Source organism: Paracoccus beibuensis, assembly GCF_026162625.1.
Taxonomy (GTDB): domain Bacteria; phylum Pseudomonadota; class Alphaproteobacteria; order Rhodobacterales; family Rhodobacteraceae; genus Paracoccus; species Paracoccus beibuensis.
On the sequence record NZ_JAOTBD010000022.1, the window covers coordinates 1 to 56,015 of the forward strand.

53 protein-coding genes and 1 pseudogene (1 of these 54 running past the window's edge) are annotated in these 56,015 nt (G+C 67.7%); 33 read left to right on the forward strand and 21 right to left on the reverse strand.

All coding sequences use genetic code 11. The features are described 5' to 3' along the window. Positions 1-141, forward strand: a pseudogene (locus tag OC159_RS13230) (IS630-like element ISSpo6 family transposase); the annotation flags it as partial. A 48-nt stretch (positions 142-189) separates the two neighbouring features. On the opposite strand, the gene OC159_RS13235 reads toward OC159_RS13230, so the two are convergent. After that, the gene (locus OC159_RS13235; RefSeq protein WP_265501651.1) at positions 190-612 is read right to left on the reverse strand and encodes a tellurite resistance TerB family protein; all 423 of its coding nucleotides are present in this window, start codon (positions 610-612) and stop codon (positions 190-192) included. 88 nt (positions 613-700) lie between these two features. Here OC159_RS13235 and OC159_RS13240 point away from each other — a divergent pair, with 88 nt between their 5' ends. The 9 genes from OC159_RS13240 to OC159_RS13280 all read left to right on the forward strand — a co-directional run bounded on the left by OC159_RS13240 (position 701) and on the right by OC159_RS13280 (position 13,721). Then, positions 701-2,284 carry a lysine--tRNA ligase gene (locus OC159_RS13240; protein ID WP_265501652.1) on the forward strand — a complete coding sequence of 528 codons (1,584 nt, stop codon included), beginning with the start codon at positions 701-703 and terminating at the stop codon, positions 2,282-2,284. A gap of 140 nt (positions 2,285-2,424) precedes the next feature. Beyond that, positions 2,425-4,719, forward strand: coding sequence for a glycosyl hydrolase family 28-related protein (locus OC159_RS13245; RefSeq protein ID WP_265501653.1), 2,295 nt, complete (start codon positions 2,425-2,427; stop codon positions 4,717-4,719). Between the two features lie 231 nt (positions 4,720-4,950). Beyond that, positions 4,951-6,906 carry an acetate--CoA ligase gene (gene acs, locus OC159_RS13250; protein ID WP_265501654.1) on the forward strand — a complete coding sequence of 652 codons (1,956 nt, stop codon included), beginning with the start codon at positions 4,951-4,953 and terminating at the stop codon, positions 6,904-6,906. A gap of 120 nt (positions 6,907-7,026) precedes the next feature. Then, on the forward strand, positions 7,027-7,284 hold the full coding sequence (locus tag OC159_RS13255; protein WP_265501655.1) for a DUF4212 domain-containing protein: 258 nt from the start codon (positions 7,027-7,029) through the stop codon (positions 7,282-7,284). A 10-nt stretch (positions 7,285-7,294) separates the two neighbouring features. Next, positions 7,295-9,103, forward strand: coding sequence for a sodium:solute symporter family protein (locus tag OC159_RS13260; protein ID WP_265501656.1), 1,809 nt, complete (start codon positions 7,295-7,297; stop codon positions 9,101-9,103). Positions 9,104-9,159: 56 nt separating this feature from the next. Beyond that, on the forward strand, positions 9,160-10,971 hold the full coding sequence (locus OC159_RS13265; protein WP_265501657.1) for a DUF294 nucleotidyltransferase-like domain-containing protein: 1,812 nt from the start codon (positions 9,160-9,162) through the stop codon (positions 10,969-10,971). Further along, a complete protein-coding gene (locus tag OC159_RS13270) occupies positions 10,968-11,471 on the forward strand; it encodes a hypothetical protein (protein WP_265501658.1) in 504 nt (167 codons plus the stop codon). Before OC159_RS13265 ends, OC159_RS13270 begins: the two co-directional genes overlap by 4 nt. After that, entirely contained in the window at positions 11,464-11,832 is a 369-nt protein-coding gene (locus OC159_RS13275; RefSeq protein ID WP_265501659.1) for a response regulator transcription factor, read from the forward strand. The genes OC159_RS13270 and OC159_RS13275 overlap by 8 nt, the downstream gene beginning before the upstream one ends. After that, a complete protein-coding gene (locus OC159_RS13280; protein ID WP_265501660.1) occupies positions 11,829-13,721 on the forward strand; it encodes a 3'-5' exonuclease in 1,893 nt (630 codons plus the stop codon). Before OC159_RS13275 ends, OC159_RS13280 begins: the two co-directional genes overlap by 4 nt. Here OC159_RS13280 and OC159_RS13285 read toward each other — a convergent pair. From OC159_RS13285 to trpA, 5 genes are all read right to left on the reverse strand, one after another. Further along, positions 13,718-14,101 carry a hypothetical protein gene (locus OC159_RS13285; RefSeq protein WP_265501661.1) on the reverse strand — a complete coding sequence of 128 codons (384 nt, stop codon included), beginning with the start codon at positions 14,099-14,101 and terminating at the stop codon, positions 13,718-13,720. The genes OC159_RS13280 and OC159_RS13285 overlap by 4 nt on opposite strands. Before the next feature lie 42 nt (positions 14,102-14,143). Beyond that, positions 14,144-14,806 carry a molecular chaperone DjiA gene (locus tag OC159_RS13290; protein ID WP_265501662.1) on the reverse strand — a complete coding sequence of 221 codons (663 nt, stop codon included), beginning with the start codon at positions 14,804-14,806 and terminating at the stop codon, positions 14,144-14,146. A gap of 140 nt (positions 14,807-14,946) precedes the next feature. Then, complete coding sequence (locus OC159_RS13295) at positions 14,947-15,438, reverse strand: GNAT family N-acetyltransferase (protein ID WP_265501663.1); 492 nt, start codon at positions 15,436-15,438, stop codon at positions 14,947-14,949. Further along, positions 15,435-15,992, reverse strand: coding sequence for a VOC family protein (locus tag OC159_RS13300; RefSeq protein WP_265501664.1), 558 nt, complete (start codon positions 15,990-15,992; stop codon positions 15,435-15,437). Before OC159_RS13300 ends, OC159_RS13295 begins: the two co-directional genes overlap by 4 nt. Continuing rightward, entirely contained in the window at positions 15,989-16,786 is a 798-nt protein-coding gene (trpA, locus tag OC159_RS13305; protein WP_265501665.1) for a tryptophan synthase subunit alpha, read from the reverse strand. Before trpA ends, OC159_RS13300 begins: the two co-directional genes overlap by 4 nt. Before the next feature lie 129 nt (positions 16,787-16,915). Between trpA and ychF the strand changes: the two genes are divergently transcribed. After that, entirely contained in the window at positions 16,916-18,013 is a 1,098-nt protein-coding gene (gene ychF, locus OC159_RS13310) for a redox-regulated ATPase YchF (RefSeq protein WP_265501666.1), read from the forward strand. 845 nt (positions 18,014-18,858) lie between these two features. Here ychF and OC159_RS13315 read toward each other — a convergent pair. Further along, positions 18,859-18,999, reverse strand: a complete 141-nt coding sequence (locus OC159_RS13315) for a hypothetical protein (RefSeq protein ID WP_265501667.1) — start codon at positions 18,997-18,999, stop codon at positions 18,859-18,861. A 910-nt stretch (positions 19,000-19,909) separates the two neighbouring features. Then, positions 19,910-21,517: a D-alanyl-D-alanine carboxypeptidase family protein gene (locus OC159_RS13320; protein ID WP_265501704.1), complete on the reverse strand. Its 1,608-nt coding sequence runs from the start codon at positions 21,515-21,517 to the stop codon at positions 19,910-19,912. A gap of 304 nt (positions 21,518-21,821) precedes the next feature. Between OC159_RS13320 and clpS the strand changes: the two genes are divergently transcribed. Genes clpS through OC159_RS13335 form a run of 3 tightly spaced genes read left to right on the forward strand, consistent with a single transcriptional unit; the run spans position 21,822 to position 23,963 of the window. Next, complete coding sequence (gene clpS / locus OC159_RS13325; protein WP_265501668.1) at positions 21,822-22,151, forward strand: ATP-dependent Clp protease adapter ClpS; 330 nt, start codon at positions 21,822-21,824, stop codon at positions 22,149-22,151. Positions 22,152-22,155: 4 nt separating this feature from the next. Then, the gene (locus OC159_RS13330) at positions 22,156-23,160 is read left to right on the forward strand and encodes a class I SAM-dependent methyltransferase (protein ID WP_265501669.1); all 1,005 of its coding nucleotides are present in this window, start codon (positions 22,156-22,158) and stop codon (positions 23,158-23,160) included. Beyond that, entirely contained in the window at positions 23,157-23,963 is an 807-nt protein-coding gene (locus OC159_RS13335) for an SDR family NAD(P)-dependent oxidoreductase (RefSeq protein WP_265501670.1), read from the forward strand. The genes OC159_RS13330 and OC159_RS13335 overlap by 4 nt, the downstream gene beginning before the upstream one ends. On the opposite strand, the gene OC159_RS13340 is transcribed toward OC159_RS13335, so the two are convergent. Then, a complete protein-coding gene (locus OC159_RS13340; protein WP_265501671.1) occupies positions 23,960-24,370 on the reverse strand; it encodes a hypothetical protein in 411 nt (136 codons plus the stop codon). The two genes, OC159_RS13335 and OC159_RS13340, sit on opposite strands and share 4 nt — an antisense overlap. Positions 24,371-24,433: 63 nt before the next feature. On the opposite strand from OC159_RS13340, the gene hemF reads away from it, so the two are divergent. Then, positions 24,434-25,300: an oxygen-dependent coproporphyrinogen oxidase gene (hemF, locus tag OC159_RS13345; protein ID WP_265501672.1), complete on the forward strand. Its 867-nt coding sequence runs from the start codon at positions 24,434-24,436 to the stop codon at positions 25,298-25,300. Here the strand turns inward: hemF and OC159_RS13350 are convergent. The 4 genes from OC159_RS13350 to OC159_RS13365 form a co-directional block, all read right to left on the reverse strand. Next, positions 25,297-25,623 (reverse strand): YnfA family protein, encoded by a 327-nt coding sequence (locus tag OC159_RS13350; protein WP_265501673.1) that lies wholly within the window; start codon positions 25,621-25,623, stop codon positions 25,297-25,299. The genes hemF and OC159_RS13350 overlap by 4 nt on opposite strands. Before the next feature lies 1 nt (position 25,624). After that, on the reverse strand, positions 25,625-27,586 hold the full coding sequence (gene parE / locus OC159_RS13355) for a DNA topoisomerase IV subunit B (RefSeq protein WP_265501674.1): 1,962 nt from the start codon (positions 27,584-27,586) through the stop codon (positions 25,625-25,627). Between the two features lie 103 nt (positions 27,587-27,689). Further along, on the reverse strand, positions 27,690-28,349 hold the full coding sequence (locus OC159_RS13360) for a glutathione S-transferase family protein (RefSeq protein WP_265501675.1): 660 nt from the start codon (positions 28,347-28,349) through the stop codon (positions 27,690-27,692). A 61-nt stretch (positions 28,350-28,410) separates the two neighbouring features. Beyond that, positions 28,411-29,370 (reverse strand): alpha/beta fold hydrolase, encoded by a 960-nt coding sequence (locus OC159_RS13365; RefSeq protein WP_265501705.1) that lies wholly within the window; start codon positions 29,368-29,370, stop codon positions 28,411-28,413. 123 nt (positions 29,371-29,493) lie between these two features. Here OC159_RS13365 and OC159_RS13370 point away from each other — a divergent pair, with 123 nt between their 5' ends. The 6 genes from OC159_RS13370 to ccoS all read left to right on the forward strand — a co-directional run bounded on the left by OC159_RS13370 (position 29,494) and on the right by ccoS (position 35,362). Continuing rightward, positions 29,494-30,159 (forward strand): DUF1007 family protein, encoded by a 666-nt coding sequence (locus OC159_RS13370; RefSeq protein ID WP_265501676.1) that lies wholly within the window; start codon positions 29,494-29,496, stop codon positions 30,157-30,159. Further along, positions 30,156-31,040, forward strand: coding sequence for a nickel/cobalt transporter (locus OC159_RS13375; RefSeq protein ID WP_265501677.1), 885 nt, complete (start codon positions 30,156-30,158; stop codon positions 31,038-31,040). The genes OC159_RS13370 and OC159_RS13375 overlap by 4 nt, the downstream gene beginning before the upstream one ends. 73 nt (positions 31,041-31,113) lie before the next feature. Continuing rightward, positions 31,114-32,529, forward strand: coding sequence for a cytochrome c oxidase accessory protein CcoG (gene ccoG, locus OC159_RS13380; RefSeq protein WP_265501678.1), 1,416 nt, complete (start codon positions 31,114-31,116; stop codon positions 32,527-32,529). Continuing rightward, positions 32,526-32,984 carry a FixH family protein gene (locus tag OC159_RS13385; protein ID WP_265501679.1) on the forward strand — a complete coding sequence of 153 codons (459 nt, stop codon included), beginning with the start codon at positions 32,526-32,528 and terminating at the stop codon, positions 32,982-32,984. Before ccoG ends, OC159_RS13385 begins: the two co-directional genes overlap by 4 nt. 3 nt (positions 32,985-32,987) lie before the next feature. Further along, positions 32,988-35,195, forward strand: a complete 2,208-nt coding sequence (locus tag OC159_RS13390; RefSeq protein WP_265501680.1) for a heavy metal translocating P-type ATPase — start codon at positions 32,988-32,990, stop codon at positions 35,193-35,195. Then, on the forward strand, positions 35,195-35,362 hold the full coding sequence (gene ccoS, locus OC159_RS13395; protein WP_265501681.1) for a cbb3-type cytochrome oxidase assembly protein CcoS: 168 nt from the start codon (positions 35,195-35,197) through the stop codon (positions 35,360-35,362). Before OC159_RS13390 ends, ccoS begins: the two co-directional genes overlap by 1 nt. A 218-nt stretch (positions 35,363-35,580) precedes the next feature. Here the strand turns inward: ccoS and hisG are convergent, their stop codons facing one another. The 3 genes from hisG to hisS are packed head-to-tail and all read right to left on the reverse strand — an operon-like array spanning position 35,581 to position 38,830. Beyond that, positions 35,581-36,297, reverse strand: a complete 717-nt coding sequence (gene hisG / locus OC159_RS13400) for an ATP phosphoribosyltransferase (protein WP_265501682.1) — start codon at positions 36,295-36,297, stop codon at positions 35,581-35,583. Continuing rightward, positions 36,294-37,352 carry an ATP phosphoribosyltransferase regulatory subunit gene (locus tag OC159_RS13405; RefSeq protein WP_407674131.1) on the reverse strand — a complete coding sequence of 353 codons (1,059 nt, stop codon included), beginning with the start codon at positions 37,350-37,352 and terminating at the stop codon, positions 36,294-36,296. The genes hisG and OC159_RS13405 overlap by 4 nt, the downstream gene beginning before the upstream one ends. Continuing rightward, positions 37,352-38,830 carry a histidine--tRNA ligase gene (hisS, locus tag OC159_RS13410; protein ID WP_265501684.1) on the reverse strand — a complete coding sequence of 493 codons (1,479 nt, stop codon included), beginning with the start codon at positions 38,828-38,830 and terminating at the stop codon, positions 37,352-37,354. The genes OC159_RS13405 and hisS overlap by 1 nt, the downstream gene beginning before the upstream one ends. A gap of 58 nt (positions 38,831-38,888) precedes the next feature. Here hisS and OC159_RS13415 point away from each other — a divergent pair, with 58 nt between their 5' ends. From OC159_RS13415 to ispG, 5 genes are all read left to right on the forward strand, one after another. Next, complete coding sequence (locus tag OC159_RS13415) at positions 38,889-39,104, forward strand: SlyX family protein (protein WP_265501685.1); 216 nt, start codon at positions 38,889-38,891, stop codon at positions 39,102-39,104. A gap of 117 nt (positions 39,105-39,221) precedes the next feature. Beyond that, the gene (locus OC159_RS13420) at positions 39,222-40,514 is read left to right on the forward strand and encodes an adenylosuccinate synthase (protein WP_265501686.1); all 1,293 of its coding nucleotides are present in this window, start codon (positions 39,222-39,224) and stop codon (positions 40,512-40,514) included. Positions 40,515-40,593: 79 nt separating this feature from the next. After that, a complete protein-coding gene (locus tag OC159_RS13425; RefSeq protein WP_265501687.1) occupies positions 40,594-40,806 on the forward strand; it encodes a DUF2842 domain-containing protein in 213 nt (70 codons plus the stop codon). After that, a complete protein-coding gene (locus OC159_RS13430; RefSeq protein WP_265501688.1) occupies positions 40,803-41,459 on the forward strand; it encodes a thiamine diphosphokinase in 657 nt (218 codons plus the stop codon). Before OC159_RS13425 ends, OC159_RS13430 begins: the two co-directional genes overlap by 4 nt. 61 nt (positions 41,460-41,520) lie before the next feature. Further along, complete coding sequence (gene ispG, locus OC159_RS13435; RefSeq protein WP_265501689.1) at positions 41,521-42,651, forward strand: flavodoxin-dependent (E)-4-hydroxy-3-methylbut-2-enyl-diphosphate synthase; 1,131 nt, start codon at positions 41,521-41,523, stop codon at positions 42,649-42,651. Between the two features lie 14 nt (positions 42,652-42,665). Here the strand turns inward: ispG and map are convergent, their stop codons facing one another. Together map and moaA are read right to left on the reverse strand one after the other, a co-directional pair. Then, on the reverse strand, positions 42,666-43,415 hold the full coding sequence (gene map / locus OC159_RS13440) for a type I methionyl aminopeptidase (RefSeq protein ID WP_265501690.1): 750 nt from the start codon (positions 43,413-43,415) through the stop codon (positions 42,666-42,668). Positions 43,416-43,472: 57 nt separating this feature from the next. After that, the gene (moaA, locus tag OC159_RS13445; RefSeq protein WP_265501691.1) at positions 43,473-44,480 is read right to left on the reverse strand and encodes a GTP 3',8-cyclase MoaA; all 1,008 of its coding nucleotides are present in this window, start codon (positions 44,478-44,480) and stop codon (positions 43,473-43,475) included. A gap of 119 nt (positions 44,481-44,599) precedes the next feature. Between moaA and OC159_RS13450 the strand changes: the two genes are divergently transcribed. Continuing rightward, entirely contained in the window at positions 44,600-45,088 is a 489-nt protein-coding gene (locus tag OC159_RS13450; protein WP_265501692.1) for a hypothetical protein, read from the forward strand. Here the strand turns inward: OC159_RS13450 and OC159_RS13455 are convergent. Further along, positions 45,076-45,717, reverse strand: coding sequence for a DNA alkylation repair protein (locus OC159_RS13455; RefSeq protein ID WP_265501693.1), 642 nt, complete (start codon positions 45,715-45,717; stop codon positions 45,076-45,078). The genes OC159_RS13450 and OC159_RS13455 overlap by 13 nt on opposite strands. Positions 45,718-45,830: 113 nt before the next feature. On the opposite strand from OC159_RS13455, the gene aroA reads away from it, so the two are divergent. Beyond that, entirely contained in the window at positions 45,831-47,162 is a 1,332-nt protein-coding gene (aroA, locus tag OC159_RS13460) for a 3-phosphoshikimate 1-carboxyvinyltransferase (RefSeq protein WP_265501694.1), read from the forward strand. A gap of 15 nt (positions 47,163-47,177) precedes the next feature. On the opposite strand, the gene OC159_RS13465 is transcribed toward aroA, so the two are convergent. After that, positions 47,178-49,070, reverse strand: a complete 1,893-nt coding sequence (locus OC159_RS13465; RefSeq protein ID WP_265501695.1) for a propionyl-CoA synthetase — start codon at positions 49,068-49,070, stop codon at positions 47,178-47,180. Between the two features lie 183 nt (positions 49,071-49,253). Then, entirely contained in the window at positions 49,254-51,533 is a 2,280-nt protein-coding gene (locus tag OC159_RS13470) for an NADP-dependent malic enzyme (protein WP_265501696.1), read from the reverse strand. A 149-nt stretch (positions 51,534-51,682) separates the two neighbouring features. Here OC159_RS13470 and OC159_RS13475 point away from each other — a divergent pair, with 149 nt between their 5' ends. The 5 genes in view from OC159_RS13475 to upp are tightly spaced (each overlapping or abutting the next) and all read left to right on the forward strand, a layout consistent with a single transcriptional unit that may run on beyond the window. Further along, entirely contained in the window at positions 51,683-52,075 is a 393-nt protein-coding gene (locus OC159_RS13475; RefSeq protein ID WP_265501697.1) for a cytidine deaminase, read from the forward strand. Further along, entirely contained in the window at positions 52,072-53,352 is a 1,281-nt protein-coding gene (locus OC159_RS13480) for a thymidine phosphorylase (RefSeq protein WP_265501698.1), read from the forward strand. The genes OC159_RS13475 and OC159_RS13480 overlap by 4 nt, the downstream gene beginning before the upstream one ends. Continuing rightward, positions 53,349-54,527: a phosphopentomutase gene (locus OC159_RS13485; protein WP_265501699.1), complete on the forward strand. Its 1,179-nt coding sequence runs from the start codon at positions 53,349-53,351 to the stop codon at positions 54,525-54,527. The genes OC159_RS13480 and OC159_RS13485 overlap by 4 nt, the downstream gene beginning before the upstream one ends. Further along, on the forward strand, positions 54,524-55,483 hold the full coding sequence (locus tag OC159_RS13490; protein WP_265501700.1) for an adenosine deaminase: 960 nt from the start codon (positions 54,524-54,526) through the stop codon (positions 55,481-55,483). Before OC159_RS13485 ends, OC159_RS13490 begins: the two co-directional genes overlap by 4 nt. Then, a protein-coding gene (gene upp / locus OC159_RS13495) for a uracil phosphoribosyltransferase (RefSeq protein ID WP_265501701.1) crosses the window boundary here: on the forward strand, positions 55,483-56,015 show its 5' portion. Its footprint extends 97 nt past the window's final position; only the first 533 of its 630 coding nucleotides appear in the window; the start codon lies at positions 55,483-55,485; its stop codon lies beyond the right edge, outside the window. The genes OC159_RS13490 and upp overlap by 1 nt, the downstream gene beginning before the upstream one ends.

Consider the following 56,015-nt stretch of genomic DNA (forward strand, 5'->3'; position numbering starts at 1 on the left):
TACAGCCGGGATCTGAACCCCGTCGAGATGGCCTTCGCAAAGCTCAAGGCACTGATCAGGAGAACCGCCGCCCGAAACTATGAGGCTCTATGGCAAGTTGTCGGGCAGGTCTGTGATCTCTTCACTGATGAGAAACGTTAAAATCTCCTTAAAGGCGCCGGATATGAGACCGGTTAGACGCAACCCGCTCTAGAACGTCATGTGCCGGACCCGCGCCGACAGCTCGATCGCTGCGGCATGCAGGCGGTTGATGTTCAGCTGTTCGCGGATCTCGGCCAGCATCACGATCTCGCCCTCGTAAAGACGGCCGTCGGCGGCGCCGACGTCGCAGGCCAGCGCGTAGGCCGTCTCATACAGCTTTTCCGGCAGCGCATCGCGGATCAGGCCGATGAGGGCATCGACACCGTCTTCGTCGTCGAAAAGGGTCATGACCGTCTGGCTGACGGCCCGGATGCGGTCGTCGTCATAGGATGCGAAAACCGGCGCGTGATCGACCATGCGCTGGATCGCCACCAACTCGGACGTGCGGACCGTGCTGTCGGAAGCTGACACGGCGACCATGACGGCTACCAGCGCATCGCAGGGGCTGAGGGAGGGCAGATCGATGGTCATGGGTCTCTCCGGCTGGTTCGGGCTCAGATTATTGACGATGCGCGGCGCATTCAATAAGCGTTCCGGACCCTGAGCAGGAGAGAGCGACATGACCACCTTGCGCGACGCCGCAATGCAATCGAAGGCCTGGCCGTTCGAAGAAGCGCGCCGGGTGCTGAAACGCTATGAGAAGAAGGACCCCGAGAAAGGGTATGTCCTGTTCGAGACGGGCTATGGCCCATCAGGTCTGCCGCATATCGGGACCTTCGGCGAGGTTGCTCGAACGACCATGATCCGCCGGGCTTTCCAGCTGATCAGCGACATTCCGACGCGGCTGATCTGCTTTTCGGACGACATGGACGGCATGCGCAAGGTGCCCGAGAACGTGCCCCAGCAGGACCTTCTCAAGGCGCATCTGCAGCTGCCCCTGACTGCCGTTCCGGACCCGTTCGGCACGCATGACAGCTTTGGTGACCACAACAACGCGATGCTGCGGCGCTTTCTTGACACATTCGGCTTCGAGTACGAGTTCGTCAGCGCGACCGAATATTACAAGTCCGGCCAATTCGACGCGATCCTGCTGCGCGCGGCCGAGAAATACGACGAGATCATGGAGGTGATGCTGGCATCGCTGCGCGAGGAACGTCAGCAGACCTATTCCTGCTTCCTGCCGATCAGCGCCAAGACGGGCCGGGTCCTTTACGTTCCAATCAAGAACGTCGATGCCATAAACGGCACGATCACCTTTGACGAAGACGGCGAGGAAATCACGCTGCCGGTCACCGGCGGCAACGTGAAGCTGCAGTGGAAGCCCGATTTCGGCGCCCGGTGGGCTGCGCTGGACGTCGACTTCGAGATGTACGGCAAGGACCACAGCACCAACACGCCGATCTATGACCGCATCTGCGAGATCCTGGGCGGCCGGAAGCCCGAGCACTTCACCTACGAGCTGTTCCTTGACCAGCACGGTCAAAAGATCAGCAAGTCCAAGGGCAACGGCCTGTCGATAGACGAATGGCTGACCTATGCGTCGACGGAAAGCCTGTCGTACTTCATGTACCAGAAGCCCAAGACGGCCAAGCGCATGTATTTCGACGTCATCCCGAAGGCCGTCGACGAATACCACCAGCAGCTGCGCGCCTTCCCCGACCAGACGCCGGAACAGCAGCTGGCCAACCCGGTGTGGCACATCCACGGCGGCAAGGTTCCGGCGTCTGACCTGGTCGTGCCGTTCCAGATGCTGCTGAACCTGGCCTCGGTGGCGGGGGCCACGGGCAAGGACGGGCTCTGGGGCTTCATCCGCCGCTATGCCCCGGACGCCAGCCCGGAAACGCATCCGGGCCTGGATGCCGCGGCGGGCTTTGCGCTGCGGTACTTCCAGGACTTCGTCGCGCCGACCCGGACGTTCCGCGATACCACCGAGGTCGAGCGGCGCGCGATGGAGGATCTGGCCGCGCGCCTGGCTGCGTGGGACCAGCCTGCGGACCCCGAGACACTGCAGTCGATGGTCTTCGCCATTGGCAAGGAGCATGGGTTCGAGCCGCTGCGCGACTGGTTCAGCGCGCTTTATCAGGTGCTGCTGGGGGCGGACCAGGGACCGCGCTTCGGGGGCTTCATCGCGCTCTATGGCATCGACGAGACGCGGGCCCTGATCGAGGACGCGCTGGCTGGAAAGCTGACTGCCGGCGCCTGACGCGGCGCGGCGCCCGTTGCGCGGGCGCCCCTTGCAGCGCACGGTCCGTTCAGGGCACGTTAACCTCTCAGCAACTATTCCTGACGGCATCACGTCCGGCCCCCTGGCCCGCGAGACTTGCCGATTTGGAGGAATAGCCGATGAACATTGCAATCACGAACGGGCTTTTGCTGATGCCGCCGACGTTCCGTTCCGGGCTCGGCGTCTGGTCGCAGACCGACGGCCGGTCGGGCAGCGCCACATGGGCGGCGGCCGGCAACGCCGCGCTTGTTCCCGCCGATCAGGACTTCGGCGCCTGCCTGGAGATCGTCAAGCAGCAGACCACGACCAGCCTGCGCTTCATGGGCGAGACGCCGATGATCCCCGGCGTCTATCTGCGCATCTCGGCGCGGGTAAAGGCGGTTGCTGGCGCCTTGTCCAGCGTTCGCATCGCAGGCTGGGCGGGCGACGGCGCCCGGAACCACGTGGGCGGCCTTGTCGAGACGGGAACCACGGTGGCAATGCGCAACTATGGCGAGATCGTCGAAGTCAGCGCCATCGTAGGCGTCGGGTCGCGGCGTGGCGTCGACATGGGCTGGGGGACGCGCCCGGTCTATGGTCATTTCGGGCTGGACCTCGTGGGCGCGAATGGCGGCGCCTTCCGGATCGAGTCGATCCGCATCGACGACATCACTGCGGCCTTCGTGCCGTCGCTGCTGGACTGGGTCGATGTGCGCGATTTCGGGGCCGTGGGTGACGGGGTCACCAACGACCGCGAGGCGTTCCTGACGGCCGACGCGGCAAGCAACGGCGGGGCGGTCGTGGTGCCAGAAGGCAGCTTCTTCATTTCGGGCGACATGTCGATCAAGAGTCCGATCCGCTTCAGGGGCCGGATCAGCACGCCTGCGGCGACGCGCGTGTCCTTCCTCAGCAGCTTCGATTTTCCGACCTATGCCGACGCCTTCGGCGACGAAACGCTTGGCATGAAGAAGGCGCTTCAGGCGTTGCTTGGATATACCGACCACCTGTCGCTGGACCTCTGCGGGCGGCGGGTCGACCTGGACGAGCCGCTGGTGATCGACCAACTGGCGCCTACGACCGATGCTTTCTCGAACCGTCGCGTGATCCGCAACGGGGGCATCCAGGCAAAGGCGGGTCCGGCCTGGACGACCGGCACCTGGTCCAGCGTCGCCACCTATCACCCGAACAACCCCTTGGTGCTGACCAACGTCGCGAATGTCGCGCAGATCGAGATCGGAAGCCGCGTGATCGGCAGCGGCGTCGGCCGCGAGGTCTATGTCAACGGCAGGAACATCTCGCAGGGCACGCTGTCGCTGTCGCAGCCACTCTATGGCGGTGCTGCGACGCGGACGTACACGTTCGAGCGCTATCGCTACCTGTTCGACTTCTCGGGGATGCGTCAGCTGGACCGGCTGAACTTCGTCGACATCGACTTTGGCTGCGAAGGCATCGCCAGCGCCCTGATGCTGGCCCCCAAGGGCGAAATGGTGCAGTTGCGCGACTGTTATATCACCCGCCCCAGGGATCGCGGGATCACTTCGATCGGCCGTGGCTGCCAGGACCTTCTGGTCGATCACTGCCAGTTCCTGTCCAACGACATGGACCTGCCTGCGCAGAGCCGCACGACCATCGGCATCAACGTCAACGCCAATGACGTCAAGATTCGCAACAACCGGTTCGTGCGGTTCGCGCATTTCATGGTGGCCTGCGGCGGCGGGCACATCATCTCCGGGAACCACTGGTTCCAGGGCGACGGATCCGGGCAGGGGCTTCGTTATGCGGGCCTGGTGCTGACGCAGCCGAACGTGCAGACCACCGTGACGGCGAACTATGTCGACAACGCCTCGATTGAATGGACGAACGAGCATAGCGCCATTCCCAACTTCACCGGGTCCGAATACAGCTTCGGCGGCCTGACGCTGACGGGGAATACCTTCCTTTGTTCGAACACGGTCCCCTGGTTCACCTGGATCACGATCAAGCCCCACGGAACCGGGCATTTCATCCAGGGCCTGAACGTGGTCGGCAACGTCTTCAAGGCGCTCTACGGGAACGTCGAACGGATCGACCGTGTCGACACGTCCATCGCCGACCTGAACTACAACAGCATGCGCAACGTTCAGTTCGAGGCGAACACATTCAACGGCATCAACACCTATGTCTCGAACCCCCTGATGATCCAGCACAACCAGACCAGCGCCTCTGGCACGTGGACCCTGCCGGTGATCCAGGGCCTGCCGTTCCAGGGCTGGGCGAAGTCGGTCCAGTCGGTCGTCACCGAATCGGCCTTGGTGACGGCGAACGGAACGCGCGTCGACTCCGCCCCGACGGTCACCACCGAGGTCGGCACCGGACGCAGGCAGATTCGCCTGTCCTGGGCGCAACCGCTGCGCGGCAGGATCTGCATCTATGCGAGGATGGACCGGCCGCAATAGAAACGCAGTCGAAGGCACGGCTTAGGCAACCCTGGGCCGTGCGAAGTGCTGTGAATTATTTACTAATCGAGCGGATCCTCGTGAATAAATTTACAGAATAATCGTTTTATAAAAACGGTTTAACTTTAGTTCTCACTTGTGCTTAACATCTTCCCGAACGCAGCCGCGCCTTCGGCCTGACACCGGTCCGTCCCGCCCGCGCTGCGAGTTGGCTGCAAGGAGGGGGATGCCATGACGGGCGAACAGGTGCAGAAACACGCGATTCCGGCGGGGCTGGAAGCCGCTCATGTCAGGCCCGAGGATTATCGTCGGCTCTATGACGAATCGATCAGCGATCCCGAGGGGTTCTGGGCCCACGAAGGCAAGCGGCTGGACTGGATCACGCCGTTCACCAAGGTTAAAAACACCGACTTCACTCTGGGACAGGTCAGCATCAAGTGGTTCGAGGACGGCGTCCTGAACGCCTCGGTCAACTGCATCGACCGCCATCTGCCGACGCGAGCGACCCAGACCGCGATCATCTTCGAGCCCGACGACCCGAAGACGCCGGCGCAGCACATCACCTATGCCCAGCTGTCGGAGAAGGTTAACCGCTTCGCCAACGTGCTGCTGTCCCAGGGCGTGATGCGGGGCGACCGGGTGGTGATCTATCTGCCGATGATCCCCGACGCCGCCTATGCGATGCTTGCCTGCGCGCGGATCGGGGCGATCCATTCAATCGTCTTCGCGGGCTTCTCGCCCGACGCGCTGGCCAACCGCATCAACGACAGCGGCGCCAAGGTGCTGATCACGGCCGACACCGCCCCCCGCGGCGGCCGCCGCACCTCGCTGAAGTCGAACGCCGATGCGGCGCTGCTGCACTGTTCCGACAAGGTCCGCTGCCTGGTGGTCAAGCATACCGGCGACCAGACGACGTGGATCGACGGTCGCGACGTCGACGTCAAGGCACAGATGGAGCAGGTCGCGCCCGACTGTCCGCCCCGTCCGATGGGGGCCGAGGATCCGCTGTTCATCCTGTACACGTCGGGATCGACCGGCAAGCCCAAGGGGGTCGTGCACACGACCGGCGGCTATCTGACCTTTGCCGCGATGACGCACCAGTACACCTTCGACTACAAGGACGGCGACGTCTTCTGGTGCACCGCGGATGTGGGCTGGGTCACGGGCCACAGCTACATCATCTATGGCCCGCTGGCCAACGGCGCGACGACGCTGATGTTCGAGGGCGTGCCGACCTGGCCCGACGCCGGCCGCTTCTGGGAGGTCTGCGCCAAGCACAAGGTCACCCAGTTCTATACCGCACCCACCGCCATCCGCGCGCTGATGGCCAAAGGCCCCGAACCGGTCGCGGCGCATGACCTGTCGTCCCTGCGCATCCTTGGCACGGTCGGAGAGCCGATCAACCCCGAAGCCTGGAACTGGTACAACGAACATGTCGGCAAGGGCCGCTGCCCGATCGTCGACACCTGGTGGCAGACCGAGACGGGCGGCCACCTGATCACGCCACTTCCGGGCGCAATCGAGGCCAAGCCCGGATCGGCCACGGTGCCGTTCTTCGGCGTCAAGCCGGTGATCCTCGACGCCGCCACCGCTGAAATCCAGGAAGGCAATCCGGCCGAAGGCGTGCTCTGCATCGGCGACAGCTGGCCCGGCCAGATGCGCACGCTGTGGGGCGATCATGAGCGGTTCGAGGAGGCGTATTTCCAGCAGTACCCGGGCTACTACTTCACCGGCGACGGCTGCCGCCGGGACGAGGACGGCTACTATTGGATCACCGGCCGCGTCGACGACGTCATCAATGTCAGCGGCCACCGCATGGGCACCGCCGAGGTCGAATCCGCGCTGGTCGCCCATGAGAAGGTCGCGGAGGCGGCGGTCGTGGGTTATCCGCACAGCCTCAAGGGGCAGGGCATCTATGCCTATGTCACGCTGATGAACGGCGTCGAACCCTCTGAGGAACTGCGGGCGGACCTGGAGAAATGGGTCCGTACCGAGATCGGGCCGATCGCCAAGCCCGACCTGATCCAGTGGGCACCGGGCCTGCCGAAGACCCGATCCGGCAAGATCATGCGCCGCATCCTGCGCAAGATCGCGGAAAACGACCACGGAAGCCTTGGCGACACCTCGACCCTGGCCGAGCCCGAGGTCGTGGACGAACTGGTCGCCAACCGCATGAACCGCGGCTGACACGTGTCGGGGGGCCGTACCGGTCCCCCGCGAAGCCTGCCCCGCCATCCGCCGGCGCCGAGCAGGAACAAGATAAGGGCGGAGCCATCGACATGTCTGAACAGGGAGGGACCGAAGGACATGAGTGACAGACAATCTTCCAACGCCTATTGGCAGGCGAACCTGCGCATCATCTATATCTGCCTGGCCATCTGGGCGCTGGTTTCCTATGGCTTCGCCATCATCCTGCGGCCGCTGATCTCGATGATCCCGGTGGGGGGCACGGACCTGGGCTTCTGGTTCGCGCAGCAGGGGTCGATCCTGGTCTTCATCGTGCTGATCTTCTGGTACGCGGCGCGCATGAACAAGCTCGACGCCGAATACGGCGTGGACGAGTGAGGAACATCAGATGAGCCAGTTTACCCTGAACCTGCTGGTCATCGGCGCGTCCTTCGCGCTGTATATCGGCATCGCCATCTGGGCCCGCGCGGGCTCGACGGCGGAATTCTATGCCGCCAACCGCGGTATCAGCCCGGTGATGAACGGCATGGCGACGGCCGCCGACTGGATGTCGGCCGCGTCCTTCATCTCGATGGCGGGCCTGATCGCCTTCACGGGATACGACAACTCTACCTACCTGATGGGCTGGACGGGCGGCTATGTGCTGCTTGCCCTGCTGCTGGCGCCGTATCTGCGCAAGTTCGGCAAGTTCACCGTGCCGGAATTCATCGGCGACCGCTTCTATTCGCGGACCGCGCGCATCATCGGCGTGATCTGCCTTCTGATCGTCTCGATCACCTATGTGATCGGCCAGATGACCGGTGTCGGCGTGACCTTCTCTCGCTATCTGGAGGTGTCGAACTCCACCGGTCTCTGGATCGGTGCGGCGCTGGTATTCTGCTACGCTGTTCTGGGCGGCATGAAGGGCATCACCTACACCCAGGTGGCGCAGTACATCGTGCTGATCACCGCCTACACGATCCCGGCGATCTTCATTTCGCTGCAGCTGACCGGGAACTTCCTGCCGCAGCTGGGGCTGTTCGGCACGCATGACGCGACGGGCGTCGCGTTCCTGACCAAGCTGAACCAGGTGGTGACCGACCTGGGCTTCCGCGAATATACGGCGCATCACAATTCAACCCTGGACATGGTGCTGTTCACCCTGGCGCTGATGATCGGCACGGCGGGCCTTCCGCATGTCATCATCCGCTTCTTCACCGTTCCCAAGGTGTCGGACGCCCGCAAATCGGCGGGATGGGCGCTGGTATTCATTGCGCTGCTCTATACCGTCGCCCCGGCGGTCGGTTCGATGGCGCGCTTCAACCTGACCGCCACCATGTGGCCGGGCGCGCAGGCAGGCGACACCTTCAGCGAGCCTGCGGTCTCGCTGGAAGCGATCGAGACCGCGCCCGAACTGGCCTGGATGCGCAACTGGCAGACCACCGGCCTGCTGGCGTGGGAAGACAAGAATGGCGACGGCCGCATCCAGTACTACAACGACGCCAACCCCGACAGCCCCGCCGCCGCCATTGCGACCGAGCGAAACCTGGCCGGGAACGAGCTGACCACCGTGAACAACGACATCATGGTGCTGGCGAACCCTGAAATCGCGAACCTGCCGGGATGGGTCATCGCGGTCGTTGCGGCGGGCGGCCTCGCCGCGGCGCTTTCGACGGCGGCCGGGCTGCTGCTGGCGATCTCGGGCGCGGTGTCGCACGACCTGATCAAGGGCACCCTGCGCCCGGACATCAGCGAAAAGGGCGAGCTGATGGCGGCGCGCATCTCGATGGCGGTGTCGATCCTGGTGGCGACGATCCTGGGCCTGAACCCTCCGGGATTTGCCGCGCAGACCGTGGCGCTGGCCTTCGGCCTTGCGGCAAGCTCGATCTTCCCGGTGCTGATGATGGGCATCTTCTCCAAGCGAGTTACCCGCGAAGGGGCCATCGCGGGCATGGTGTCGGGCATGGCGGTGACCATCCTCTACATCTTCGCCTACAAGGGCTGGTTCTTCATTCCCGAGACGAACATGCTGCCCGACACGCCGGACGCATGGCTCTTCGGCATCTCGCCGGCTTCGTTCGGCACGGTCGGCGCGCTGATCAACTTCGTCGTCGCCTATGTCGTGTCGCAAGCGACGCAGCGCCCGCCCGCCCATGTGCAGGAGCTGGTCGAATCGATCCGCGTCCCGCGCGGTGCCGGCGACGCCGTCGCCCATTGATGCAACCGCCGCGTCCCCATGGGGGCGCGGCATCCCTTCGGCAAGGTTCACGGGCGATGTCAGACAGCATCCTGGGCTTCATCGCCACCGTCCATCCCTATGACAGCCTGAAGCGGGACGAGCTGGCGCGGGTCGCCGGCTCCTTCAGCCGCAGGCGGTTCGCGGCCGGCGACGTCATCTATGACTATGGCAATCGCCTGCCGGGCCTCTACCTGATCGAGAGCGGCCGTGTTGCCGTCACCGACCGCAACGGCGACAGCGTCTCGCAGCTGGGACCTCGCAACAGCTTCGGCGAACGCGGGTTGCTGCGCGACGGGGTGGCGGTCACCACCGCCACGGTGCTGGATGATGCCGTCGTGCTGATGCTGCCCCGGGCCGAGGTGAACCGCCTGATCGCCGAACATCGCAGTGTCGCGCGCTTCTTCGACCGGGGCTGCGGTCCGGCGGACCGGGGCGCCGACATCGCCATGCTGAAGGTCGGAGAGCTTTTGTCGCATCGCCCCGTCAGCTGCACCCCCGACACCCCCGTCATCGAGGCTGCGCAGCTGATGCGCGACGAGCGGATCAGCAGCCTGGGGATCACCGAGGGCGGCCGCCTGATCGGCCTTGTCACGATCCGCGACATGACCACCCGTGTCGTGGCCGAGGGACGCGACATGCGCCAGCCGGTATCGGAGGTCATGACCGCAGATCCGGTGACGCTTGCCCCATCGGCGCTTGGCTATGACGTTCTGAACATCATGCTGGAACGGCGCGTGGGCCACCTTCCGGTCGTCGAGGATGGGCGCTTCGTCGGCATGATCAGCCAGACCGACCTGACGCGGGTGCAGGCGGTCTCGGCGGCCGGGCTGATCCGCGACGTGGCGCAGGCCGACAGCCCGGCGCAGATGGCGCGTGCCACGGCCCGCATTCCTGAACTGCTTGTGCAGCTGGTCCAGGCAGGCCAGCGGCACGAGATCATCACGCGGATGATCACCGACATCGCCGATGCTGCGACGCGTCGGCTGCTGGATCTTGTGGCGGCCGATCTGGGACCGGCGCCCGCGCCGTGGCTCTGGGCCGCCTGCGGCAGCCAAGGGCGGCAGGAACAGACCGGCACCAGCGACCAGGACAATTGCCTGATCCTGGGACCCGGCACCGATCCGCAGGACCCGTGGTTTCAAGCCCTCGCGCGGCGGGTCAGCGACGGGCTGCACGATTGCGGCTATGTCCATTGCCCCGGTGACATGATGGCCACGAACCCGCGCTGGTGCCAACCGGTCGATGTCTGGCGCGGCTATTTCCGCGACTGGATCGCCCATCCCAGCCCCGAGGCGCAGATGCTGGCATCGGTCATGTTCGACCTGCGCGCCATCGGTGGTGACGCCGCCTTGCTGGACGACCTGCGCCGGGATACTCTGGAGGCTGCTTCCAGAAACTCGATCTTCGTGGCGCATATGGTGGCCAACAGCCTCAAGCACCGCCCGCCACTGGGCCTGATCGGCGGCTTCGCCACGATCCGATCGGGCGAATACCGCCACCATGTCGACATGAAGCACAATGGCGTCGTGCCGGTCACCGACCTTGCGCGCGTGTATGCGCTGCAGGGGCGCATCGGCGCCGTGAACACCCGTGCCCGCCTGGAAGAGGCCGAGGCGCGGGGCGTGATCTCGGCCAGCGGGGCGCGGGACCTGATCGCGGCCTATGACATGATCCAGACGACGCGGCTGGAAAACCAGGCGCATCTGGTCAGGGCGGGGCGCAAGCCGGATAACTACCTCTCGCCCGCCGATCTTTCGGCGTTCGAACGAAGCCACCTGCGCGACGCCTTTGTCGTCGTGCGCGGCATGCAGTCGGCGGTGGGACATGGAAAGGGAATGCTGGGATGACGGGGATCGGATCTGAGCTGCTGGGCGTGATCGCCGTGGGTATCGGCGCGGCGGCGGTGCTCTATGCAGGGCTGCACGCCACGCGGAAGGCGGGGCTGCGGCCGGCGCCCTGGCTTCTTCCGGCGGGGATCGGGCTAGCGATGGTCTGCTATTCGGTCTGGGCCGACTATGCGTGGTTCGGACGGGCGCGGGACGCGCTGCCGCAGAACGCACAGGTACTGGTTGTCGGCCGCGACAGCCAGCCCTGGGCGCCCTGGACCTATCTGGCGCCGGTGGCCGTGCGCTTCGCGGCGCTGGACCCGGACCAGATCACCGACGGCGAAGCCGGAACGCGGCGCGCGCCGATCATGCTGGTGGAACGTCGCGGCCAGACCGTGATCGTTCCGCAGGAGTTCGACTGCGCGGGCGGGCGCATCCGCCCGGCACGCGGCGACTGGACGGCAGCCACGGGCGATCCCGCCTTCGCGGCCGTCTGCGATGGGGGAGGGGCGGATGGCTGACATCCTGGTCATCGAGGACGAGGACAACATCGCCACGGCGCTGGACTTCCTGCTGACGCGGGACGGCCACCGCCACGACCGGCTGGCGACCGGCAAGGGCGCCGTCGCCCGCATCCGCCAAACGCGCCCCGACCTCGTCCTGCTTGACGTGATGCTGCCCGAGGTCTCGGGCTATCAGATCGTGCAGGACGTGCGCGCAGATCCCGACCTGGCCGCCGTCAGGGTGCTGATGATGACGGCGCGGGGATCGGTGGTCGAACGGCGCAAGGGACTGGCGCTAGGTGCCGACGGCTTCATCGCCAAACCCTTCGAACTGGCCGAACTACGGGCCGAGATGGCGCGCCTTCTGGACACGGCATGAGCCGCCTGTCCTTGCGTCAGCGCATCCTCGCGATGTTCGGGGCGCTTCTGGCGCTGTCGCTGGTCGTGGCCGGGCTGGCCCTCTGGCGCGTCGCGCTGGGGGGGACGGATGCACTCGTGCAGGCTGCGATGCTGGCGGGGTTCGGACTGGCGGGGGTGATCATCGGCCTCTGGTACCTGTTCGACCGCAACCTGGCCCGACCGGTCGAGATGCTGGCGGGGGCCTTGCGGACCGGCCAAGCGCCCGATCCGGCAGCGGCCGCCTATCTGGCCGATCTTGGCGCCGCTGCGGTCGATGCCGTCCGCGCACGCGCAAGGTCGGACGAGGCGCTGGCCGAGGCCGTGGCGCTCCATGCCGCCAACCTGTCGCGCGAGAAGCAGGGCCTCGAATCGATTCTGGCGGATATCGGGGCTGGCGCGGTTCTGACGGACCCGCAGGGGCGCGTCGTCTTCTACAATGCCAGCGCCACGCGCCTTTTGCCGGGCCTGGGGCTGGACCGGATGCTGGACCGGCACCTGAATGCGGGGGCCTTGCGGGCCGCGCAGGATCGGCTGCAGGCCGGCGCGCCCGCGACCGACCTGACGTGCATGGCGGCCAAGGGCATCCGCCTGTCAGGTCGCCTGCGCCGCATCGACGGCGGGCAGCTGCTGATCCTGCGCGATCACTGTCCGCCGCCCGTCCCGCGCGAAGCGGTCGAGGCGCTGCGCCGTCATGCGGCGACGCTGGTCCCCATGCTCGAGGCGCTGGACGGGCCGATCCCTCCGGCGCTGGCGCGGGCGATCCGGGACGAGGGGCAAGGCTTGGCCGCCGCGACGCGCAGGCTCTCGGACGCGATCTCGGGGGGCGAACGGGCAGCGGCGGGGACACGCGAACTCGCGGCCGGATTGCAGGCCGACGCGCCCCTTCCGGATGTCAGCTTGCGCGCCGACGCGGCATCGCTGAACGCGCTTCTTCAGGCGCTGGACGCGCGGCTTCGGACACAGGGGCACGAGACAAGGATCGCCTTTCATCCCGATCGGCCCGACGGGATGCAGCTGGCGCTGGAGTGGCAGGGGCCGCCCGTCCCGGTCGACATGCTGGACGGCTGGTTGCAGCACGCGCCTGATCCCGGCCAGCCCGACATGAGCGGGGCCCAGATCCTGGCCGCACACGACACCGGCATCTGGCCCGAGGTGCAGGGCGCGACCGCGCGGCTTGTCATGCCCCTCTCCATCGCCGAGGCGCAGGAGGGGGAGAGCGGCGTCACCTATGACTTCGACCTGCCGGCGCGCAGCCTTGGGTCGACGCGGCTGGCGGACCTGACCTGCGTGGTCTTCGATACCGAGACGACGGGGCTGACCGAGGCGGACCGGATCGTCCAGATCGCCGGGCTGCGACTGGTGCGCGGCCGCCTGACGGGCGAGCGGTTCGAGACGCTCGTCAATCCCGGCCGCGCGATCCCGCCGGCCTCGACAGCGATCCACGGGATCGACGACAGGGCGGTGGCCGGGGCGCCCACCCTGCCAGAGGCGCTGGCCACGTTCCGGCACTTTTGCGACGACAGCGTCCTCGTCGCCCACAACGCGCCCTTCGACATGGGCTTCCTGCGCCGCGGCGTGGCGGAAACCGGTGTGCGGTTCGACAACCGTGTGCTGGACACGGTGCTGCTGTCAGCGATGATCTGGGGCCAGTCGGCGGTTCACACCTTGGATGCGCTGACGGACCGGCTGGGGATCGTCATCCCGCCAGAGGCCCGCCATACCGCAATGGGTGACACCATCGCCACCGCCGAGGCTTTCCTGCGCCTGATTCCCGCGCTTTCCGCCAAGGGTATCGTGACCTTCGAGGATGCCGTGGCCAAGGCCCGCACCCACCGCCGCCTGATCGGCGACGCAAACCGGTCCGCCTAGAGCGCGATCTGCGGCGAATCCGGATCGACCGGCACGCCGGCGCCGCTGTCGGGTGCCGGTTCGTCCTCGCCCAGGTCCGGGGGCGGTGGCGCGCCCTCGCGCCGGCGGATCAGGATGTCCCCATTCTCAAGCCGTTCGGGTGCGTGATAGTTGCTGATGTCGTCGACAAGCGCCGCCATGTCCCGCAGCACCGGGCCCATCTGGTCGAGCGCCGTCGCAAGGTCTCGGGCGATCTGGCCGCCCTCGGGACCGGTGTCCTCGAAGAACTGCTGCATGAAGCCGGTGATGCCGCGTTCGAAAAAGCCGGGCTCGTCCTGCGCGACGGCAGGCGCGGCACCAAGCGAAAGGGCCAGGATCAGGGGGCCGAGATGTCTTTTCATGTCCCGAAGATGGGCAGCGCGCGTCCCAGGCGCAAGATGCTTTCAGGCGAGGCCTTGCCGGCCGCCCTCGTGCATGGCGCGGAAGCGCTCCCACGCCTCGTTCAGGCGGCGGGTGCGAACCTCGGCCAGGCGAACCGCCTCGGCGGGCAAGCCGCGGCCGATGGCGTGGTCCGGGTGGTTCTCTCGGACAAGCTGGCGCCAGCGCTTGCGGGCCTCGGGCAGAGGGGTGTCGGGCGTCACGCCCAGAAGCTCGCAGGGCGGGCAGTCCGAGCGGGGATCATGCCGACGCCGCAGGTCGGCGATCTGCCTGGGCTCCAGCCCGAAGATTCGCCCGACCTCGTCCAGGAACAGGATCTCGGCCTCGTGCAGGCGGCCGTCGGCGACGGCAATGACGAACAGCCCCTCGACCACGTCCAGAAGCACCGGATCGCCCGGCTTGAACATCGCCGCGATGCGCCGCGCCCAAGCATCGAAACCCGCGACGTCCTGCCGCGCCAAGTCGAAGACGCGAGCGGCGTTCTTCTCCTCGGAGCGGGGGATGATGAAGACGCGGCGGAAGGCCGAAACCTCGGACCGCGCCACGGCACCGTCGACCTTTGCCAGCTTAGCACCCAGCGCGATAACCGCGATGGTGAACGCGACCGAGCGTTCGGGAGGCGTCGCGGGATGATTCGTCCACAGGAACGCGGCCACCCTGTCGGCCATCCGTTGCCAGAAGCTTCGGGGGCGGGGCAGGGCGGGGCAGGGTCCGGTGCAATGTTCGGGCGTGGCGCAGCAATCCATGCCCTCAGATTACCGTCGAACGCTGCCGGACGATAGGGGCGCATTGACGCCCCCGCGCCAGTTCAGGGCGCCAAGGCGCGTCCCATCAGCACAAGGTCGTGATATTGGCCGAACTTCCAGCCCGCATCCGGGATGCGACCCCAATGGGAATACCCCATCGCGGCATGAAACGCGATCGAGCCCGTGTTCGACCCGGTGATGCCGCCCACCATCAGCCTGTGCCCGCGCGCCCGTGCGTGATCCTCCAGCCCGCGCAACAGCAGCCGGCCGGTGCCGCGGCCCTGCCGGTCCGGTGCCATGTAGAGCGTGTGTTCCTGGCTGCGCGCGTAGCCGCCGCCGCTGCGGAACTGCGTATAGGTCCCAAAGCCCGCGATGCCGCCATCATCGGCGACCAGAAAGGCATGGCCCGACGCTTGGCGGTCTGCGACCAGGGCGGCGATCTCGGCCTCGCCGCGTGCGGTCGGCCAGAAGGTGATGGCGGTGTCGCGGACGATCGGGTTCCAGATCCGCGCGATACCCGGCACATCGGCGGCCGTGGCGTCGCGCAGGATCACAGCGTCACCTCTTGCTTGCCGACGCTCAGCGTGGCTGTCATGCGAGACGCACGCAGCACCACACGGCTGTCGCCGATGTCGAGCGCGTCCAGCGGCAGCGCCAGCCGCGACAGCCGGATCCCCCGGTCGGGCAGCCGTTCGGCGGGATACGGACCCGTGCCCCAGTCGATCAGCATCGGCTGTGCGCCGCCCCCCGCCATCTGTCCCGCGTCCGGCAGGGTGATCCGCCAGCGCAGATCGCCCCGCGCGGCCTCGATGACGCGGGTCCCGGGCGGGGCGGCAAGCGGCGTCGCGCGCGCCACCCATCCCGCCAGCCGGGGCGGGCCGTCGAAACCGGCCAGCCCGAACCACTGCGGCGGTGCATCAGACAACGGGTCGGGGGCAATCAGCTCCAGATACTCGTGCGGGCCAAGCGACAGCAGCATGTTGTGCGTGCCACGGCCCGGATGTCTGCCACCCGGTTCCAGATCGACCCCCAGCCTGGCCCGCACCCAGTCCGCACCCTCATCGAGAGAGCGGGCACCGACGGCCAGGTGGTCGAAGGCGAGGTTCATCCCCGGTGCGCGCCCGCGGCAAGATCTCGGACGAAATCCAGGATCTCGGCGACCGGGCGGCCTTCGCCGATCTGCTTGACGATGGCGCTTCCCACCACGCAGCCGTCAGCGACCGAGGCGATGGCCTGCGCCGCGTCCGGGGTCGAGATACCGAAGCCCACGACGACCGGCAGATTTGCGGCCGCCCGGATGCGCGCAACCTCGGGTGCGACATCCGCCGCGCTGGCGGCGGGACCGCCGGTGATGCCGGTGACGCTGACGTAGTAGACGAAGCCCGACGTGTTCTTGACCACAGCGGGCAGGCGCCGGTCATCGGTGGTCGGCGTCGCCAGGCGGATGAAGTTCAGCCCGGCCTTCGCGGCAGGCACGCACAGCTCGGCGTCCTCCTCCGGCGGCAGGTCCACGATGATCAGCCCGTCGACGCCAGCCTCGGCCGCGTCCGCCAGGAACTGGGTGACGCCGCCCTTCCGAGCGTAGATCGGGTTGTAGTAGCCCATCAGCACAACGGGCGTGGTCGTGTCCTCGGCCCGGAAGGCGCGCAGCATGTCCAGCGTCCGGCTGACGCTGCCGCCGTTCGCAAGCGCGCGCTGGCCTGCGGCCTGAATGGTCGGTCCATCGGCCATGGGGTCGGTGAAGGGCATCCCCAGCTCGATGATGTCGACGCCCGCGCCGGGCAGGCCTCGCATGATCTGCAGCGCCGTGTCGTCGTCGGGATCCGACGCCATCATATAGGCGACGAACGCCTTCTTCCCCTCGGCCTTCAGCGCCTGGAACCTGTCATCTATCCTGGTCATGTCCGTCCCCGCATCTCGTGCGCCCAGCACTAGCCCGCATGGGGGACCAGTGCAATCGGGCGCGGGCTGGACTTGGGGCTGCGGGACGCGTAACAGACGCGCGTGTTTCAGACGGGAAAGGGTGCTGTCATGGGCTTTCGGATGGGGATCGTCGGGCTGCCGAACGTCGGCAAGTCCACGCTGTTCAACGCGCTGACGAAGACGGCCGCCGCGCAGGCCGCGAACTTTCCCTTCTGCACGATCGAGCCCAACGTGGGCGAGGTTGCCGTTCCCGACCGTCGGCTGGACACGCTGGCGCAGATCGCGGGCAGCAAGCAGATCATCCCGACGCGGATCACCTTCGTGGACATCGCGGGCCTTGTCAAAGGCGCCAGCAAGGGTGAGGGCCTGGGCAACCAGTTCCTGGCCAACATCCGCGAGGTCGACGCCATCGCCCATGTGCTGCGCTGCTTCGAGGACGGCGACGTGACCCATGTCGAGGGGCGCGTCGATCCCATCGCCGATGCCGAGGTGATCGAGACCGAGCTGATGATCGCCGACATGGAGTCGATCGAGCGCCGCCTGGCCAACATCGCCCGCAAGCTGAAGGGCGGCGACAAGGAGGCCGTGGCCCAGGAACGCCTGCTGAAGCAGGCCCTGGCCGTGCTGGAGGCCGGGCAGCCCGCGCGCACCGTCACCGTGGCCGAGGATGACCTCAAGGCCTGGAACATGCTGCAGCTGCTGACGGCGAAGCCGGTTCTCTTCGTCTGCAACGTCGCCGAGGACGAGGCCGCGACCGGAAATGCGCTGTCGGCCAAGGTCGAGGAGATGGCGCGGGCGCAGGGCGCGGGCCATGTCGTGATCTCGGCCCGGATCGAGGAAGAGATCAGCCAGCTCGACGCCGAGGAAGCGGCGATGTTCCTGGGCGAAATGGGCCTGGACGAGCCGGGTCTCGACCGCCTGATCCGCGCCGGATACGAGCTTCTGGGCCTGCAGACCTATTTCACCGTCGGCCCCAAGGAAGCGCGCGCCTGGACCATCACGCGCGGCACCCTTGCCCCTCAGGCCGCCGGCGTGATCCACGGCGACTTCGAAAAGGGCTTCATCCGCAGCGAGACCATCGCCTATGACGACTATGTCGCCGGCAAGGGCGAAGCCGGCGCCCGCGAGGCCGGCAAGCTGCGCATCGAGGGCAAGACCTACGAGGTCAAGGATGGCGACGTCCTGCATTTCCTGTTCAGCAGCTGACCCGCCATTCGCTTCGCGATGGCCCGGTTCTTAGTGCGCCAGAGGGAAAGTTCACCAGTCGCGCCTGGATAAGTGGGAAATGGCGGCTGCGTCGCTTACCCCCTGCCGGCATGCTGGCAGATGAGTTTTCCCGGGCCTCGGGGACGGCGCATCGTCCCGAGATGTCGTCGACGAACGCCCATCAGGAAGGACTGGCCCAACGGCCAAGCCCCGCAGGTGACTGATCGGGACACCAGGCTTTCGCAGCAGTATCCAGCATCGCCATCTGGATGCTCGGCCGTTCGTGCGCTGCCAACGTGTCCTTTGGCGGAACACCAAGGACAAGCTGCTGAGCTGGCTCATCGCTCTTGCCCGCATGTCACTCGCGATCGAGCATCTGGTCACCAGGATGTTGCACCAAAGATGCAGGTGCCCATCGGAAGCACATTTCAACTCGACCCCCTACGACTCTCGATTCGCCACAGGGAGAGACGAAACGATTTTCAAGCGTCTTCATCTCTCGTCAGAAGCAAACCTTCCACTGACTGCAGTGGGACGTCCGGTCGTACACCCTCAGTCACTCGGTAAGGGCTTCCTGCACCTCTCGGTGGGCCGAAAAACGTGCAAGTCGAGCCATTCCGGGCGAAGCGTCGATGACGGCGTTGACAGATGCATTTGCTGGTGCTTGGCTCCGTCGGTGCGGCTTAGGGATGCCCTGCGTCCCGGCATGGTCCGTCAGCATGGAGTTGGTCTGCTCCGGGTCATTTTCAACCTCAAGCACCCAAGGCTGCGATGATCTGTTTCAGCGACCGGACGTTCGGTGGGCGGCGAGAGATGCACTTCAACGCGGCCCCATGCGGTTGACGTCATCCGGCACGTTCAGCTGCGGAATTGTTGACCGTCAGCCGCGCGATTGCCGTGGCGTCCACCGGGCAGGTGTGCGGTGCATCCGGCTTGGCCAGCTTCCCGCGCTTCAACTGTCGTCGCCGTCTGATCCACAGGTCCATGTCCGGGGCGTGGTATTCCGCGTGCGCTTGTGACTTCTAAAGCCCCTCATGTCGGCCAGGTGCAGGACGCACAGGTTACAGCCCAAAGCCAGAGTGCGCTGGTCGAACCTTCTGGCAGCATGCGAGGGCGATTGCCGGCCAGATGCAAACCCGGTTCGACGCCACCGCCGTCCCCGCCAGCAGGCCGGCAGCGTCGCTTTCTCAGGCGCCTCGCGGAGCAGATCGGCCTGAAAGCCCAGTTCGGCTTGTAGGAACTTCGGCCACTAGTGTCGCCTTCGCGCGCGTGCGCGTTTCGACGAGGCTGTGGCTTCAGCACTCGCCCCAGCCGCCACACGTCGCAGGGCAAGTTTGCGATGGGTGCCGCCGCTGATCGCAGATTTCCGGTGCAACCGGGGCGCGGGCAACATGCCTCGGGCTTTCGCACCGTCCCCACGCACAACGCAGAGTGAGGCCCATCGTGCGCCACGCCGCCGAATTGCAGCTAGACAGGCCGAACCTTCCCTATCGATGGGTTGAGCTGGCAGTTGTAAACTTACCAAACCCCCGTCCGGTGACGATCCAAGCCGCTCATCCACAACCGACGTGGATTTGTCGGACAAGTCGTCCAAATTGCAGCACGCTTTGAGGATGAAGACAGTGACGTGATCTAGGGGACAGCAATGTCTCCGGGTCGCGAGGGCTTACTGCAAACGAGCTCGCCTGGCGACGCACCGCGGGGCATATCCTCAAAGGCGTGGCTATCCCGTGCCGGAAGACGGATCAGGGACCCGAGGCGTCGATGAAGACGGTGCAGCTTCATCGACAGGCATTCGCGACTGAACCATGTGCCATCGCACGCGCCCAGAGGCCTTGAGACATAAGAAAAGCGGCCCACCTGAAAGATGGGCCGCTGATCGTGGTCTGGCGGATATCAATTTGCAACGACGGTGCAGCTTTGAGAGCGGCTGCGCATCCGTTCGCAGGCCAATTGCGCATCACCCTCGGAGAGGTTCACGAAGCGAGGCTCGAACCCCTTCCTGGTGTCGGCAACCCGGCGACCAGCCGAACTGAAGAGGCTGCCGTCCTGCAGAGCGTAGCCTAGCAACAGGCGCTCGGCTTCGGATTTCGAACCGTAATGGCCGAGCGAAATTGCCCAGCTGCGGCTTCCGTTGCTATGACGCCGCACGACTTCCAGAGCTTCGGGGCTCGAGATGTCGCCTTCACCCATCGCAGCCAGGATCACCGTTTCGGACCGCGGCTTGGGCGCGCTAGAGCTGTCGAGCGTCAGGCCGTCCGCATTCGAAGCGACAGTGGCAGGCGCCTCGGCGGCAGCCACCACGGCGGCCTCGACGGCTGCGGTGCTGGCGCCCCGGCCAGGCGCCGGAGTCGGGCGATTCGAGCTGGCTAGGACCGGTGCGGCAAGGCTGGCGCTGGCCGGCGCGTCGACGGCAACCGCGGTCGCAATGGCCTGCTCGATTGCGGCGACTTGGGTTCCAGGGCGTGCGCGCGGGCGCGGGCTGCTTGCCAAGGCCACCCCAGGGCTGCTGACCTGCGCGCCGGCTGTCGCGATGCGAAGCGCCTCGGTTAGGTCGACCTTCGGGGTCGAGGCAACCAGCGACGATGCCGAGGCCGGTCTGGTGGAGGGCGGCGGCGAGGCCTGCAGCACCAGCCGCTGAGGCTCGGGCTGGGTGGCGGCCGGCGTCGGTGCGACCTGTGCACGGCGGGTCGTCTGCTGCACCAGCATGCGCGGGCGCTGCGGGCGAACCTCGCGTACGCGGTCAGGGATGCGGGTGAAGCTGCTGTCCAGCAATTCCGCCACGACCTGGTTGCGCTGCGCAGTCGAGGTGCCGCCGAAGACGGTCGCAATCAGCCGCTTGTTGCCGCGCTGCGCCGAGGCGGTCAGGTTGAAGCCCGCAGCCCGAGTATACCCGGTCTTGATTCCATCAGCGCCCGGATAGTCATCGAGGAACCGCCGATTCGTTGCCGCCACCTGCGCAATGCCCGCGTCGGCCGAACGGCGCGAGAAGAGGTTGTAGTACTGCGGGAAATCGTAGAACAGGTGCCGCCCCAGCAGGCTCATGTCATGAGCGGTCGAGTAGTGGCCTTCGGTCGTCAGGCCATGGGCATTGCGGAACTGCGTGTTGTTCATTCCAAGGGCGCGCGCCATCTGCGTCATCTGCTGGGCGAACGCTTGCTCGGACCCCGCCAGCCCTTCGCCCAAAGCGGTGGCGGCGTCGTTGGCCGACTTGATCGCCGCGGCGCGGATCAGGTAGCGCAGCTCGATCTTCTGGCCGGCGCGAAGGCCCAGTTTCGAGGGCGGTTCGTTGGCGGCGTTGCTGGAAATGGTGAACTTGGAATCAAGCCGTACCTGCCCCCGCTCGATCGCCGAGAAGGTCATGTAGAGCGTCATCATCTTCGTTAGGGATGCCGGGTGCAGCCGGGTTTCCGAGTTCTGGCGATAAATCGGCTGGCCGGTGCGCGCGTCCATGACATAGGCTGCGAACGGCGCCGCGGCGGCGGGTGCCGCAAGCAGCGTCATGGCAATCAGGACACGGCTCCACAGCCGGAGTGCGGGAAGGATTCGGTTCACTGTCGCTGTCTCTCTGCCTCAAGCGGACATGTCGTTTATCGCATGTCCGTCGTTAACAAGATGACAGTAGCATGGGTGAAACATCCGTGAAACCGGGCATTCAACTTAAATTTGTAAGGCATCCCCGATAAGCGCCGAAAGGCCGGGGCCGGGGCTTTCATCCCGGCGGGTTTGCGTTATATTTCCACGACACGCCTGTGCGGACGACGTCCGACGGGTCCACGTTGCAGACTTCAGGAACGACACCAACCCGATGACGCACTGGATGACCGACTCCGACAAGCCCGACGATCAGTCCGATCTGGCGGTCAAGCCGCGCGCGAAATCGCAGCGGCCGCCGATGTACAAGGTCTTGATGCTGAACGACGATTTCACGCCGATGGAGTTCGTGGTCCATGTGCTGGAACGGCTGTTCCACATGACCCACGCCCAAGCCATCGAGATCATGCTGACCGTTCATCGGCGCGGCGTGGCGGTGGTCGGCGTCTTCTCGCACGAGGTGGCCGAAACAAAGGTCGCCCAGGTGATGGAACTGGCGCGCCGCCAGCAGCATCCCCTGCAATGCACCATGGAAAAAGAGTAGTCACGTGACCCAATCACGACTGGACCTGGCCTTTCCGGATGGCCATCCCGGGGGGGAGGTCCTGTTCATCGGGGCCACCGCCGCCGATGACCTGTCGCCCTTGGACCCGCAGCACCTGCAGGTCGTTCAGGGCCATTTCCCCGATCACCAAGGCCTCTCCACGCGCGGGTTCCGTGTGGCGACGGCGGCCGACGGGCGGTTCGACCATGCCATCGTCCGGCTGCCGCGCGCCAAGGCTGCCGCACGCGCCCGCATCGCCGAGGCTGTTCGTCACCTGACCCCCGGCGGCCAGTTGTGGATCGACGGCCAGAAGACCGATGGCGTCGATGCGCTTCTGAAGGAGCTGCGGGGCTTTGCACCCGTCGCCGAAGTCATCAGCAAGGCGCATGGCAAGATCTTCCGCGTGGATGTTCCGGTGCAGGATTGGCTGCCGGATGGCTGGGCCGCCACCGCGCATGACGTCGCGCCGGGCTTCACGACGCTGCCGGGCGTCTTTTCCGCCGATGGCGTCGATCCGGGGTCGCGGATGCTGGCCGACCACCTGCCGCCCAAGCTGCCGACCCGGGTGGTCGATCTTGGCGCGGGCTGGGGCTGGCTGTCGGCCCAGATCCTGGCGCGCCCCGGCGTGACCGAGCTGCATCTGGTCGAGGCCGATCACGCGGCGGTCGAATCGGCGCGGCGCAACGTGAGCGACCCGCGAGCGCAGTTCCACTGGGCGGACGCGCGCGATTTCCGGCTGAGGGACCCGGTCAACGGGGTCGTGATGAACCCACCGTTCCACGAAGGCCGCCAGGCCGATCCGCGACTGGGGGCGGCCTTCATCGCCACGGCGGCGCGGCTATTGACGGGCGCGGGTCGGCTCTGGATGGTCGCGAACCGCCATCTGCCTTATGAAACCGTCCTCGCCGAGCATTTCGGCCAGGTGCACGAGATCGGCGGCGACACGCGCTTCAAGGTGATCGAGGCCACCGCCGCCGGCAAGGGCAATGCGCGGAAGGACCGCCGATGAGCATGTCGATCCAGGGCAAGGCCGCCATCGTGACGGGGGCCGCGCGCGGCGTGGGATTGGCCATCGCCCGCCACCTGACCGAACGCGGCGCCCAGGTGATGTTCGCCGACAACGACGAGGCGGCGCTGAGTTCGGTCGTCTCGGATTACGAGAACGACCAGTCGCAGGTGCGCCGCTTCGCCGGCAACATGTCCGAAAAGCTGGCGATGGCGAACCTGCTGTCGGCCACGCTGGACGCCTTCGACCGGGTCGACATCCTCGTGAACGCGCATCGCTTCGTCAAGGACAGCGATCCGCTGGACACCGACATGGACACGCTCGAGGAGATGCTGCGCCAGAACCTGACCTCCAGCCTGCGCCTGTCGCAGATGGTGGCCAAGCGCATGATCAAGCAGGCCGAGGGGGAAGGTCCGGCGTCCCAGACTGGCGCGATCGTGAACATCTCGACCTTGGCGGCGCGGCGGCCGATCCCGTCGATGCTGGGCTATTCCATCGCCTGCGCCGCGCAGGAACAGGCGACGCGGGGACTGGCGCTGGCGCTGGCACCGCACCGCATCCGCGTGAACGGGGTCAGCTTCAGCAGCGTCATGTCGCACGAACTGCAATGCGCGCTGAAGGAGGACCCGGACAAGCGCGCCCAGATCATCGCCGGCACGCCCCTTGGCCGCATCGCGCCCGCCGACGAATTGGCCGAAACTGTGCACTATCTTGTCAGCGACGGGGCGCGCTTCGTGACCGGCCAGATCCTGACCGTCGACGGCGGTCGCAGCCTGGCCGATTCGGTGACGGCGCAGATCCTCTAGGCGTCTGCGGGATAGGCCGCGCGGCAGGCCGACACGGCGGCGCGGGCGCCGCGCTCCAGCGCCTCCTGGCGCTCGGCCAGGCCGTCGCGCTTGCGGGCCTCGGACACAGGATCGATGGGCACGCGGTAGCGTTCGGTGTCCACGTAGTCGCGCCAGCAGCCATAGGTGCTGACATGGGCGTTGCCGTCCTTGTCGCGGAAGACCCTGCGGCATTGGTCGAAGCGGCTGCGGACGACCTGCCGTTCCTCCCACGCATAGCCGCGCGCCAGGTTGCCCTCGACATCGGCCAGAAGGCCGCTGACGGTTCGGTATTCGCTGGTGTTGCGGCTGATGCAGCGTTCTTGAGGTGTGCCACAGGCGGCCAGCAGGGGCAGGGCAATCAGGGCAAGGGCGGTGTTGCGGCGCATGGCGGGTCTCTTTACATCGGTGCCGGATGCTAGCCGCGACGCGGCCGGCTTTGCAAATCACGAATGAGGGGCATCATGGACGAACAACGCCGCCGCGCCGCCGACTGGTTCCACGAACTGCGCGACCGCATCGTGTCGGCCTTCGAGGCGCTGGAGGATCGCGGCCCGGGCGACGCCCCCGCCGGCCGGTTCGAGGTGATGCCGACGGAACGCGCCAATGATGGCGGCGGCGGGTTGATGTCGGTGATGCGCGGCGGCCGGGTCTTCGAGAAGGTCGGTGTCAACTGGTCCGAGGTCCATGGCACCCTGGCCCCCCGTGCTCAGGCCGCGATGGCGGCCAGGGGCGTTCCGGGCATGGACAGCGATCCGCGCTTCTGGGCCAGCGGCATCAGTCTTGTCGCGCATATGCAGAACCCGCACGCCCCGGCCGTTCACATGAACACGCGGATGTTCTGGACCCCCGGCGCCTGGTGGTTCGGTGGCGGATCCGACCTGAATCCCTGCTTGGAATATGCCGAGGACACGGCCCACTTCCACGACACGCTGCGCGCGGCCTGCGGCCCGCACGGGGCAGATTATTTCGACCGTTTCAAGGCCTGGGCAGACGAGTATTTCTTCATCCCGCATCGCGGCCGGGCACGCGGCGTCGGCGGCATCTTCTATGACGACCTGAACACCGGCGACTGGCAGGCCGACTTCGCCTTCACCCGCGCCGTGGGCGAGGCGTTCCTGCCCGCCTTCCTGCCTTTGGCAGAGGCGCGGATGGGGCAGCCCTTCACCGATGCCGACCGCGATGTGCAGCTGGTCCACCGGGGCCTTTATGCGGAATACAACCTCGTCTATGACCGGGGCACCAAGTTCGGGCTGGAGACCGGCCACAACGCCGATGCCGTGCTGATGAGCCTGCCGCCCCTGGCCAAGTGGGTCTAGGCCCGCGCGCCCGTCAGGATCACCATCGCGCCCGAGACGCAGAGGACCGCCCCCAGGAGGTCCCATCGCGTCGGCACCTGCCCCTCGGACAGCCACAGCCATCCGACCGAGGCGATGACGTAGATCCCGCCATAGGCCGCATAGGCTCGCCCGGCGAAGGCCACGTCCACCTGCGTCAGCAGCCAGGCGAACAGCGCCAGCGACACCATGCCGGGCAGCAGCCACAGCGGGGACCGGTCCAGCCGCAGCCACGCCCAAAATGCGAAGCAGCCCGCGATCTCGGCCAGTGCCGCAAGGGCATAGAGGCCGAAGGCGGCAGGCATCTCAGACGTCCAGTTCCTCGACGAAGCGGGCGTTCTCCTGGATGTATTCGAAGCGCAGTTCGGGCTTCTTGCCCATCAGGCGTTCCACCAGATCGCCGGTCTCGCCGCCTTCCTCGTCGTCGATGCTGACGCGGATCAGCTTGCGCGTCTTGGGGTTCATCGTCGTGTCCTTGAGGTCCTTCGCGTCCATCTCTCCCAGGCCCTTGAATCGCTGCACGTCGATCTTGCCGCGCCCGCCAAGGCCTTTGGCCAGCATGCGTTCCTTTTCGGCGTCATCGGCCACATAAACCCGGTGCGCACCCTGCGTCAGACGATAAAGCGGCGGGCAGGCCAGGTAGAGGTGCCCCTTGTCGATCATCGGCCGCATCTGCGTGAAGAAGAACGTCATCAGCAGCGACGCGATATGCGCGCCGTCCACGTCGGCGTCCGTCATGATGATGATCTTGTCGTAACGCAGGTCGTCTACGTTGAATTTGGACCCCATGCTGACCCCGATCGCCTGGCAGAGGTCGTTGATCTCCTGGTTGGCGCCCATCTTGGCGGATGCCGCGCCCAGAACGTTCAGGATCTTGCCGCGCAAGGGCAGCAGCGCCTGGTTGGTGCGGTCGCGCGCCATCTTGGCGCTGCCGCCGGCGCTGTCACCTTCGACGATGAACAGCTCGGTCCCGTCGCGGTTCGTGGCGCTGCAATCGACCAGCTTGCCGGGCAGGCGCAGCTTCTTCGTGGCCGTCTTGCGCGCGGTTTCCTTCTCCTGCTTGCGGCGCAGGCGTTCCTCGGCCCGCAGGACCAGGAAATCCAGGATCGCCCCCGCCGATTTCGTGTCGGCCGCCAGCCAGTTGTCGAAATGGTCGCGCACGGCGTTTTCCACCAGACGCGCAGCTTCGGTCGTGGCCAGACGGTCTTTGGTCTGGCCCACGAACTCGGGTTCGCGGATGAAGCAGCTGACCAGCGCGCAGCCGCCGGCGGTCAGATCCTCGCGGGTGATCTGGGCGGCCTTCTTGTTCGACACGCGTTCGCCATAGGCGCGCACGCCCTTCAGGATCGCGGTCCAGAATCCCAGCTCGTGCGTGCCGCCCTCGGGGGTGGGGACCGTGTTGCAATAGGACTGGATGAAGCCGTCGCGGACGGGTGTCCAGTTGATCGCCCAATCGACCTTGCCCGGCACGCCGAACTTGGCCTGGAAGTCGACGTTGCCTGCAAAGGGACGTTCGGAATAGGTCGTGGCCCCCGACAGGGTTTCCGCCAGGTAATCGGCCAGACCGCCCGGAAAATGGAACGTGGCCTCTCGCGGGGTTTCGCCGTCGTCGATCTCGGACTTCCAGCGGATCTCGACGCCCGAGAACAGGTAGGCCTTGGACTTGACCATCTTGATCAGCCGCGCGGGCTTGAAGCGGTGATGGCCGAAGATCTCTTCGTCGGCGTGGAAGGTCACGGTGGTGCCGCGCCGGTTGGGCGCCGCGCCAATCCTGGCCACCGGCCCCTGCGGAATGCCGCGCGAAAAGCTTTGCTCGAACAGTTCGCGGTTCCGCGCCACCTGGACGACCATGCTGTCCGACAGGGCGTTCACGACCGACGCACCCACCCCGTGCAGACCGCCCGAGGTCTGGTAGGCGTCGCCCGAAAACTTGCCACCCGCGTGGAGCGTGCACAGGATCACCTCCAGCGCGGACTTTCCCGGAAACTTGGGGTGGGGGTCGATGGGGATGCCGCGGCCGTTGTCGCGCACCACGACGCTGTAATCGGCCTGCAGCTCGACCTCGATCCGGCTGGCATGGCCCGCCACCGCCTCGTCCATCGAGTTGTCGAGGATCTCGGCCACCAGGTGGTGCAGCGCCCGTTCGTCCGTGCCGCCGATATACATGCCGGGGCGCTTGCGCACCGGTTCCAGCCCCTCCAGCACCTCGATCGAGGATGCGGAATAGGCGTCGGCTTGCATGTCGCCGGAGAGGAGGTCGTCGGCCATCGGGTCTGCTCTGTCTGTCATGGTTCGGGCGGTTATCTCACGCCCGGGGGGCGGGCGGCAAGGGGTTGTGGCCCCGCGCCGCACCACCCCCAGCGATTGCGTGTCATTCGGGCTCGGACAAACGGTCCTGCCACATCTTGTGGAACGCGGGCCGGTCCTGGCAGGTCTTCAGCCAGGTGCGAAGCGCCACGAACGGCTCCAGCAGCGCGCCGTGGCTTTGGGCATAGCGGACGATCTCGGCCATGTTCAGGTCGGCTACGGTGAAGCGACCGCCGACAAGGTGGCCATGTTCGGCCAGATGGTCGTCGACGACCTTCAGCGGGCGGACCAGGCGTTCCGCGGCCTCGGCCACAAGGCCGGCGTCGTCGGCCTCTTGCAAGGTGCCCCGGTTGTGCAGCATCAGGATGGTCAGGGCGTCGGGTTCGATCGCAGTGGCGCCAAAAAACGACCACTGGCCCATCAGCGCGTCCTCGGCATAGTCCTGTGGGCCGATGTCGGTGCCGTGCTTGCGCGCAAGGTGCAGCGTGATTGCCAGCGATTCCGACAGGACAAGGCCCTCGTCCTCGATCACCGGGATCGCGCCCGCCGGCGACAGCGCCAGGAAACCGGGGCTGCGCGTGTTCGGGGGCGCATCGGCCGCGTCCGCGTCGGCGATGCGATAGGCCTGGATGACGGGCACCTGCCGGAAGGGCAGGTCCAACTCGTGGCACAGCCAGATGACGCGCGAGGCGCGGGAACGGGTGACGCCGTGGATGGTCAGCATGAGGGGTCCCTTGGTTGCCGAACCGGCAGCTTGGGGCCGCGCGGGTTGGTCTGCAAGCCCCTCAGCGACGGTCCGACCGTGCCGCCGCGCGGTCGATGGCGGCCACCACGGCGGCCGGGTCGGCGTGATGGGCCATGTGACCGACCCCCGGCAGGATGGTCAGCCGCGCGTTGGGCAGGTCGCGGGCCAGAGGCACTGCGTGGATGCTGGCGGGAACGACGCCGTCTTCGGCCCCGTGGACGATCTCGACCGGCAGGGTCAGCCGAGGATAGGCGGGCGCCATGCTGCGCAGATAAGGGCGCAGCTGGGTGATCTGACGGGCGTTGGCGCGATACGTCTCGCGCCGCGCGGCCAGCCCGACGCCGATATGGTCGGCATAGCCCGGCGGCACCGGTTGTGGTGCGAAGATGCCGGCCATGATCCGTTCGCCGACCGCCACCGGCGTCAGCGCCGTCAGCAGGGGCGGTGCGATGCGGTTCCCGACGGGGCTGCCCACGAAGGCATACCAGCCCGTCAGCTCTCCGGGCCAGGGCTCGGTCGCGCCCGAGACGATGACCAGCGCCGCCGTGTCGGCGGGCGCGCGCATCGCCCAAGCCAGCGCGACCGCGCCACCATAGCTGTGACCCAGCACGATCGGGTCGTGAACGTCCAGCTGCCGGGCGGCGGCGCGCAGCAGCTCGGCCTGCGCGATGGGGTTGGCATTGTTCGCGATGGGATCGGTCCAGCCGAGGCCCGGCCGGTCGAAGGCGATGACCCGATAGCGGTCCTTCAGCCGGTCCACCAGGTCGAAGGTGAAGTCGCGGGTGTTCCCGCTGGCCCCGTGCAGCAGGACCAGGTCGGGGCCGCTGCCTTCGACATGGGCGTGCACGGTCGTGCCGTTCACCTCCAGCAGCTGGCCGGTGGGCGGGAACTGCGCCTCGAACGCGGCCTCCCGCGCAGCGGCGCGGGCATCGACCAGGGCGCATCCCGCCAGCATCCCGGCCAGTGCCAACCCCAGCACGGCTCTCGCCAGCTTGCCCATCCCCATCGCCATTCCCTTCCCGCTGCGCGCAACCGAGGCCCTGCGGTTTGCAAGCGGGCCCGTTTCCGCCTAACTGTGCCCGGCCTGTTCCGTCGTCAAGCCACCCCGTCACGGTGCTGTCCCATGCCCCTGCGTCGCCTTGTCCCATGCCTTCTGTTCCCGCTGCTGCCGGCGGCCGCGGCGGCGCATCCGCATGTCTTCATCGACGCCGCCCTGAACCTCGACTACAACGCCGCGGGGCTGGCGCAGGTGACGGTCGAATGGACCTATGACGACCTCTATTCGCTGCTGATCATCGAGGATCTTGACCTTGACCCCGACGGCGACGGCATCCTGATGCCGCACGAGGAGGCGCGCCTGCAGGGCTTCGATGCCGACTGGGGGCCGGGCTTCGACGGCAGTCTATATCTGCAGGTCGACGGGGACCCGGTCGACCTGGGACCGCCGCACAGCTTCGACGCCAGCTATCGCGACGGGCGGCTGGTGTCGCGGCATGTCCGGCCCCTGGCGACGCCGCTGCCTGTCTCGCAGCCGCTGCTGATCCAGGTCTATGACCCCGAATATTATGTCCAGTTCAGCGTGCCGCAGCTGCCGCGGATCCATGGCGCGGCGGGTTGCGACCTGCGGGCCCGCGAAGGCGATCCCTTTGCCGCCGCCGACGCCTATGCCCGCGCCGTGGCCGATTCGCTGGCCGAAGGAGAGGATGCCTCCGCCGCCGAGATCCTCGAGGTCGACATCGGCTCGGTCGGCGCCGACGAGATCCGTGTCACCTGCGGGTCGCCGTCATGAGCCTGCGCCTGGCGCGCATCCTGGCACTGACCGGGCTTGTCGTGGCGCTGCTGGTGGCGGCGCTGTGGCTGTTCGGTGGGCTGGCCGGGGTCGAGCGGTGGGCCGCAACCCAGCAGCGCACCGCCCACAACCTGATGGCCGGCGCGCTGCGGGCACTGCGGGCCGGACAGCCGGGGGCGTCGATGTCGCTGGCGTGGGTGTGCTTCGGCTATGGCGTGTTCCATGCGATCGGGCCGGGACATGGCAAGCTGATCATCGGCAGCTATGGCTTCGGGTCCAGCGTGCCGATGGTCCGGCTGGCGGCGCTGTCGATTGCCGCCTCGCTGGCGCAGGCCGCGACGGCCGTGGCGCTGGTCTGGGGCGGCATCGCCGTCCTAGACCTGGGACGAGAGGCGCTGACCGACCTGAGCGAGCAGGAGATGCTGCAGGTCAGCACCGTCCTGGTCGCAGGCGTCGGCCTGTGGCTGGCGCTGCGGGGGCTTCGCATGCTACGGGCCGAGGCGCAGCACCACCATCATCACGACGGCTGCGGTTGCGGCCATGCCCATGGTCCGACGCCCGTTCAGGTGGCGCAGACCCGTTCGCTGCGCGACGGGCTGCTGGTCGTCGCAGGCATCGCTGCCCGGCCCTGCACCGGCGCGCTGTTCCTGCTGATCCTGACCTGGCGGATGGGGATCTTCGGCATGGGCATCCTCGGCGCCTTCGCCATGGGCTTGGGGACCGCTTCAGTGACGCTGGCCGTGGCGGGCATGGCGGTCTGGGCGCGGCGCGGCAGCCTTGCGCTGTTGCCCGAAACGCCTGCGGCGCGGTGGGTGCCGGGCGTCATGCAACTGGGGTCAGGCACCCTGATCGCGCTGGTGTCGCTGATGGTGCTGGTCTGAAGGCAGTTTGACTCAGGTCAAGGAAGCGTGGCGCGGGCAGGCCTAGACGGGCAGGGCGCAACAGGAGCCTGCCATGTCCACCCCGCCGCTGGAAACCACCAGCCTTTACGCTGCCCGAGAACCGATTTTTCCCAAGCGGGTCAGCGGCCGCTTCCGCAGCCTTAAGTGGATCGTGATGGGGCTGGCGCTGGCGCTCTATTACGTCACGCCCTGGCTGCAATGGGACCGTGGCCCGTCGATGCCCGACCAGGCGGTGCTGGTCGATCTTGCGAACCGCCGTTTCTTCTTTTTCGGGATCGAGATCTGGCCGCACGAATTCCATATCGTCGCGGGCCTTCTGGTCATGGCGGGGCTGGGACTGTTCCTCTTCACTTCGGCCCTGGGCCGGGTCTGGTGCGGCTATGCCTGCCCCCAAACGGTCTGGACCGACCTTTTCATCCTTGTCGAACGCTGGATCGAGGGCGACCGCAACAACCGCATCCGCCTGCACCGTGCGCCCTGGTCGCTGCAAAAGGTCCGGCTGCGCGTCACAAAATGGGTCGTCTGGCTGCTGATCGCGCTGATGACTGGCGGGGCCTGGGTGTTCTATTTCACCGACGCGCCGACGTTGGCACGGAACCTGCTGACGCTGGACGCCCATCCTGTCGCGTGGCTGACCATCGCCACCCTGACCGCCACGACCTTCTTCTTCGGCGGCTTCGCGCGCGAACAGATCTGCATCTATGCCTGTCCTTGGCCGCGCATCCAGGCCGCGATGATGGACGAGGATACGTTGACCGTCGCCTATCGCGACTGGCGCGGCGAACCGCGCGGCAAGGGCAGTGGCGCCGGCGACTGCATCGATTGCATGGCCTGCGTGAATGTCTGCCCGATGGGCATCGACATCCGCGACGGCCAGCAGATGGAGTGCATCACCTGCGCGCTGTGCATCGACGCGTGCGACGAGATGATGGAGCGGACGGGCCGCCCCACCGGCCTGATCGGCTATCTGGCGCTGTCGGACGAGACCGCCGAACGCGCCGGCGCCGCCCCGCGCCCGGCCTGGCGCCGCGCGCTGCGGCCGCGGACGACCCTCTACACGGTTTTGTGGTCGGGAATCGGCGTGCTGCTGGTCGCGGCGCTTCTGATGCGCTCGGACGTCGAGATGAACGTGTCGCCGGTCAGGAACCCGCTGTTCGTGACGCTGTCGGACGGCAGGATCCGCAACGCCTACGAACTGCGGCTGCGCAACAAGCAGCATGGCGATGTCGTCTATGAACTGGATGTCGATGCGCCCGGGCCCCTGGTCCTGAGGGTCGAGGGCGAGCCGGCGCAGCGAGTGACCGTGCCCGCCGACCAGACCCTGACGCGCCGCGTGTATCTGGCCGCGCCGCCCGAAAGCCTGCTGGCGCAGGTCGAAACCACGCCCGTCACCCTGACCGTCCGCGATCCCGCCGGCCCAGCAACGGCCGATGTCGAAACCGTCTTCCACGGAAAGGCTGGACGATGACCAAGGAACTGAAGGGTTTCCACGTCCTGCTGATTACCCTGGCCGCCTTCGGCACGATCATTGCCGTCAACGTGGTCATGGCCATCAACGCCATCGGCAGCTTTCCGGGCATCGAGGTGCGCAGCGCCTATGTCGCCTCGCAGCACTTCGAGGCCGACCGGGCGGCGCAGCAGGCCCTTGGCTGGACAATCGACCTGGACCTGTCGGACGACCGGCTGACGCTGCGGATGCGCGATGCCGACGGGCAGGCGGTCCAGCCGCGCCTGCTGGACCTGATGCTGCGCCGTCCGACGCACCAGATGTCCGACCAGCACCCAAGGCTGCGCCCCGAGGGCGACGGCGTCTGGGTGTCGCAGGTGGACCTGGCCACCGGCAACTGGAACGCAGACCTATTCGCGGAAAGCCGCGACGGGACGTCCTTCCGGCTGCGCCTGCCCCTGCACGTGAAGGAATAGACGATGGCCGACCTGACCGCCGCGCAGGGCTTTCAGCCGCGTATCGGTGCCTGCCCCGCCTGCGACGCGGCGCCCCTGGCGCAGCGCCTGGCCGACCAGGCCAAGGCCGCAGCCGCGCACATCCTTATCCTGTCGCTGCCGAACGCGCATTGCGCGCTTTGCATCACCCAGGTCGAATCCGCCCTGCTGGCGCAACCGGGCGTGCGATCGGCACGCGTGAACCTGACGCTGCGCCGTGTCACCGTCGAGGCGCCGGGCCTGCAGGCCGCCGACCTGATCCCGGTGCTGGCGCGCGCGGGCCATGTCGCGCACGAGCTTGACCCCGACGCGCTGTCGTCGACTGCCGCCGACCGTGCGGGGCAGGACCTGCTGATGCGGATCGGCGTCGCCGGGTTCGCCATGATGAACATCATGATCCTGTCGGTCGCCGTGTGGTCGGGGGCCGAGGCCGCCACGCGCGACCTGTTTCACTGGATCAGCGGCGCGATCGCGCTTCCGACCGTGGCCTTCGCGGGGCAGCCCTTCTTTGCCAGCGCGTGGGCGTCGCTGAAGGCGTGGCGGCTGGGGATGGACGTGCCGATTTCGCTGGCGCTGATCCTGGCCAGCGCGATCAGCGTCTTCGAGACCACGCAGTCGGGACATCACGCCTATTTCGATGCGGCCGTGATGCTGTGCTTCTTCCTGCTGATCGGCCGCTACCTTGACCACCGGACCCGCGCCATCGCCCGATCCGCCGCGGCCGAGCTGACCGCGCTGGAGGTGCCGCGTGCCACGCTGCTGTCGGGCATCGTCGAAAAGACCGTTCCCGTGGCCGAGCTTCGCCCCGGCGACACGATCCGCGTGCGCCCCGGCGGCCGTATCCCCGCCGACGGCATCATCGTCGACGGCACCAGCGAGATCGACCGCGCAATGCTGACCGGAGAGACGCTGCCCGTGGCGGCCGCCCCCGGCCTCGCCCTGTCCGCCGGAGAGGTGAACCTGACCGGCCCGCTGGTCCTTCGTGTGACGGCAGCGGGGCGCGACAGCTCGCTCTCGCGGCTGGCGTCGCTGGTCGAGGCGGCCGAGAACGCGCGCGGCCGCTATACCTCGCTGGCCGAACGCGCGGCGCGGGCCTATTCGCCCGCCGTGCACCTTCTGGCGCTGACCAGTTTCGCGGGCTGGTTCTGGACCTCGGGCGACCTGCGGCTGGCGCTGAACTTCGCGGCGGCCGTGCTGATCATCACCTGTCCCTGCGCGCTGGGGCTGGCGGTGCCGGCGGTGGCGACGGCAGCCTCGGGGCGGCTCTTCCGCCGCGGGCTGCTGATCAAGGAGGGCACAGCACTGGAGCGCCTGGCCGAGGTCGACACGGTCGTCTTCGACAAGACCGGCACCTTGACCCTGGGGCAGCCGCGCCTTATGGACGCGACCGTCATTCCAGCCGACCTGCGCCCGCTGACGCGCGCGTTGGCCGAGGGCTCGTCGCACCCGCTGTCGCTTGCCCTGGCCGAGGCGCTGGCCGACACGCCCCCGGCCGTGCTGGAGGATCTTCGCGAACAACCGGGGCAGGGCGTGACGGCCCGCTGGCAGGCGCATCGGGTCAGCCTGGGCCGCTCGGATGCGCTGCACCAGGACGACACGCCGACGCTGTCCAGTTGGCTTTCGGTCGAGGGGCGGGTCGCGCTGCGGCTGGACTTCATCGACCGCCTGCGGCCGGGGGCCGAGGAGTGCGTGGCGCGGCTTCTGGCCAACGGCCTGTGGGTGATCCTTCTGTCCGGCGACCGGGCAGCGCCCGTGGCGGCGCTGGCGCGGCAACTGGGCATCCAGGACTGGCGCGCCGCCGTCACCCCGGTCGCCAAGGCCGAGGCCGTGGCGGCGCTGGCCGATGCGGGGTACAAGGTGCTGATGGTCGGCGACGGGCTGAACGACACGGCGGCCCTGGCACGCGCGCATGCTTCGATCTCTCCGGCCAGCGCACTGGACGCGGCGCGGGTCGCCAGCGACATGGTGCTGACCGGACAGGACCTGAGCCCGGTCGCCGACGCGCTGGCCGTTTCCCGCCTGGCGACGCGGCGGATCCGCCAGAACTTCGCGATCTCGATCGGCTATAACGTGATCGCGGTGCCCATTGCCCTTCTGGGGCTTGCGACGCCGCTCATTGCCGCGCTGGCCATGTCGGCAAGTTCGATCACCGTGACGCTGAACGCGCTGCGCCTCGGCGGAGGGTCCCGCTGATGGAGATCCTCGCGATCCTGATCCCGGTGTCGCTCGGACTTGGCGGGGCGGGCCTTGGGGCGTTCCTCTGGGCGCTGCGCAACCGGCAGTTCGAAGACCCGAAGGGCGGCGGCGAACGCGTTCTCTCGGACCAGTGGGACGACAAGCCCCGGCCTGAGCGGGATTGACCCGTCCCCAGCGGTGACATCCGGCGCCCGCGCTGCCGGGGCTGGAGCAGCCGCCGTCATGCCCATGCTGATCGGCCGTGCGGCAGCCTGTGGAAGGCTGCCGCACGCCACCAGCCGCAGACACCGGTGCCGCGGGCACCAGATCGGGAACGCGCAGATCCCGCGCCGCCACCGCAGCCTTCTATGGGCGCGGCGACAGGCGGACCTACCGCAAGGGATCAGGCCTGCGCGGTTGCCTGCGTGGCGTTGATGCAGGGCAGCTCCAGCCCCAAGTGCGCCGCGAAGCGCTGCAAGGACGGCTTGACCGCATTGCGGTTGGCAAAGAGCGTCGCCTGCGACCGCAGGATCGGCGGCTCATCCAGGATGCGAAGGTTGTTGGCCCGCAGCGTCTCGCCCGAGGAGGTGATGTCGGCAATGGCCTCTGCGGTCTGGTTCGCCACCGTGCCCTCGGTCGCGCCCTGGCTGTCGACCAGCTGGTAATCCGCGACCTCTTGCGCGGACAGCCAGGCCCGCACGAGCCGGTGGTACTTCGTCGCGATCCGCAGGCGGAAGCCGTGCTCGGACCGGAAGTCCCGCGCGATGGCGGCGAAGTCGTCGAGGTCGATGCAGTCGCGCCAGCATTCGGGCACGGCCAGGATCAGGTTGGCATGGCCGAAACCCATCGGCGCCAGCTCGACCAGGTCCGAGGACCAGCCGGCGAGCTTTTCGCGCACGAGGTCGGTGCCGGTCACGCCCAGCTCGATCCGGCCGGCGGCGAGTTCTCGCGGGATCTCGCCTGCCGACAAGAGGACCAGCGACACGCCCGGCGCGCCCTCGACCCGTCCGGAATATTCGCGATCGGACCCGCTGCGCGACAGCTTGACGCCGCGTTCGGCGAACCAGTCGAAGGTCTGTTCCATCAGCCGCCCCTTGGACGGCACGCCAAGGCGGATCATGCGGATGCCTCCAGTTCGGCCACGAGGCCGGGGCGGATGATGCCGCCCACGGCGGGGATTTCGCGGCCCTTGCCCAGCACCAGCGTCAGCGCGTCATAGCGCCCGCCCGAGGCGACGGGCGGCCAGCCCGCACGGTCGGCCTGGAAGGTGAAGGTGAAGCCGTCATAGTACTCCATCGTCGTCCGGCCGTGGCTGGCGTCGAAGATGACCCCGTCCAGGTCGATGCCCCGGTGGGCGATGGCGGCCATGCGCGCCACGATCCGGTCCACCGCCGGCGCGATGGCGGGCATGTCGGCGGCCAGTTCGCCAAGCGCCGGCAGCGCCTTCGATGCCGGCGCGCGCAGGGCGAACAGCCGGTCCAGGCGCTCGGTCCAGACGGGGGCCAGCGGCGGCACGGCGGCGTCGCCCTGGAGGCGCGCTATGCGGCGGATCATCTCGTCCTCGCTGCGCAGCCCCGCCCAGGTCTGGCCGGTGTCGGGAAAGCACCGCGACACACCGGGCTTCGAGAACCGGTCCAGCAGCCTGCTGAACCGTCCGGGCCGCCAGATGTGGTGCATCAGCGCGTCGGCCCGGGCGCGGGTCAGCGGCAGGCCCGACACCGCATCCAGCAGCAGGCCCATGTCACCCATTTCGGCCCGCAGTCCCAGGGACTGCAGCGCGTCGTGGAACAGCGCAAAGACCTCGGCGTCGGCGTCCGGATCGCGGGTGAACAGCTCGAACCCGCATTGCAGGTACTCGTGGTCGCGCGACTTTTCGGGCCGCACGTCTCCACTGTCCTGCTTGCGAAAGACCTCTCCCAGGTAGCAGTACCGCGCGGGCTCGGCCCCACTGGCCATATGGGCCTGGACCACCGGGACCGTGAAGTCGGGGCGCAGCATCATCTCGCCCCGGATCGGGTCCTGGGTGACATAGGCGCGGGCGCGGATATCTTCGCCGTAAAGGTCCAAGAGGCTTTCGGCGGGCAGCAGGATGTCGGGCGAGATCTCCTGCGCGCCGGCCTGCCGGAACCGTTCCAGAAGGCGCTGGCCCACGGCCTCCTTGTCGCGCTTCGAGATCATCCGAGGATCCGCCTGACTTCCGCCACCAGGCCCGTCCGCGGGACCTCGGTCTGGGCGGGCTGCGATTTCCATTCCTCGACCGAGGCTTCGGCCGCGATCTTCGCGCCAAGGGCAAGGTCCTTGACCTGCACCACGCCGCGCTGCGCCTCGTCAGCGCCCTGGATGATCGCCACGGGCGCGCCGCGCTTGTCGGCGTATTTCAACTGGTTGCCGAAGTTCTTGGGGTTGCCCAGATACACCTCGGCCCTGATGTCCGCGGCGCGCAGATCGGCCGCCATGGCCTGATAGTCGGACATGCGGTCACGGTCCATGACGGTCACGACGACCGGCCCCCGCGCCTCGGCGCCCGCCAGCCCCTTGGCGCGCAGGGCGGCCAGCAGGCGGTCGACACCGATGCTGACGCCGGTCGCGGGCACCTTCTGCCCGGTGAAGCGTTCCACCAGCCCGTCATAGCGTCCGCCGCCGGCAACCGACCCGAACTGCCGCTTGCGGCCCTTCTCGTCCAGGATCTCGAAAGTCAGTTCGGCCTCGAAGACGGGCCCGGTGTAGTAGCCAAGCCCCCGCACGACCGAGGGGTCGATCACGGCCCGATCCTCGGCCACGCCCATCGCGGCCAGCATGTCGGCCATCTGCGAAAGCTCGTCCACGCCCTCGGCACCGACCGCCGATCCGCCGACGGCAGCCGCCAGGTTCGCCAGCGTCGCCATATTGTCGGCGCTCTTGGAGGTCAGGAAGGCCAGAACCGGCGCGGCCTGCGCCTCGCTCAGTCCGACGCCTTCGATCCTTGCGCCGCTGTCGTCGGTGCGCCCCACCGTCAGCAGGGCCAGGACCCCGTCGCGGCCGACCTTGTCGAACTTGTCGATCTGGCGCAGCACGTCTGCGGCCTGGTCCTCTCGCACCTCGGCGGCTTCCAGAACGCCGTTAAGGACCTTCCGGTTGTTGATCCGCACAAGGTAGTCACCGCGCGCGATGCCGACGGCCTCCAGCGCATCGGCCAGCATCCCGCAGATCTCGGCATCCGCGGCGACCGAGGCCGAGCCGACCGTGTCGGCGTCGCATTGATAGAACTGCCGGAACCGCCCCGGCCCCGGCTTTTCGTTCCGCCAGACCGGCCCCATCGCATAGCGGCGATAGGGCGATGGCAGGTCGTTCCTGAATTGCGCCGCCACCCGCGCCAACGGGGCCGTCAGGTCATAGCGCAGCGCCAGCCAGTCGCCCGAACCGCCGCCGGGCACGGCCTCTTCCTGCCAGGCGAATACGCCCGCATTGGGCCGGTCAACGTCGGGCAGGAACTTGCCCAGGGCCTCGACCGTCTCGACGGCGCTGGTTTCCAGCGGATCGAAGCCATGGCGGTGATAGATTGCGGCGATGCGGTCCAGCATCGCCTTGCGCTCGGTCACGTCCGCGCCGAAATAGTCGCGGAACCCCTTGGGCGTCTCGGCCTTGGGCCGGGGCTGCTTCTTTTCTTTTGCCATGGTGTCTGTCGCCTTTTGGGGGCCATGTTCAGGCGCCGCTCTAACGGAAGGTTACGACATGGACAAGCAGCCCGACAGGCTTCACCAGCTGGAGGAAGCGCTGGCCCACCTGGCCCGCCTGACCGAGGATCTTTCCGAGGTGATCGCCCGCCAGGACCGCGACATCGCCCGCCTGACCCGCCGGCTGGACATGCTGGTGCAGGCCGAGGCGGAGCGCCAGGCCGACCAGGCCGGCACCGTTCCTCTGTCCGACCAGCGCCCGCCGCATTACTGACGCTTGTTCATCGGGCGCCGAGAGCGAAGCGGCCCCGTCCAAATCGCGCCTTCCCCCCCACCCCCCGATGCGCTAGAGCCGATCTGAAAAAGTTTTCGGACAACGAAAGGAACGCTCATGGCCAATGTGGTGGTTGTCGGCGCGCAGTGGGGCGACGAAGGCAAGGGCAAGATCGTGGACTGGCTTTCGGAACGCGCCGACGTGATCGCGCGCTTTCAGGGCGGTCACAGTGCGGGCCACACGCTGGTCATCGGCGACAAGGTCTTCAAGCTCTCGCTGCTTCCCTCGGGGATCGTGCGGGAAAACAAGCTGGCCGTGATCGGCAACGGCGTCGTGCTGGACCCCTGGGCACTGTTTGCCGAGATCGACAAGCTGGCGGGGCAGGGCGTCCGGATCTCGACCGAGAACCTGATGATCGCGGAAAACACGCCGCTGATCCTGCCGCTGCACCAGGACCTAGACAAGCTGCGCGAGGAAGCCGCGGGCAAGGCCAAGATCGGCACCACCGGCCGCGGCATCGGACCCGCCTACGAGGACAAGGTCGGCCGCCGCACGATCCGCGTCGCCGACCTGGGCGACGAGGAGACGCTGGATGCGCGCCTCGACCGCCTGCTGGCCCATCACGATGCGCTGCGCCAGGGCCTGGGTGCGACGCCTATCGACCGGGCCGAGCTGAAGGCGAAGCTGATGGAGGTGGCGCCGAAGCTGCTGCCCTATGCGCAGCCGGTCTGGAAGATCATGGCCGATGCCCGCAAGTCCGGCAAACGCATCCTGTTTGAAGGCGCGCAAGGCTCGCTTCTGGACATCGACTTCGGGACCTATCCCTATGTGACTTCGTCCACGACGATGTCTGGCGCGGCCGCCAGCGGCACCGGCATGGGGCCGGGCGCGATCGGCTTCGTTCTGGGGATCGTCAAGGCCTATACCACCCGCGTCGGCGAAGGCCCGTTCCCGACCGAACTGGACGACGCCGACGGCCAGCGGCTGGGTGAGCGGGGCCACGAGTTCGGCACCGTCACCGGCCGCAAGCGCCGCTGCGGCTGGTTCGATGCCGTGCTGGTGCGCCAGACCTGCGCGATCAGCGGCGTGAACGGCATCGCGCTGACCAAGCTGGACGTGCTCGACGGGTTCGAGACGCTGAAGATCTGCACCGGCTATCAGATCGACGGCGTGACCTATGACTATCTGCCGACCGCCGCCGCGCTGCAGGCGAAGGTGACCCCTGTTTATGAAGAGATGGAGGGATGGCAGGAATCCACCGCCGGGGCCCGCAGCTGGGCGGATCTGCCCGCCGCCGCGATCAAGTATGTGCGCCGGGTCGAGGAACTGATCCAGTGCCCCGTCGCGTTGCTGTCGACCAGCCCCGAACGCGACGACACGATCCTGGTGACCGACCCCTTCGCCGATTGATCGCATCCCGCCACGGCAGGGGGACCCCCGTCCCCCGAACCCCTTGGCGGACATCTCGGGACCAAACCAGGAGCGACGGATGAACCTGAAGACCCGCAAGCGCCTGTCGATCCTGATCCTGGTGGTCGGGATGCCGCTTTATGTCGTGGTGGCGGTGACGCTGATGAACTGGCTGGATGCCCGCTTCGGGCGTCAGCCGATCTGGGTCGAGGTGGGGCTCTACGTCCTGCTGGGCATCCTCTGGGCGCTGCCGTTCCGGCGCGTCTTCAGCGGCGTCGGCAGGGGCGAATGACTGCGCGCCCCGTCTGCGACAGCCGGGGCGTGACGGTCATCGGCGGCGGCGCGGTCGGGCCCGCCGATCTTGCGGCCGCGCTGGCCGTCGCACCGGTGCTGGTCGCGGCGGACGGTGGCGCCGACCGGGCGCTGGCGCTTGGTCATCCGCCCGATTGGGTCATCGGCGATCTGGACAGCATCTCGGGCCAGGCGCGGCGGATGGTGCCCGCCGACCGCGTCATGCACGTGGCCGAACAGGACAGCACCGACTTCGTCAAATGCCTGTCCCGAATTGCGGCGCCCTTGATCATGGCCGTGGGCTTTGCGGGGCTGCGGCTGGATCACACGCTGGCCGCGCTGACGGCCATCGTCGCGCCCGCGGCGCCGCGGGTCATCATGCTGGCCACGGACGACGTGGTCTTCGCCTGTCCGCCGCGCCTCACCCTGCCGCTGATGCCGGGAACGCGGGTGTCGCTGTTCCCGATGGGGCCGGCACGAGGCGTCAGCAGCGGGCTCGAATGGCCGGTCGAAGGGATCGAGTTCACGCCGGGGGGGCGGGTCGGCACCTCGAATCGCGCCACCGGGCTGGTGACGCTGCGGATCGAGGGGCAGATGCTGCTGATGCTGCCGCGCGACTGCCTTGGAACGGTGCTGACCGCGCTGACGCACTGAGCGCCCGGTTGTCGGCGCGCCCAGGATGGCCTATCTGAGGGGCGAACCCCGGAGGCCGCCCATGTCGCTGAACCCGATCCGTCCCTGGCGCAACATCGAGCGTCGCAAGTCCCGCCAGATCATGGTCGGCAACGTGCCGGTCGGCGGCGACGCGCCGATCAGCGTGCAGACGATGACCAATACCAACGGCCACGACGTCCGCGCGACGCTGGACCAGGTGATCCGCGCCGCCGATGCCGGCGCCGACATCGTGCGGATCAGCGCCCCCGACCAGGAAACGACGCGGGCGTTGAAGGAGATCTGCCGCGAAAGCCCGGTGCCGATCGTCGCGGACATCCACTTCCACTACAAGCGCGCGATCGAGGCCGCCGAGGCGGGCGCCGCCTGCCTGCGCATCAATCCCGGCAATATCGGCGACGAGACGCGCGTGCGCGAGGTCATCAAGGCCGCGCGCGACCACGGCTGTTCGATCCGCATCGGCGTCAACGCGGGCAGCCTGGAGCGTCACCTGCTGGAGAAATACGGAGAGCCCTGTCCCGACGCGATGGTCGAAAGCGGGTTGGATCACATCAAGATCCTGCAGGACAACGACTTTCACGAGTTCAAGATCAGTGTGAAGGCCAGCGACGTCTTCCTGGCTGCCGCCGCGTATCAGCAGCTGGCCGAGGCGACCGATGCCCCGATCCACCTGGGGATCACCGAGGCCGGCGGCTTCGTCGGCGGCACGGTCAAGTCGGCGGTGGGCCTGGGCAACCTTCTGTGGGCCGGGATCGGCGACACGATCCGCGTCAGCCTGTCGGCCGATCCGGTCGAGGAGGTGAAGGTCGGTTTCGAGATCCTCAAGTCGCTGGGCCTGCGGACGCGCGGCGTCCAGATCATCAGCTGCCCCAGCTGCGCCCGCCAGGGTTTCGATGTCATCAAGACCGTCGAGGCGCTGGAAAAGCGGCTGGAGCATATCAAGACGCCGATGAGCCTGTCGATCATCGGCTGCGTGGTGAACGGTCCCGGAGAGGCGCTGATGACCGATCTGGGCTTCACCGGTGGCGGGGCAGGCAGCGGCATGGTCTACATGGCCGGCAAGCAGAGCCACAAGCTGTCGAACGACCAGATGGTCGATCACATCGTGCAACTGGTCGAGGAGCGGGCCGAGAAGCTGGAAGCCGAGGCCGCGCAGAACCATGCCGCCGAATAGGCAGCGCGACGCCGTCAGCCGGGCAGGGTGACGATGTTCGCACCCCGCCGCGTCGCGACAACGGTGTGTTCGTACTGCACGACCGGCGCATCCGGCGTGGCATAGAGCGTCCATTCGTCGTCGCCGGGCTCGGCCCACATCCCGCCGCGTGACAGGAAGGGCTCGACCGTCAGGACAAGGCCGTCATGCATGCGCCGCCTGTCGCCCCTGCTGGGCCAAGTCGCGATCTCCTCGGGGTACTCGTGGAGAGACCTGCCGACGCCGTGGCTCGCCAGGTTGCGGATCAGGGTGTAGCCGCGCTTCCTGGCGAAGGTGCCGATGGCTTGGCCAATGCCCGCCAGGGGCTTGTCATGGCCGACCTGCGCGATGCCGATCTGCATGGCCCGCCTGCCGTCCCGGCAGAGGCGGTCCAGCGGCGGCCGCACGGACCCCAGCGCAAATGTCGCGCCCGTGTCGGCGAAGTAGCCGTTCAACGAGGCGGAGACGTCGATGTTCACAAGGTCGCCCGCCGCCAGCCTGCGATTGCCGGGGATGCCATGGGCAATCTCTTCGTTGACGCTGATGCAGGTCGCGCCGGGAAAGCCGTAGGTCGCCCGAGGCGCGGGAACGGCGCCCTCGCGTTCCAGCAGCGTCTGGCCGATGCCGTCCAATTCGGCCGTCGTCATTCCGGGCTCCATCGCTGCGGCCATGGCGTGCATGGTGTTGGCAACGATCCGACCAATCTTCCGGAGCGCGTCGAGTTCGTCCTGTTGCGTGATTGTCATGCCGAGGTCCCCCGCGAAGATCGAGGACCGTGCCGCGACAGGCAAGCGGCACCCAGACTAGCCACCAGTATGGCTCATGTGACGCGTCATCTGACCGCCGATGCCCTGGCGCGAATAGTCGAAGTCGTGCCCCTTGGGCTTGCGCGCAATGGCGGCGCGGATCGTCTCTTGCAGCGCGCGGTCGTCGGCGCTGGCGCGAAGGGGGGCGCGCAGGTCGGCATTATCTTCCTGGCCCAGGCACATGAACAGCTCTCCGGTGCAGGTGACGCGGACGCGGTTGCAGCTTTCGCAGAAATTGTGGGTCAGTGGCGTGATGAAGCCGATCTTCTGGCCCGTCTCCTCAAGCCGGACATAGCGTGCCGGGCCGCCGGTGCGTTCGGGCAGGTCGGTCAGGGTGAAGCGGCCGGCCAGCTGCGCGCGCAGGTCGGAAAGGGGCCAATACTGGTCCAGCCGGTCTTCCTCGCCCAGGTCGCCCATGGGCATGACCTCGATGAAGGTCAGGTCGTGGTCCTCGTCGCCGCACCAGCGGACCAAGTCGAACAGTTCCGAATCGTTGACCCCCTTCAGCGCAACCGCGTTGATCTTGACGCGCAGCCCGGCGGCGGTTGCGGCGCGGATGCCGTCCAGCACCTGCGGCAGGCGGCCCCAGCGGGTGATCGCCGCGAACTTGTCGGGGTCCAGCGTGTCCAGCGACACGTTGACTCGCCTGACGCCGATCTCGGCCAGTTCTGCCGCGTGCCGGGTCAGCTGGCTGCCGTTGGTGGTCAGCGTCAGTTCGTCCAGGCCATCCCCCAGATGCCGCGACACCTGCCGGAAGAACCCCATGATGCCCCGCCGGACCAGCGGTTCGCCGCCGGTGATGCGCAGCTTGCGGACGCCAAGCCCGATGAAGGCGGTGCAGAGGCGGTCCAGCTCCTCCAGCGTCAAAAGGTCGGCCTTGGGCAGGAACTGCATGTGTTCGGCCATGCAATAGACGCAGCGGAAGTCGCAGCGATCCGTGACCGAGACCCGCAGGTAGGTAATGGGCCGGGCGAAAGGGTCGATCAGGGGGGCGTGCATGTCCATCGCGACAATGTAGGCGCGCGGACGGCCGCTCACAAGCGCGCCGGTACCGTCCGCCGGTGGTGGACGTTCCGGTGCGGGCAGGGCTAAGCTGCCCCGAACGACCCCAGCAGAGGCTTTCCATGCGCACCGCTTCCCTTGCCCTGACCGCGGCCTGTGGCCTGATCCTTGCCGGCTGCACCCAGATGGCGTCCACGCAGTCCCGCCCCGGCACCGCCACCACCGAAACGCCGCCCGCCACGGCGGCAACGGCGGTCACCCGCGCCCCGGCGCCGCGGCCCGTCGCCCGCGCGACGCCCGCGCAATTGGATACCACCACGGCCGACCAGCGCGCCGCTGCGGCCGAAGCCCCCGCGCAGGCCGAAACGCGGCTTGGCACCACCGTGGGCTCGCTTGGCAACCCGGCCGAGGGCGGGTTCTGGATCAAGACGCCGCTGGTGCAGGAACGCGCCATGGGCCGCGTCGTGAACCCGGCCACCGGCAAATCCGCCAAGGTCGAGCTGATCCCACTCGGCGGCGGCGGCAGCGGCAGCCAGGTCTCGCTTCCGGCGCTGCAGCTGCTGGGCGTGCCGCTGACCGACCTGCCCACGCTCGAGGTCTACAGGTCCTGAGCGGCCCGCGCGTCCCGATCGGCCCGCCAGGCGGCGGCGCGGGCCGGGTCGTGCTTGTCCAGGTCCCGCAGCCAGGCATCGACCGCCTGGCGAACCGCGCCGTTGCGGTCCTGCGACAGATCAAGCGCCCAGGCCAGCACGCGCTCTCGGACCGCATGATCGGCGGGTTTGAGGTTGTTCATACGAGCCCAGGGCCCCGTCCCCACCAGCACCGACCGTCGCAGCCAAGGGTTCGCGTCCTGCACCCAGGCCTCGACCTGGTCCAGCCGGTCGGGCAGGGCCGCCAGCCGGCGCGAGGCCGCGGCCATGACGGCGTCGCCGATCTCGGCCCCGTCGATCTGCGGCGCCCAGTCCAGGATGACCTGCCAGGCCGCGTCGTCGGGGTGCATCCGCGCCTGCACCAGCAGCCGCGCCGCCAGCAGCCGCGCTTCGTGGACGTCGCTGTCCCAAAGCGCCTGCGCAAGCGTGACCCGACCGTCGATGTCCAGTGCGGCGCGCCACTGGGACGCCAGCGCCTCGATCCGCGCGGGCGGCACACCAAGCGTCTCGCGGCCGCTCTTGTGGCGGGCGGCGGTGCGGGCGGCGCGGTCGGGGTCGGCCTCGGCGCGAAGGCGGTCAAGTTCCTGCATGGGCTTCTCCTGATTGACGGGCCCTTCTAAGGCCGCGGGCGGGCAGTCTCAAGAAGGTGGTGGAAGCGCGGCTGCGGCCAAGCTAGAAGGCCAACGAAACCACGAGGTAGCCCATGTCGCATTCCGCCGAACCCCGTCCGATGACCTCGCGCCGCTGCGGCCCGCTGACGGGAGAGGCGCTGGTGCCGGGCGACAAGTCGATCAGCCACCGCGCCCTGATCCTGGGCGCCATGGCGGTTGGGGAAACCCGCATCACCGGCCTGCTGGAAGGCCAGGACGTGCTGGACACGGCCCGCGCCATGGCGGCCTTTGGCGCGCAGGTGACGCAGAACGGCCCCGGCGACTGGTCGGTCCACGGCGTCGGCGTCGGCGGCTTTCGGTCCCCCGAGGGCGTGATCGATTGCGGTAATTCCGGCACCGGCGTACGGCTGATCATGGGTGCCATGGCCACCACGCCGATCACGGCGACCTTCACCGGCGACGCAAGCCTGTCGCGCCGCCCGATGGCCCGCGTGACCGACCCGCTGGCGCAGTTCGGCGCGCGCATCACCACCCGCGAGGGGGGGCGGCTGCCCATCACCATCGAAGGGGCGCAGGACCCGGTGCCGGTCACTTATCGCACCCCGGTCGCCAGCGCGCAGATCAAGTCGGCGATCCTGCTGGCGGGTCTGAACGTTCCCGGCGATACGGTTGTCATCGAATCCGAGGCCACGCGCGACCATTCCGAGCGCATGCTGGCGGGCTTTGGCGCCGAGGTCACCACCGAAACCACGCCCGAGGCTCACAGGATCACCCTGAAAGGCCGCCCCGAGCTGCGCCCGCAGCCCGTCGCCGTGCCGCGCGATCCCTCCAGTGCCGCCTTTCCGGTCGCTGCCGCGTTGATCGTCCCTGGGTCCGAAATCCGGGTGCCGGGCGTCAGCCGCAACCCGACCCGCGACGGGCTCTATGTCACGCTGCAAGAGATGGGCGCCGACATCACCTTCGAGAATACCCGCGAAGAGGGCGGAGAGCCTGTCGCCGATCTGGTCGTGCGCTACGGCCCGCTGAAGGGCGTCAGCGTCCCGGCGGACCGCGCCGCCAGCATGATCGACGAATTTCCCATCCTCTCGGTCATCGCCAGCTTTGCAGAAGGCGCGACGGTCATGAACGGCGTCTCGGAGCTGCGCGTCAAGGAAAGCGACCGCATCGACGCCATGGCCCGGGGCCTCGAGGCGAACGGCGTCACGGTCGAGGAAACGCCTGACAGCATGACCGTTCACGGCATGGCGCACGTTCCGGGCGGCGGGCGGGCCGTCACCCATCTTGACCACCGTATCGCGATGAGCTTCCTGATCCTGGGGCTGGCCACTGAGAACCCGGTGACCATCGACGACGCGGGCCCGATCACGACGTCGTTCCCGGACTTCGTGCCCCTGATGACGCGCCTCGGCGGCGACCTGTCCTGACGCCGCGCCCCGGCCTCAAGACGGCCGGGGGTAGCCCACCCCCGCCAGAGCCACGCGGATTTCCTCCAGGATCGCGGGGTCGTCGATCGTCGCGGGTGCCTTGACCTCGGTGCCATCGGCGATCTTGGCCATCGTCGCGCGCAGGATCTTGCCCGATCGCGTCTTCGGCAGGCGGTCGACCACGCAGGCGGTCTTGAAGGCCGCCACCGGCCCGATCCGGTCGCGCACCATTGCCACAACCTCGGCCGCGACCTTGGCGGGTTCGGTCGCCGCCCCCTTCTTCAGGCACAGCAGCCCCAGCGGCGCCTGACCCTTCAGCGGGTCCGCCACGCCGATCACCGCGCATTCCGCAACCGCGGGATGGGAGGCGAGAACCTCCTCCATCCCGCCCGTCGACAGGCGATGCCCCGCCACGTTGATCACGTCATCCGTGCGCGACATGATGTAGACATAGCCGTCGTTGTCGACGTAGCCGGCGTCGCCCGTTTCGTAGTAGCCGGGGAAGTGGTCCAGATACGCCTTGCGAAGGCGGTCCTCGGCGTTCCAAAGCGTCGGCAGCGTGCCGGGCGGCAAGGGCAGGCGGATCGCGATGGCGCCGAGCGTGCCCGGCGCGACGGGATGTCCGGCCTCGTCCAAAACCTGCACGTCATAACCCGGCATCGGCAGGGTCGGACTGCCCTTCTTGATCGGCAGAAGCTCGACCCCGAACGGGTTGGCGGCGATGGCCCAACCGGTTTCCGTCTGCCACCAGTGATCGATGACCGGGACGTTCAGGCGGTCTTCGCACCAGGTGATCGTGTCGGGGTCGGCGCGTTCGCCGGCCAGGAACAGCGCCTGCAACGACGACAGGTCGTATTGCGCGACCAGCTTGCCTTCGGGATCCTCGCGCTTGACTGCGCGGATGGCAGTCGGGGCGGTGAAGAACGACTTGACCTTGTGGTCGGCGACGACACGCCAGAAGGTGCCGGCGTCCGGGGTGCCGACGGGCTTGCCCTCGAACATGACGGTGGTCGCGCCGGCAATCAACGGACCATAGACGATATAGCTGTGGCCCACGACCCAGCCCACGTCGGACGCCACCCAGAAGACGTCGCCGGGTCCGATGCCATAGATGTGCGGCACGCTCCAGGCCAGGGCGACAAGGTGACCGGCAGTGTGGCGCACGACGCCCTTCGGCTGGCCCGTCGTGCCCGAAGTATACAGGATATAGGCCGGGTGGTTCCCCTCGACCGGCAGGCAGTCCACCGGCGCGGCCCCGGCGACGGCCGTGGACCAGTCGAGGTCGCGGCCCTCGACCATGTCGGCCTGGCATTCGGGGCGCTGGAAGACGACGGTGAAGTCGGGCTTGTGCTTCGCCTGAGAGATGGCGCAATCCATCAGCGGCTTGTACGCGACGACCCGGCCCGGCTCCAACCCGCACGAGGCGGCGATGATCGCGCGCGGCTTGGCGTCGTCGATCCTGACCGCCAGTTCATGCGCCGCGAAGCCGCCGAAGACGACCGAGTGGATCGCGCCGATCCGGGCGCAGGCCAGCATCGCCTGCAGCGCCTCGGGGATCATCGGCATGTAGATGATGACGCGGTCGCCCTTGCCGACGCCGTGCGCCGCCAGAACGCCGGCCAGCCGCGCCACCTGGTCCTGCAGCTGGGCATAGGTCAGGCGGCTGACACTGCCGGTCATCGGGCTGTCATGGATCACGGCCAAGCGGTCGCCATGCCCCGCCTGCACATGGCGGTCGATGGCGTTCCAGCAGGTGTTCACCATCCCGTCCGAGAACCATTCCCCCGCCGGTCCCTGGTCGAAGAAGGCGCGGCTTGGTGGCGCGGACCAGTCGATCGCCCCGGCGGCGTTCATCCAGAACGCTTCGGGGTTTGCCTGCCAATCCGCGTGAATCTCCCGATAGCCCATCTCATCCTCCCTCTGGATGAGAATGTGTTACGAACCGTCGTCCGCGCAGGCAACCGTGTTAGCGTGACCGGCGAAGCCGCGTCTGCAACTTTGGCACCGAATCTCAGGAATTGGTTTGCAAACCGACCCATGCAGCAAAAACACCTTGGCTGCACGGGTCGGTTTGCAGAAAGCGCTGCCGGGTCAGCCGTAATGGGCCACGGGCGTGCCCGCGAGAACGCTCATGTTCAGAAGGCCGCGCGTGGTGATCGAGGGCGTCACGATATGGGCGCGGTTGCCCATGCCCATCAGGATCGGCCCGACCTCCAGCCCGCCGGCCCGCATCTTCAGCGCGTTCCTGACGCCGGATGCCGCGTCTGTGCCCGCGAAGACCAGAACGTTCGCCACCCCCTGCAGGCGCGAATTCGGGAAGATCCGCGCCCGCAGGTCCGGGTCCAGCGCGGCGTCCACGTGCATTTCGCCGTCATACATGAAGTCGGGCTCGCGCGCGTCCAGAAGCGCCAGCGCCTCGCGCATCTTGCGACCCGAGGGGCTGTCGGTGTTACCGAACTGCGAATGGCTGCACAGCGCGATCTGCGGCGTCAGGCCAAAGCGGCGGACGTGGCGGGCGGCGCCCAACACGGCCTCCATCACCTGCTGGGGCGTCGGATCGTTGTGGCACTGGGTGTCGGCGATGAACAGCGGGCCTTCTTCCAAAATGATCATCGACAGCGCACCGATCGGGTGCAGCCCGTCGCGCGCCAGGATCTGGCGGACATATTGCAGGTGCCAGCTGTATTGCCCGAAGGTGCCGCAGATCAGGCTGTCTGCCTCGCCCCGGTGGACCATCACCGAGCCGATGGCCGTGGTGTTGGTGCGCATGATCGCCCGAGCGATGTCCGGGCTGACGCCGCGACGTTCCATCAGCTTGTGATAAGTTTCCCAGTAATCGCGATAGCGAGGGTCGTTCTCGGGGTTCACGATCTCGAAGTCGCGTTCGGGACGGATGGGAAGGCCCGCGCGTTCGGCGCGCATGGCGATGACGTCGGGGCGGCCGATCAGGATCGGGACGTCGGTCGTCTCCTCCAGCATGGCGTTGGCGGCGCGCAGGACGCGCTCGTCCTCGCCCTCAGCAAAGACGATGCGACGGGTGGCGGTCGCGGCGGCCTCGAAGACCGGGCGCATGATCAGGGCAGAACGGAAGACCGAGCCGTCGAGCTTCTGCTTGTAGGCCGCAAGGTCCTCCAGCGGGCGGGTGGCCACGCCGGTTTCCATCGCGGCGCGGGCGACGGCGCTGCTGACGACGCCCACCAGGCGGGGGTCGAAGGGCTTGGGGATCAGATAGTCCGGCCCGAAGGTCAGCGTCTCGCCGCGATAGGCGGCGGCGGCTTCGGCGGCGGTGGTAGCGCGGGCCAGCGCCGCGATACCCTCGATGCAGGCGATCTTCATCTCGTCGTTGATCGTGGTCGCGCCCACGTCCAGCGCACCGCGGAAGATGAACGGGAAGCAGAGGACGTTGTTCACCTGGTTGGGAAAGTCGCTGCGGCCCGTCGCGATGATCGCGTCAGGGCTGACGGCGCGCGCGGCCTCGGGGTCGATTTCGGGGTTCGGGTTCGCCAGGGCGAAGATGATCGGGCGCGCGGCCATCCGTCCCACCATCTCGGGCGTGAGGACGCCGGGGCCCGAGAGGCCCAGGAACAGGTCGGCGCCGTCTATCACGTCCGACAGCGTGCGCTTGTCGGTCGCCTGCGCATAGGCGGCCTTTTGCGGGTTCATGTCGATCTCGCGTTCCTCATGAACCAGCCCGTGGATGTCGCAGAGCCACACGTTCTCGCGCCGCACCCCCAGCTTCAGCAGCATGTCGAGGCAGGCGATGCCGGCCGCGCCGCCGCCGGTGGACACGATCTTGATGTCCCCGAACTGCTTTTCGGCGAGGCGCAGCGCGTTGGTGGCCGCCGCGCCCACGACGATGGCGGTGCCGTGCTGGTCATCGTGGAAGACGGGGATGTTCATCCGTTCGCGGCAGATCCTTTCGACGATGAAGCAGTCGGGGGCCTTGATGTCTTCCAGGTTGATCGCGCCGAAGGTCGGCTCCAGCGCGCAGACGATCTCGGCCAGCTTTTCGGGGTCGGGCTGGTTCACCTCGATGTCGAAGCAGTCGATATTGGCGAACTTCTTGAAGAGGACCGCCTTCCCCTCCATCACCGGCTTCGAGGCCAAAGCGCCGATATTGCCAAGGCCCAGCACGGCGGTGCCGTTGCTGACCACGGCCACCAGGTTGCCGCGGCTGGTATAGCGGGCGGCGGTGGTGGGGTCGGCCTTGATCTCCAGGCAAGCCTCGGCGACACCCGGCGAATAGGCGCGTGAAAGGTCGCGGCCGTTCGCCATCGGCTTTGTAGCGCGGATCTCCAGCTTACCCGGCCGCGGGAATTCGTGATAATCAAGTGCGGCCTGCCGGGCGCTGTCCTGCCTGCGTTCTTCCATCTCTGCCCCTCCGGTTTCGGGATTGGTTTACCGTTAAACCAATTCCATGGCGGGGAACAGCGGGGTTCTGCCGGAAGGAATTTCGCGACGTCTTGCACAGCGCCCGGTGCAGGCGCAGATTGGGCCGACGACAGGATGAAGGGAAAGCGATGTCACTTCTGGATGCGGCCCGCGAGGTGCGCGAACGGGCCTATGTGCCCTATTCGAAGTTCAAGGTCGGCGCGGCGGTCCGCGGGGCCTCGGGCGCCGTCTATCGCGGCTGCAACGTCGAGAACGTGGCCTATCCCGAGGGCACCTGCGCCGAGGCCGGCGCCATCGCCGCCATGGTCGCCGCCGGAGAGACGCGGCTGGTCGAGGTCGCGGTCATCGCCGACAGCCCCAGCCCCGTGCCCCCCTGCGGCGGATGCCGGCAGAAGCTGGCCGAGTTCGGGTCCGCCGACGTGCCCGTGACGCTGGCCACGACCGACGGCGGCAGCCTGCGGACCACCGTCGGCGACCTGCTTCCGGGCCGCTTCGATGCGGGCCACATGGCGCGGTCATGACCGATCCACGGCCGGTGATCGCGTCGATCCGCGACGGTCGCGGGCTGGACGGGCCGGGGGCCGCGCTGATCGCGCAGGGGCTGGCCGACGGGTCGGTCAGCGATGCGCAGGCAGGGGCCTTTGCCATGGCGGTGCTGACCAAGGGCGTCGGCACCAAGGGACGGGTCGCGCTGACCCGGGCGATGCGCGATTCGGGGCATGTGCTGCAATGGGACCTGCCGGGACCGGTGCTGGACAAGCATTCGACCGGCGGCATCGGCGACACGGTCAGCCTGGTGCTGGCGCCGCTGCTGGCAGCGCGCGGCTGTTTCGTGCCGATGATCTCGGGCCGCGGACTTGGTCACACCGGTGGCACATTGGACAAGCTGGAGGCGATCCCGGGCTTTGTCTGCGAACAGCCCGAGGAGGACCTGCGCCGCATCATCCGGCAGGTCGGTTGTGCGATCGTGTCCCCAACGGTCGACGTCGTACCGGCGGACCGGCGGCTTTACGCCATCCGCGACGAATCGGGGACGGTGGAATCGATTGACCTCATCACGGCCTCGATCCTGTCGAAGAAGCTGGCGGCGGGGCTGGATGCGCTGGTCCTGGACGTCAAGGCGGGGTCCGGGGCGATCCTGAAAAAGCCCGACAGCGCGGCGCGTCTGGCGCAGGCGCTGGTGGAAACCGCCAACGGGGCCGGGTGCCCGACGGCGGCGCTGATCACCGACATGGACCAGCCGCTGGCCCGCAGCGCCGGCAACGCGCTGGAGGTGGCCGAGGCGATCCGCGTCCTGCGAGGAGAGGCGGGAGCGCTACGCGACCTGACGCTGGCGCTGGCCGCCGAATGCCTGGCACTGGCGGGGCAGCCAGTCGAAGGGCTGGAGGCGACGCTGGACAACGGCGCCGCGGCCGAGGTCTTTGGCCGCATGGTTGCGGCGCAAGGCGGCCCGCGCGACCTGCTGGACCGGCCCGAGGCGCATCTGCGTGCCGCGCCTGTCGTCCGCCCTGTGCCCGCCTCGGAGGGCCGTGTCGGGCGCATCGACGTGACGGCGCTTGGCCATGCGGTACTGGCGCTTGGCGGCGGCCGGGTTCGCGCGGGCGAACGCATCGACCATTCCGTGGGGCTGGACGGGATGGCGAAGCTGGGCGAACCCGTCGGCCCTGATCGCCCGTTGGCGATGGTCCATGCCGCCGACGACACCGCCGCCGAAATAGCCATCGTCGCCGTTCAGGCCGCCTATGCCTTGGGCGACGCGGCGCCCGGTCCGCTGGTCCGCGACAGGATCACCGCATGAGCCGCGCCTTCCTGATCGTCATGGACAGCGTCGGCATCGGCGGCGCGCCGGATGCCTGCCGCTTCTTCAACGCAGGCCTGCCCGACACCGGCGCCAATACCGTGGGCCATATCGCGCAGGTGCACGGGTTGCACATGCCGGTGTTGGACGGGCTTGGATTGGGCGCGGCCGTGCAGCTGGCATCGGGCGCGGACGCGCCGGGCTTGGACGCGACGCCGCAGGGGCTTTGGGGTGCGGCGACCGAGACTTCGCCCGGCAAGGACACCCCCTCGGGTCATTGGGAGATTGCGGGCGTGCCGGTCCATTGGGACTGGACCTATTTCCCCAACCGCCAGCCGGCCTTCCCCCCCGAGGTGACGGAACGGATCTGCCAGCTGGCCGGGACCGACGGCATCCTGGGCGACTGCCATGCCTCTGGCACGCAGGTGATCGACGATTTCGGGGCCAAGCATCTGCGGACGGGCTGGCCGATCTGCTATACCTCGGTCGACAGCGTCCTGCAGATCGCCGCGCACGAGGAGGTCTTCGGGCTGCAGCGCCTGATCGACCTGTGCCGCGACCTTGCGCCGATGCTGCACCGGATGCGCGTGGGTCGCGTCATCGCGCGTCCCTTCGTGGGCCAGCCCGGCGAGTTTCGCCGCACCGCTCACCGCCGCGATTTCGCCATGGCCGCCCCGGGCGACACGATCCTGGAGATCGCGCACAAGGCGGGCCGGGCGACGCACGCGATCGGGAAGATCGGCGACATCTTCAGCCACCGCGGCATCACTCACCTGCACAAGGGCAACGGAGATGCGGCCCTGGCCGAGCACTTGGTCCGGCTGGGACAAGAGGCCGAGCCCGGCAGCCTGACGTTCGCCAATTTCGTTGAGTTCGACACAAACTTCGGCCATCGCCGCGATGTCGAGGGCTATGCCCGGCAATTGGAATGGTTCGACACCGTCGCGGGGCGCTTCCTTGCGACGCTTCGCCCGGGCGACCTGGCGATCTTCACCGCCGACCACGGAAACGATCCGACCTGGCGCGGCACTGACCATACGCGCGAACGCGTGCCTGTTCTGGCGCATGGGGCAGGGGCGCGAAACGTCGGGCTGGTCGGCTTCAGCGACATCGGCGCGTCGGTCCTGGCCCATCTGGGCCTTCCCGCGCCGCAGCACGGAGCAAGCTTCCTGTGAAGACGATTGAATTGCACCTGCACCTGGAAGGCGCGGCCCCGCCCGACTTCATCCGCTCCATCGCCGCTGAAAAGCGCGCCGACCTGTCGGGCGTGTTCGATGTGCGCGGGCACTATGCCTATGACGATTTCGCGGGCTTCCTGCGCTGCTACGAGGCCGCCACCAGCGTCCTGACCAGCCCGCGCGACTATGCCCGTCTGCTGGCCGAGGTGCTGGAGCGCTGCGCCGAAGAAGGCGTCGTCTATGCCGAACTGTTCGTGTCACCCGAGTTCTGCGGCGGCGGCGACCTGACCGCCTGGCGCGATTTTCTGGCTGCAATGGAGGAGGTCGCCGCAAAGGCTCGCACCGATGGCATCGACAGTCGCGGCATCGTCACGCCGATCCGCCATTTCGGTGCAGACCGCGCGCGGAAGTCGGCGGTCTGTGCCGCCGAAACCGCGGGCGGCTGGATCACCGGCTTTGGCCTCGGCGGCGCCGAGCAGGTGGGCCACGCCACCGACTTCGCCTGGAGCTTCGACTGCGCAAAGGAGGCGGGGCTGGGCCTCACCTGCCACGCTGGCGAGTGGGCGGGCCCCGACAGCATCCGGGCCGCGCTGGAGCTTGGTTGCACGCGCATCGGCCACGGCGTCCGCGCCATCGAGGACCCTGCGCTGGTCCGCGATCTGGCGGAATGCGCCATCACGCTGGAAATCTGTCCAGGCTCGAACATCGCGCTCGGCCTATACCCCGACTGGAAGGCGCATCCGGTCGCTCGGCTGGCGGATGCCGGCGTCCGCGTCACCGTCTCCACCGACGACCCGCCGTTTTTCCACACGACGATGCGTCACGAATACGACCGCCTTGCCACCACCTTTGGCTGGGGCGATACCGAGTTCCGACAGATCAACCTCTGGGCCGCCGAGGCCGCGTTCTGCGAGGACGCCACCCGGGAGCGGCTGAAAAAGGAATACGCGTGATGCAACATCTGACCATCGTCGATCACCCGCTTGTCAGCCACAAGCTGTCGATCATGCGGCAGAAAGATGTCTCGACCGCCGGTTTCCGCCGTCTGCTGCGCGAAATCAGCCTGCTGTTGGCCTACGAGGTGACGCGCGAACTGGAACTGACGACGACGCGGATCGTAACGCCGCTGCAGGAAATGGACGCCCCCACGCTGGAGGGCAAGAAGCTCGCCCTGATCTCGATCCTGCGGGCGGGGAACGGGTTGCTGGACGGCATCCTGGAACTGATTCCCGGCGCGCGGGTCGGCTTCATCGGGCTTTACCGCGACCCCGAGACGCTGAAACCGGTCGAGTACTACTGCAAGGTGCCTTCGGCTCTGGATGCGCGGATGACGATCGTGGTCGATCCGATGCTGGCGACCGGCAACTCTTCGGTCGCGGCCATCGACATGCTGAAGGCGCGGGGTGCGCGAAACCTGCGGTTTCTGTGCCTGCTGGCCGCCCCCGAGGGGGTCGAACGCATGCGCGAGGCTCATCCCGACGTGCC

What these genes read in the sequence shown, in the direction of transcription:
- OC159_RS13235 (WP_265501651.1), bottom strand. Translation starts at nt 612, where the DNA reads ATGACCATCGATCTGCCCTCCCTCAGCCCCTGCGATGCGCTGGTAGCC.
- OC159_RS13240 (WP_265501652.1), top strand. Translation starts at nt 701, where the DNA reads ATGACCACCTTGCGCGACGCCGCAATGCAATCGAAGGCCTGGCCGTTC.
- OC159_RS13245 (WP_265501653.1), top strand. Translation starts at nt 2,425, where the DNA reads ATGAACATTGCAATCACGAACGGGCTTTTGCTGATGCCGCCGACGTTC.
- acs (WP_265501654.1), top strand. Translation starts at nt 4,951, where the DNA reads ATGACGGGCGAACAGGTGCAGAAACACGCGATTCCGGCGGGGCTGGAA.
- OC159_RS13255 (WP_265501655.1), top strand. Translation starts at nt 7,027, where the DNA reads ATGAGTGACAGACAATCTTCCAACGCCTATTGGCAGGCGAACCTGCGC.
- OC159_RS13260 (WP_265501656.1), top strand. Translation starts at nt 7,295, where the DNA reads ATGAGCCAGTTTACCCTGAACCTGCTGGTCATCGGCGCGTCCTTCGCG.
- OC159_RS13265 (WP_265501657.1), top strand. Translation starts at nt 9,160, where the DNA reads ATGTCAGACAGCATCCTGGGCTTCATCGCCACCGTCCATCCCTATGAC.
- OC159_RS13270 (WP_265501658.1), top strand. Translation starts at nt 10,968, where the DNA reads ATGACGGGGATCGGATCTGAGCTGCTGGGCGTGATCGCCGTGGGTATC.
- OC159_RS13275 (WP_265501659.1), top strand. Translation starts at nt 11,464, where the DNA reads ATGGCTGACATCCTGGTCATCGAGGACGAGGACAACATCGCCACGGCG.
- OC159_RS13280 (WP_265501660.1), top strand. Translation starts at nt 11,829, where the DNA reads ATGAGCCGCCTGTCCTTGCGTCAGCGCATCCTCGCGATGTTCGGGGCG.
- OC159_RS13285 (WP_265501661.1), bottom strand. Translation starts at nt 14,101, where the DNA reads ATGAAAAGACATCTCGGCCCCCTGATCCTGGCCCTTTCGCTTGGTGCC.
- OC159_RS13290 (WP_265501662.1), bottom strand. Translation starts at nt 14,806, where the DNA reads ATGGCCGACAGGGTGGCCGCGTTCCTGTGGACGAATCATCCCGCGACG.
- OC159_RS13300 (WP_265501664.1), bottom strand. Translation starts at nt 15,992, where the DNA reads ATGAACCTCGCCTTCGACCACCTGGCCGTCGGTGCCCGCTCTCTCGAT.
- trpA (WP_265501665.1), bottom strand. Translation starts at nt 16,786, where the DNA reads ATGACCAGGATAGATGACAGGTTCCAGGCGCTGAAGGCCGAGGGGAAG.
- ychF (WP_265501666.1), top strand. Translation starts at nt 16,916, where the DNA reads ATGGGCTTTCGGATGGGGATCGTCGGGCTGCCGAACGTCGGCAAGTCC.
- OC159_RS13315 (WP_265501667.1), bottom strand. Translation starts at nt 18,999, where the DNA reads ATGGACCTGTGGATCAGACGGCGACGACAGTTGAAGCGCGGGAAGCTG.
- OC159_RS13320 (WP_265501704.1), bottom strand. Translation starts at nt 21,517, where the DNA reads ATGACGCTGCTTGCGGCACCCGCCGCCGCGGCGCCGTTCGCAGCCTAT.
- clpS (WP_265501668.1), top strand. Translation starts at nt 21,822, where the DNA reads ATGACGCACTGGATGACCGACTCCGACAAGCCCGACGATCAGTCCGAT.
- OC159_RS13335 (WP_265501670.1), top strand. Translation starts at nt 23,157, where the DNA reads ATGAGCATGTCGATCCAGGGCAAGGCCGCCATCGTGACGGGGGCCGCG.
- OC159_RS13340 (WP_265501671.1), bottom strand. Translation starts at nt 24,370, where the DNA reads ATGCGCCGCAACACCGCCCTTGCCCTGATTGCCCTGCCCCTGCTGGCC.
- hemF (WP_265501672.1), top strand. Translation starts at nt 24,434, where the DNA reads ATGAGGGGCATCATGGACGAACAACGCCGCCGCGCCGCCGACTGGTTC.
- OC159_RS13350 (WP_265501673.1), bottom strand. Translation starts at nt 25,623, where the DNA reads ATGCCTGCCGCCTTCGGCCTCTATGCCCTTGCGGCACTGGCCGAGATC.
- parE (WP_265501674.1), bottom strand. Translation starts at nt 27,586, where the DNA reads ATGGCCGACGACCTCCTCTCCGGCGACATGCAAGCCGACGCCTATTCC.
- OC159_RS13360 (WP_265501675.1), bottom strand. Translation starts at nt 28,349, where the DNA reads ATGCTGACCATCCACGGCGTCACCCGTTCCCGCGCCTCGCGCGTCATC.
- OC159_RS13365 (WP_265501705.1), bottom strand. Translation starts at nt 29,370, where the DNA reads ATGGGCAAGCTGGCGAGAGCCGTGCTGGGGTTGGCACTGGCCGGGATG.
- OC159_RS13370 (WP_265501676.1), top strand. Translation starts at nt 29,494, where the DNA reads ATGCCCCTGCGTCGCCTTGTCCCATGCCTTCTGTTCCCGCTGCTGCCG.
- OC159_RS13375 (WP_265501677.1), top strand. Translation starts at nt 30,156, where the DNA reads ATGAGCCTGCGCCTGGCGCGCATCCTGGCACTGACCGGGCTTGTCGTG.
- ccoG (WP_265501678.1), top strand. Translation starts at nt 31,114, where the DNA reads ATGTCCACCCCGCCGCTGGAAACCACCAGCCTTTACGCTGCCCGAGAA.
- OC159_RS13385 (WP_265501679.1), top strand. Translation starts at nt 32,526, where the DNA reads ATGACCAAGGAACTGAAGGGTTTCCACGTCCTGCTGATTACCCTGGCC.
- OC159_RS13390 (WP_265501680.1), top strand. Translation starts at nt 32,988, where the DNA reads ATGGCCGACCTGACCGCCGCGCAGGGCTTTCAGCCGCGTATCGGTGCC.
- ccoS (WP_265501681.1), top strand. Translation starts at nt 35,195, where the DNA reads ATGGAGATCCTCGCGATCCTGATCCCGGTGTCGCTCGGACTTGGCGGG.
- hisG (WP_265501682.1), bottom strand. Translation starts at nt 36,297, where the DNA reads ATGATCCGCCTTGGCGTGCCGTCCAAGGGGCGGCTGATGGAACAGACC.
- hisS (WP_265501684.1), bottom strand. Translation starts at nt 38,830, where the DNA reads ATGGCAAAAGAAAAGAAGCAGCCCCGGCCCAAGGCCGAGACGCCCAAG.
- OC159_RS13415 (WP_265501685.1), top strand. Translation starts at nt 38,889, where the DNA reads ATGGACAAGCAGCCCGACAGGCTTCACCAGCTGGAGGAAGCGCTGGCC.
- OC159_RS13420 (WP_265501686.1), top strand. Translation starts at nt 39,222, where the DNA reads ATGGCCAATGTGGTGGTTGTCGGCGCGCAGTGGGGCGACGAAGGCAAG.
- OC159_RS13425 (WP_265501687.1), top strand. Translation starts at nt 40,594, where the DNA reads ATGAACCTGAAGACCCGCAAGCGCCTGTCGATCCTGATCCTGGTGGTC.
- OC159_RS13430 (WP_265501688.1), top strand. Translation starts at nt 40,803, where the DNA reads ATGACTGCGCGCCCCGTCTGCGACAGCCGGGGCGTGACGGTCATCGGC.
- ispG (WP_265501689.1), top strand. Translation starts at nt 41,521, where the DNA reads ATGTCGCTGAACCCGATCCGTCCCTGGCGCAACATCGAGCGTCGCAAG.
- map (WP_265501690.1), bottom strand. Translation starts at nt 43,415, where the DNA reads ATGACAATCACGCAACAGGACGAACTCGACGCGCTCCGGAAGATTGGT.
- moaA (WP_265501691.1), bottom strand. Translation starts at nt 44,480, where the DNA reads ATGGACATGCACGCCCCCCTGATCGACCCTTTCGCCCGGCCCATTACC.
- OC159_RS13450 (WP_265501692.1), top strand. Translation starts at nt 44,600, where the DNA reads ATGCGCACCGCTTCCCTTGCCCTGACCGCGGCCTGTGGCCTGATCCTT.
- OC159_RS13455 (WP_265501693.1), bottom strand. Translation starts at nt 45,717, where the DNA reads ATGCAGGAACTTGACCGCCTTCGCGCCGAGGCCGACCCCGACCGCGCC.
- aroA (WP_265501694.1), top strand. Translation starts at nt 45,831, where the DNA reads ATGTCGCATTCCGCCGAACCCCGTCCGATGACCTCGCGCCGCTGCGGC.
- OC159_RS13465 (WP_265501695.1), bottom strand. Translation starts at nt 49,070, where the DNA reads ATGGGCTATCGGGAGATTCACGCGGATTGGCAGGCAAACCCCGAAGCG.
- OC159_RS13470 (WP_265501696.1), bottom strand. Translation starts at nt 51,533, where the DNA reads ATGGAAGAACGCAGGCAGGACAGCGCCCGGCAGGCCGCACTTGATTAT.
- OC159_RS13475 (WP_265501697.1), top strand. Translation starts at nt 51,683, where the DNA reads ATGTCACTTCTGGATGCGGCCCGCGAGGTGCGCGAACGGGCCTATGTG.
- OC159_RS13480 (WP_265501698.1), top strand. Translation starts at nt 52,072, where the DNA reads ATGACCGATCCACGGCCGGTGATCGCGTCGATCCGCGACGGTCGCGGG.
- OC159_RS13485 (WP_265501699.1), top strand. Translation starts at nt 53,349, where the DNA reads ATGAGCCGCGCCTTCCTGATCGTCATGGACAGCGTCGGCATCGGCGGC.